51 protein-coding genes and 1 tRNA gene (2 of these 52 cut by a window edge) are annotated in these 56,271 nt (G+C 69.1%); 28 read left to right on the plus strand and 24 right to left on the minus strand.

The genetic code is table 11. The features are described 5' to 3' along the window. A protein-coding gene (locus M2351_RS11900; RefSeq protein WP_264656271.1) for a CBS domain-containing protein crosses the window boundary here: on the minus strand, positions 1 to 418 show its 5' portion. 23 nt of this gene lie to the left of the window's left edge; 418 of the gene's 441 nt are visible here — the first part of the coding sequence; its start codon is at positions 416 to 418; its stop codon lies beyond the left edge, outside the window. Between the two features lie 468 nt (positions 419 to 886). Between M2351_RS11900 and M2351_RS11905 the strand changes: the two genes are divergently transcribed. Then, the gene (locus M2351_RS11905) at positions 887 to 1,225 is read left to right on the plus strand and encodes a hypothetical protein (protein ID WP_264656272.1); all 339 of its coding nucleotides are present in this window, start codon (positions 887 to 889) and stop codon (positions 1,223 to 1,225) included. 212 nt (positions 1,226 to 1,437) lie between these two features. Here the strand turns inward: M2351_RS11905 and M2351_RS11910 are convergent, their stop codons facing one another. From M2351_RS11910 to M2351_RS11925, 4 genes are all read right to left on the minus strand, one after another. After that, positions 1,438 to 2,637 carry an acetate/propionate family kinase gene (locus M2351_RS11910; RefSeq protein ID WP_264656273.1) on the minus strand — a complete coding sequence of 400 codons (1,200 nt, stop codon included), beginning with the start codon at positions 2,635 to 2,637 and terminating at the stop codon, positions 1,438 to 1,440. A gap of 14 nt (positions 2,638 to 2,651) precedes the next feature. Then, complete coding sequence (locus tag M2351_RS11915) at positions 2,652 to 4,049, minus strand: bifunctional enoyl-CoA hydratase/phosphate acetyltransferase (protein WP_264656870.1); 1,398 nt, start codon at positions 4,047 to 4,049, stop codon at positions 2,652 to 2,654. 518 nt (positions 4,050 to 4,567) lie between these two features. After that, a complete protein-coding gene (locus M2351_RS11920) occupies positions 4,568 to 6,838 on the minus strand; it encodes a sensor histidine kinase (RefSeq protein ID WP_264656274.1) in 2,271 nt (756 codons plus the stop codon). A gap of 283 nt (positions 6,839 to 7,121) precedes the next feature. After that, positions 7,122 to 8,660 carry a hybrid sensor histidine kinase/response regulator gene (locus tag M2351_RS11925; protein ID WP_264656275.1) on the minus strand — a complete coding sequence of 513 codons (1,539 nt, stop codon included), beginning with the start codon at positions 8,658 to 8,660 and terminating at the stop codon, positions 7,122 to 7,124. Between the two features lie 197 nt (positions 8,661 to 8,857). Here M2351_RS11925 and M2351_RS11930 point away from each other — a divergent pair, with 197 nt between their 5' ends. Both M2351_RS11930 and M2351_RS11935 read left to right on the plus strand, forming a co-directional pair. Beyond that, positions 8,858 to 9,388, plus strand: coding sequence for an MmcB family DNA repair protein (locus M2351_RS11930; protein WP_264656276.1), 531 nt, complete (start codon positions 8,858 to 8,860; stop codon positions 9,386 to 9,388). A 179-nt stretch (positions 9,389 to 9,567) separates the two neighbouring features. Continuing rightward, positions 9,568 to 11,424 carry a response regulator gene (locus tag M2351_RS11935; protein WP_264656277.1) on the plus strand — a complete coding sequence of 619 codons (1,857 nt, stop codon included), beginning with the start codon at positions 9,568 to 9,570 and terminating at the stop codon, positions 11,422 to 11,424. 232 nt (positions 11,425 to 11,656) lie between these two features. Here the strand turns inward: M2351_RS11935 and M2351_RS11940 are convergent, their stop codons facing one another. After that, a complete protein-coding gene (locus M2351_RS11940) occupies positions 11,657 to 12,220 on the minus strand; it encodes a GNAT family N-acetyltransferase (RefSeq protein WP_264656278.1) in 564 nt (187 codons plus the stop codon). Positions 12,221 to 12,381: 161 nt separating this feature from the next. Here M2351_RS11940 and M2351_RS11945 point away from each other — a divergent pair, with 161 nt between their 5' ends. The 3 genes from M2351_RS11945 to M2351_RS11955 all read left to right on the plus strand — a co-directional run bounded on the left by M2351_RS11945 (position 12,382) and on the right by M2351_RS11955 (position 16,607). Then, the gene (locus M2351_RS11945) at positions 12,382 to 14,460 is read left to right on the plus strand and encodes a 4Fe-4S binding protein (RefSeq protein WP_264656279.1); all 2,079 of its coding nucleotides are present in this window, start codon (positions 12,382 to 12,384) and stop codon (positions 14,458 to 14,460) included. 186 nt (positions 14,461 to 14,646) lie between these two features. Continuing rightward, on the plus strand, positions 14,647 to 15,672 hold the full coding sequence (gene moaA / locus M2351_RS11950) for a GTP 3',8-cyclase MoaA (RefSeq protein WP_264656280.1): 1,026 nt from the start codon (positions 14,647 to 14,649) through the stop codon (positions 15,670 to 15,672). Positions 15,673 to 15,755: 83 nt separating this feature from the next. Next, on the plus strand, positions 15,756 to 16,607 hold the full coding sequence (locus M2351_RS11955; RefSeq protein ID WP_406567378.1) for an NAD kinase: 852 nt from the start codon (positions 15,756 to 15,758) through the stop codon (positions 16,605 to 16,607). Between the two features lie 47 nt (positions 16,608 to 16,654). Here M2351_RS11955 and M2351_RS11960 read toward each other — a convergent pair whose 3' ends face one another. Further along, entirely contained in the window at positions 16,655 to 17,521 is an 867-nt protein-coding gene (locus M2351_RS11960) for an N-formylglutamate amidohydrolase (RefSeq protein WP_264656281.1), read from the minus strand. 276 nt (positions 17,522 to 17,797) lie between these two features. Between M2351_RS11960 and M2351_RS11965 the strand changes: the two genes are divergently transcribed. Beyond that, a complete protein-coding gene (locus M2351_RS11965) occupies positions 17,798 to 18,748 on the plus strand; it encodes a M14 family metallopeptidase (protein ID WP_264656282.1) in 951 nt (316 codons plus the stop codon). A 65-nt stretch (positions 18,749 to 18,813) separates the two neighbouring features. Next, complete coding sequence (locus M2351_RS11970) at positions 18,814 to 19,848, plus strand: AbrB family transcriptional regulator (protein WP_264656283.1); 1,035 nt, start codon at positions 18,814 to 18,816, stop codon at positions 19,846 to 19,848. A 308-nt stretch (positions 19,849 to 20,156) separates the two neighbouring features. On the opposite strand, the gene M2351_RS11975 is transcribed toward M2351_RS11970, so the two are convergent. Beyond that, positions 20,157 to 20,690, minus strand: a complete 534-nt coding sequence (locus M2351_RS11975; protein ID WP_264656284.1) for a CreA family protein — start codon at positions 20,688 to 20,690, stop codon at positions 20,157 to 20,159. A 130-nt stretch (positions 20,691 to 20,820) separates the two neighbouring features. Between M2351_RS11975 and M2351_RS11980 the strand changes: the two genes are divergently transcribed. The 3 genes from M2351_RS11980 (at position 20,821) to M2351_RS11990 (ending at position 23,571) form a co-directional block, all read left to right on the plus strand. Further along, positions 20,821 to 21,933, plus strand: a complete 1,113-nt coding sequence (locus M2351_RS11980) for an AI-2E family transporter (protein ID WP_264656285.1) — start codon at positions 20,821 to 20,823, stop codon at positions 21,931 to 21,933. Positions 21,934 to 22,024: 91 nt separating this feature from the next. After that, positions 22,025 to 23,026 (plus strand): SPFH domain-containing protein, encoded by a 1,002-nt coding sequence (locus M2351_RS11985; protein ID WP_264656286.1) that lies wholly within the window; start codon positions 22,025 to 22,027, stop codon positions 23,024 to 23,026. A 116-nt stretch (positions 23,027 to 23,142) separates the two neighbouring features. Then, a complete protein-coding gene (locus M2351_RS11990; protein ID WP_264656287.1) occupies positions 23,143 to 23,571 on the plus strand; it encodes an NfeD family protein in 429 nt (142 codons plus the stop codon). Positions 23,572 to 23,957: 386 nt separating this feature from the next. Here the strand turns inward: M2351_RS11990 and M2351_RS11995 are convergent, their stop codons facing one another. Next, entirely contained in the window at positions 23,958 to 24,374 is a 417-nt protein-coding gene (locus tag M2351_RS11995) for an HRDC domain-containing protein (RefSeq protein WP_264656288.1), read from the minus strand. Positions 24,375 to 24,602: 228 nt separating this feature from the next. Here M2351_RS11995 and M2351_RS12000 point away from each other — a divergent pair, with 228 nt between their 5' ends. From M2351_RS12000 to M2351_RS12010, 3 genes are all read left to right on the plus strand, one after another. Beyond that, positions 24,603 to 26,495 (plus strand): class I adenylate-forming enzyme family protein, encoded by a 1,893-nt coding sequence (locus M2351_RS12000; RefSeq protein WP_264656289.1) that lies wholly within the window; start codon positions 24,603 to 24,605, stop codon positions 26,493 to 26,495. A gap of 1 nt (position 26,496) precedes the next feature. Further along, positions 26,497 to 27,501, plus strand: coding sequence for a hypothetical protein (locus tag M2351_RS12005; protein WP_264656290.1), 1,005 nt, complete (start codon positions 26,497 to 26,499; stop codon positions 27,499 to 27,501). A gap of 106 nt (positions 27,502 to 27,607) precedes the next feature. Then, a complete protein-coding gene (locus M2351_RS12010) occupies positions 27,608 to 27,820 on the plus strand; it encodes a hypothetical protein (protein ID WP_264656291.1) in 213 nt (70 codons plus the stop codon). Between the two features lie 173 nt (positions 27,821 to 27,993). Here the strand turns inward: M2351_RS12010 and M2351_RS12015 are convergent, their stop codons facing one another. Next, positions 27,994 to 28,464: a ferritin-like domain-containing protein gene (locus M2351_RS12015; RefSeq protein WP_264656292.1), complete on the minus strand. Its 471-nt coding sequence runs from the start codon at positions 28,462 to 28,464 to the stop codon at positions 27,994 to 27,996. 202 nt (positions 28,465 to 28,666) lie between these two features. Here M2351_RS12015 and M2351_RS12020 point away from each other — a divergent pair, with 202 nt between their 5' ends. The 4 genes from M2351_RS12020 to M2351_RS12035 are packed head-to-tail and all read left to right on the plus strand — an operon-like array spanning position 28,667 to position 33,588. Further along, the gene (locus M2351_RS12020) at positions 28,667 to 29,203 is read left to right on the plus strand and encodes a DUF1003 domain-containing protein (RefSeq protein ID WP_264656293.1); all 537 of its coding nucleotides are present in this window, start codon (positions 28,667 to 28,669) and stop codon (positions 29,201 to 29,203) included. Next, positions 29,200 to 31,755: an ATP-dependent helicase HrpB gene (gene hrpB, locus M2351_RS12025; protein WP_264656294.1), complete on the plus strand. Its 2,556-nt coding sequence runs from the start codon at positions 29,200 to 29,202 to the stop codon at positions 31,753 to 31,755. Before M2351_RS12020 ends, hrpB begins: the two co-directional genes overlap by 4 nt. Before the next feature lie 28 nt (positions 31,756 to 31,783). Next, positions 31,784 to 32,314, plus strand: a complete 531-nt coding sequence (locus tag M2351_RS12030; protein WP_264656295.1) for an SLOG cluster 4 domain-containing protein — start codon at positions 31,784 to 31,786, stop codon at positions 32,312 to 32,314. A 38-nt stretch (positions 32,315 to 32,352) separates the two neighbouring features. After that, positions 32,353 to 33,588 carry an adenylate/guanylate cyclase domain-containing protein gene (locus tag M2351_RS12035; RefSeq protein WP_264656296.1) on the plus strand — a complete coding sequence of 412 codons (1,236 nt, stop codon included), beginning with the start codon at positions 32,353 to 32,355 and terminating at the stop codon, positions 33,586 to 33,588. On the opposite strand, the gene amrS is transcribed toward M2351_RS12035, so the two are convergent. Beyond that, positions 33,566 to 34,651 carry an AmmeMemoRadiSam system radical SAM enzyme gene (gene amrS, locus M2351_RS12040; protein WP_264656297.1) on the minus strand — a complete coding sequence of 362 codons (1,086 nt, stop codon included), beginning with the start codon at positions 34,649 to 34,651 and terminating at the stop codon, positions 33,566 to 33,568. The two genes, M2351_RS12035 and amrS, sit on opposite strands and share 23 nt — an antisense overlap. A gap of 185 nt (positions 34,652 to 34,836) precedes the next feature. On the opposite strand from amrS, the gene amrB reads away from it, so the two are divergent. Beyond that, entirely contained in the window at positions 34,837 to 36,192 is a 1,356-nt protein-coding gene (gene amrB / locus M2351_RS12045; RefSeq protein WP_264656298.1) for an AmmeMemoRadiSam system protein B, read from the plus strand. 195 nt (positions 36,193 to 36,387) lie between these two features. On the opposite strand, the gene M2351_RS12050 is transcribed toward amrB, so the two are convergent. From M2351_RS12050 to M2351_RS12065, 4 genes are all read right to left on the minus strand, one after another. Next, on the minus strand, positions 36,388 to 37,944 hold the full coding sequence (locus tag M2351_RS12050; protein ID WP_264656299.1) for a SpoVR family protein: 1,557 nt from the start codon (positions 37,942 to 37,944) through the stop codon (positions 36,388 to 36,390). Positions 37,945 to 38,091: 147 nt separating this feature from the next. After that, entirely contained in the window at positions 38,092 to 39,384 is a 1,293-nt protein-coding gene (locus tag M2351_RS12055) for a YeaH/YhbH family protein (RefSeq protein ID WP_264656872.1), read from the minus strand. A 52-nt stretch (positions 39,385 to 39,436) separates the two neighbouring features. Beyond that, positions 39,437 to 41,383, minus strand: a complete 1,947-nt coding sequence (locus M2351_RS12060) for a PrkA family serine protein kinase (RefSeq protein WP_264656300.1) — start codon at positions 41,381 to 41,383, stop codon at positions 39,437 to 39,439. Positions 41,384 to 42,237: 854 nt separating this feature from the next. Next, positions 42,238 to 42,627 (minus strand): response regulator, encoded by a 390-nt coding sequence (locus M2351_RS12065; protein WP_264656301.1) that lies wholly within the window; start codon positions 42,625 to 42,627, stop codon positions 42,238 to 42,240. Positions 42,628 to 42,784: 157 nt separating this feature from the next. Here M2351_RS12065 and M2351_RS12070 point away from each other — a divergent pair, with 157 nt between their 5' ends. After that, positions 42,785 to 43,633 (plus strand): DUF4743 domain-containing protein, encoded by an 849-nt coding sequence (locus M2351_RS12070; protein WP_264656302.1) that lies wholly within the window; start codon positions 42,785 to 42,787, stop codon positions 43,631 to 43,633. A gap of 221 nt (positions 43,634 to 43,854) precedes the next feature. On the opposite strand, the gene M2351_RS12075 is transcribed toward M2351_RS12070, so the two are convergent. The 3 genes from M2351_RS12075 to M2351_RS12085 all read right to left on the minus strand — a co-directional run bounded on the left by M2351_RS12075 (position 43,855) and on the right by M2351_RS12085 (position 46,649). After that, a complete protein-coding gene (locus M2351_RS12075) occupies positions 43,855 to 45,396 on the minus strand; it encodes a PAS domain-containing hybrid sensor histidine kinase/response regulator (protein WP_264656303.1) in 1,542 nt (513 codons plus the stop codon). A gap of 205 nt (positions 45,397 to 45,601) precedes the next feature. Further along, positions 45,602 to 46,453: a tRNA glutamyl-Q(34) synthetase GluQRS gene (gluQRS, locus tag M2351_RS12080; RefSeq protein WP_264656304.1), complete on the minus strand. Its 852-nt coding sequence runs from the start codon at positions 46,451 to 46,453 to the stop codon at positions 45,602 to 45,604. A 28-nt stretch (positions 46,454 to 46,481) separates the two neighbouring features. Then, entirely contained in the window at positions 46,482 to 46,649 is a 168-nt protein-coding gene (locus M2351_RS12085; RefSeq protein WP_209769893.1) for a hypothetical protein, read from the minus strand. 434 nt (positions 46,650 to 47,083) lie between these two features. Between M2351_RS12085 and M2351_RS12090 the strand changes: the two genes are divergently transcribed. Together M2351_RS12090 and M2351_RS12095 are read left to right on the plus strand one after the other, a co-directional pair. Next, a complete protein-coding gene (locus tag M2351_RS12090; RefSeq protein WP_209769894.1) occupies positions 47,084 to 47,647 on the plus strand; it encodes an HNH endonuclease in 564 nt (187 codons plus the stop codon). Positions 47,648 to 47,659: 12 nt separating this feature from the next. Next, a complete protein-coding gene (locus tag M2351_RS12095; RefSeq protein WP_264656305.1) occupies positions 47,660 to 47,797 on the plus strand; it encodes a DUF1289 domain-containing protein in 138 nt (45 codons plus the stop codon). Between the two features lie 15 nt (positions 47,798 to 47,812). On the opposite strand, the gene M2351_RS12100 is transcribed toward M2351_RS12095, so the two are convergent. Both M2351_RS12100 and M2351_RS12105 read right to left on the minus strand, forming a co-directional pair. Then, positions 47,813 to 48,427 (minus strand): demethoxyubiquinone hydroxylase family protein, encoded by a 615-nt coding sequence (locus M2351_RS12100; protein WP_264656306.1) that lies wholly within the window; start codon positions 48,425 to 48,427, stop codon positions 47,813 to 47,815. Next, a complete protein-coding gene (locus tag M2351_RS12105) occupies positions 48,424 to 48,951 on the minus strand; it encodes a disulfide bond formation protein B (RefSeq protein ID WP_264656307.1) in 528 nt (175 codons plus the stop codon). Before M2351_RS12105 ends, M2351_RS12100 begins: the two co-directional genes overlap by 4 nt. 109 nt (positions 48,952 to 49,060) lie before the next feature. Here M2351_RS12105 and M2351_RS12110 point away from each other — a divergent pair. Then, positions 49,061 to 49,147, plus strand: a tRNA-Leu gene (locus M2351_RS12110). Between the two features lie 142 nt (positions 49,148 to 49,289). Continuing rightward, positions 49,290 to 49,709 (plus strand): c-type cytochrome, encoded by a 420-nt coding sequence (locus M2351_RS12115; protein WP_264656308.1) that lies wholly within the window; start codon positions 49,290 to 49,292, stop codon positions 49,707 to 49,709. A gap of 22 nt (positions 49,710 to 49,731) precedes the next feature. Here M2351_RS12115 and M2351_RS12120 read toward each other — a convergent pair whose 3' ends face one another. Further along, positions 49,732 to 50,289, minus strand: a complete 558-nt coding sequence (locus M2351_RS12120; RefSeq protein ID WP_264656309.1) for a rhodanese-like domain-containing protein — start codon at positions 50,287 to 50,289, stop codon at positions 49,732 to 49,734. Between the two features lie 442 nt (positions 50,290 to 50,731). On the opposite strand from M2351_RS12120, the gene M2351_RS12125 reads away from it, so the two are divergent. The 4 genes from M2351_RS12125 (at position 50,732) to M2351_RS12140 (ending at position 53,787) form a co-directional block, all read left to right on the plus strand. Beyond that, positions 50,732 to 51,724, plus strand: coding sequence for an ABC transporter substrate-binding protein (locus M2351_RS12125; RefSeq protein ID WP_264656310.1), 993 nt, complete (start codon positions 50,732 to 50,734; stop codon positions 51,722 to 51,724). Beyond that, positions 51,724 to 52,485 (plus strand): ABC transporter permease, encoded by a 762-nt coding sequence (locus M2351_RS12130; protein ID WP_264656311.1) that lies wholly within the window; start codon positions 51,724 to 51,726, stop codon positions 52,483 to 52,485. Before M2351_RS12125 ends, M2351_RS12130 begins: the two co-directional genes overlap by 1 nt. After that, complete coding sequence (locus M2351_RS12135; RefSeq protein ID WP_406567379.1) at positions 52,376 to 53,185, plus strand: ABC transporter ATP-binding protein; 810 nt, start codon at positions 52,376 to 52,378, stop codon at positions 53,183 to 53,185. The genes M2351_RS12130 and M2351_RS12135 overlap by 110 nt, the downstream gene beginning before the upstream one ends. Positions 53,186 to 53,367: 182 nt before the next feature. Continuing rightward, complete coding sequence (locus M2351_RS12140; RefSeq protein WP_264656312.1) at positions 53,368 to 53,787, plus strand: hypothetical protein; 420 nt, start codon at positions 53,368 to 53,370, stop codon at positions 53,785 to 53,787. Between the two features lie 4 nt (positions 53,788 to 53,791). Here M2351_RS12140 and M2351_RS12145 read toward each other — a convergent pair whose 3' ends face one another. The 3 genes in view from M2351_RS12145 to M2351_RS12155 are tightly spaced (at most 13 nt apart) and all read right to left on the minus strand, a layout consistent with a single transcriptional unit that may run on beyond the window. Next, positions 53,792 to 54,445: a response regulator gene (locus M2351_RS12145; RefSeq protein ID WP_264656313.1), complete on the minus strand. Its 654-nt coding sequence runs from the start codon at positions 54,443 to 54,445 to the stop codon at positions 53,792 to 53,794. After that, positions 54,442 to 54,639: a hypothetical protein gene (locus M2351_RS12150; RefSeq protein WP_264656314.1), complete on the minus strand. Its 198-nt coding sequence runs from the start codon at positions 54,637 to 54,639 to the stop codon at positions 54,442 to 54,444. The genes M2351_RS12145 and M2351_RS12150 overlap by 4 nt, the downstream gene beginning before the upstream one ends. A gap of 13 nt (positions 54,640 to 54,652) precedes the next feature. After that, positions 54,653 to 56,271, minus strand: the 3' portion of a protein-coding gene (locus M2351_RS12155) for a methanol/ethanol family PQQ-dependent dehydrogenase (RefSeq protein WP_264656315.1). 133 nt of this gene lie beyond the right edge of the window; 1,619 of the gene's 1,752 nt are visible here — the last part of the coding sequence; its start codon lies off the right edge, out of view — the gene reads right to left on this strand; it ends in the stop codon at positions 54,653 to 54,655.

Raw genomic sequence — 56,271 nt, forward strand, 5'->3', positions numbered from 1 at the left:
TGTCCATCATCTCCTTCTCGCGCTCCAGCACCGTCAATTCCTCGCCCATCATGTCGCGCATGGAGACGACGCCGATGACATGGCCGTTCTCGACAACCGGCAGGTGGCGCAGGTTGTTGCCGGCCATGCGGCGCAGCGCCTCGGCCACGCTGGTGGCGGGATCGGCGGTGATCGGGCACGGCGTCATGACCATCGACAGCGGCGTGTGGTCCGGGTCCAGCCCGTCGGCGACGACGCGATCGGTCAGGTCGCGTTCGGTGAAGATGCCCTCGATGTGCTCGTCGATGGGCGCCGTGACGATGACCGACGCCACGTGCGCGGCCTTCATCTGGCGCGCGGCCTCGCGCACCGACGCGCCGGCCGGCAGGCTGACGACGCGGTGCTGCCCCAGAAGTTCCCCGATATTGCGGTGCATCATGGCTGCCCTCCTCCGACAGTCGAGAATTGACTTGGCCCGAATTGACTGGGCCCGGCTTGATTGAAGCGGCACGCAACACGCTGTTCTTGAGGCGATTTCGCGATCACTTTGCGTTTGCACACTGTTTTCCGCGACTGCGAAGTGATCGCCCTCTGCTCGTCTTCGATGGAACAAACGTGTGAAATGATGAAAGACTAATCACTTCCGGTGCCTTGGACGAGCGCTGGAACCCGAAGCCCTCGTCATGGTTGCCATGCTTGCACAACATGCGACAAAAGCGCCCATCAATGGCTGCAAAGGCTGGCCGTGGCACGGAAAATCAAGCGACCGAACAGCGTGGTCGACGGGTTAACCATTGCTAAAGGAATAGCGACGAAATTTGACGAAATTGAAATCCGGGTGCCGGGTATTCTTTGATCCGGATGTTGTAGGGAAAGGGCCTGCGCTTCGATGTCATGGCTGTCGAAATTGAGCGGACGTGGCAAAGGCGGCGCCGCAGGCCAGACCGCCCCGAAGGAGCGCTCCTCGAACCCGCCCTACATCCGCGTCGACCGGCACGAGTATCTGCCGGAAGAGTTCGCGCTGGGATCGTTCCGCATCCGCCCCTATGACGGCGACCTGATCGCCAAGCAGCAGTTCGACTTCCGCATCGGCTTCGAACTGGCGAACGAGACGGTGGAGTTCGCCTGCCGCGGCATCGTCGTGAAGATGACCGAGGAAACCGGCCTGGTCGCCCGCTACCAGCACCCACAGCCCTTCTATGAGCGCAAGCTGATCGAGTACCTGCGGCTCTGGAAGGGGTTGTGAGGGGACATTACTGACGGGTGATGTGCTCGCGTTGGGCCCCCACCCTAACCCTCCCCCACCTTCGGCGAGGGAGGGAACTCCGCCGCTCCCGCGCTTAACTCCTCCCCCCGCGAAGTGGGGCAGGTTGGGAGGGGGGCCCAACGAAGCAACGCCACACAACAAAAAGCCCGCCGTCTTGCAACGGCGGGCTTTTTTTCTTGGCGAAGACGGGATCAGGCGGCGACCGGGTCCAGGGCTTCCTGGGTGTGCAGGGCGATCATCTGTTCCTCGTCGGTCGGGATGACGTAGACGGGGATGCGGCTGTTCGGGGCGGAGATCAGCGGGCCGTTCGCCTCGTTGGCGGCCGGGTCGATGACCACGCCGAGCCAGGCCAGCTTATCGCCCACCCGTGCCCGCACGGGGACGGAGCGCTCGCCGATGCCGGCGGTGAAGACCAGCGCGTCGATGCCGCCCATGGAGGAGGCCAGCGCCCCCGTCTCCTTGGCGATGCGGAAGCAGAACAGCTCCACCGCCTCCGCCGCGTGGGGATCGGCGCTCTCCAGCAGGGCGCGCATGTCGTTGGACACGCCCGACACGCCGAGCAGGCCGGACTTGTTGTAGAGCAGCTTCTCGATGGCGTCGGCGCCCAGTCCCTTCTGGCGCATCAGGTAGATCAGCACGCCGGGGTCGATGGTGCCGCAGCGGGTGCCCATGGGCAGGCCGTCCAGCGCCGTGAAGCCCATGGTGCTGTCCACGCTGCGTCCGGCGTGGATGGCGCACATGCTGGCGCCGCTGCCGAGATGGGCGACCACCACGCGGCCGTCGGCCAGCGCGGGGGCCAGTTCCGGCAGGCGGCGGGCGATGTACTCGTAGGACAGGCCGTGGAAGCCGTAGCGGCGCACGCCCTCCTCCGTCAGCTCGCGCGGGATGGCGAAGGTCTGCGCCTGCCAGGGCTGGCCGCGGTGGAAGGCCGTGTCGAAGCAGGCGATCTGCGGCAGCTCCGGGTGCGCCTCGGCCAGCGCGCGGATGGCGGCGAGGTTGTGCGGCTGGTGCAGCGGGGCGAGCGGGACGAAGCCTTCCAGCTCCTCCATCACCGCCGCCGTGATCAGGACCGGGGCGGCGTAGCGCGTCCCGCCGTGCACCACGCGGTGACCGGCGGCGACCAGCTTCGCCCCATCCAGATGCTCCTCGATCCAGTCGAGCAGGAAGCTCAGCAGAGCCGTGCGGTCCGACGGCTCCTCCGCGCCCCAGGAACGCGCGCCGAGCGGGCGCTTGTGGGCGTCCTTGGCCTCGAAGGTCGGCGCCGTGCCGATGCCCTGGATCTGGCCGTTGATCGCCACCGCCACCGACTCCCGCCCGGTTTCCCGGAAGACCGAGAACTTCAGGCTGGAGGAGCCGGCGTTGATGACGAGGATAGCGTTGCCTTGCGTCATGGCGACCCCCTCCGTCACTCGGCCGCAGCGGCGGCGCCGCGACGGCGGGCGGCGGCGGACAGCACGGCCACGGCGCAGCTCGCCAGGCGGGTGCGGACATTGTCGGCGCGGCTGGTCAGGATGATCGGAACCCGGGCGCCGAGAACGATGCCGGCAGCGTCGGAATTGGCCAGGAAGGACAGCTGCTTGGCCAGCATGTTGCCCGCCTCCAGGTCCGGCACCAGCAGGATGTCGGCCTTGCCGGCGACGTCCGAGGTGATGCCCTTGGTTTTTGCGGCCTCGGCGGAAATGGCGTTGTCGAAGGCCAGCGGGCCGTCCAGGATGCCTCCCTTGATCTGGCCGCGGTCGGCCATCTTGCAGAGGGCTGCGGCCTCCAGCGTGGAGGCGATCTTCGGGTTCACCGTCTCGACCGCCGACAGGATGGCGACGCGCGGCGTCTCCACGCCCAGCACCTTGGCGAGGTCGATGGCGTTCTGGACGATGTCGACCTTGTCTTCCAGCGTCGGGTAGATGTTGATCGCCGCGTCGGTGATCAGCAGCGTGCGCGGGTAGGTGGGCACGTTCATCACGAAGACGTGGCTGAGGCGCCGGCCGGTGCGCAGGCCGGTCTCCTTGCGGACGACCTCGGCCATCAGCTCGTCGGTGTGCAGGCTGCCCTTCATCACCGCCTCGCACTCGCCGACGCGGGCGAGCTTCACGCCGGTCTCGGCCGAAGCGTGGGAGTGCGGCACGTCGACAATGCGGTAGCGGCTGATGTCCAGACCATACTGGTCGGCAACCGACTTGATCTTGGACGCCGGACCGACCAGCACCGGGTCGATCAGGTTGGCCTCCGCCGCCTCGACGGCACCCTTCAGCGAGGACTCGTCGCAGGGGTGGACGACCGCGGTCGGGACCGGAGGCAGGGATTCGGTCTTGCGCAGCAGCTCGTCATGGCCGTCGTGGCGGATCACCTGGACCTGCGGCAGCTCGTGGGCGGCGCGGCGGACCTTCTTGGTCGGCGCGATCACCTCGGCGAGGCCGGACACGACCTCCTTGCCGTCCTGGTTGCGGGCGACGCAGTCGAAGACGACGATGTTCTTCTCGTCGTGCTTCTCCTTGGCGGTGACCGTCACAGTGATGACGTCGCCCAGGCCGACCGGGCGCTTGAAGCGCAGATCCTGGCCCATGTAGATGGTGCCCGGCCCCGGCAGCAGCGTGCCCAGCACGGCCGAGATCAGCGAGCCCGACCACATGCCGTGGCCGATCACCTTGTGGAACAGGCTGTCCGCCGCGTATTCCTCGTCCAGGTGGGCGGGGTTGATGTCGCCCGAGACGGTCGCGAACAGCTCGATGTCGGACATGGTCAGCCGCCGCGACAGGCTCGCCTGCTGGCCGATCCGGATTTCTTCGAAGGTGACGTTTTCGATCATGGCATTCGAGCCGTTCTTGCCCAGGTCGTTCGTGATGGCGGCGGTGGCGGTGACGGTGTCCATAGAGAAGCTCCTAAAGCGGATAGCGGCCCGGAAACCTTGTGGATCCTTGGGATCCTCGGCCGAATCCTCCCGGCCTGCGGCTTGGGACGGCCGCGGCCTGCTTTTTGGGCCCCGCCCGCCGTCCCCGGACGGGACCGCGCGCAAAGCCGGTGGGCATCCTGAATAGCGCGACACCATGAAAGGGATGTGACAGCCGCGGACGATTCCCGGGCGTGTTGCAGTGCAACAGTGTCGCACCCCCGGTCGTCCACGGCCGCCGCGCCCCGGTCCACCCGGTGCCGGCCAACATCGGCCGGCCACTGCGGCCAGCGCCGCCGTCAACCACCGAAGTGTTGCCCAGGCACAGTCATACCGCGCCGCAAGATATTGCCGAATGACCTAGGTCAACGGCGTCGCAACGTACGGGCGCGTTTACTTTTCGTTAACAACTAAAGGCAGGACGTCACACGGGGCCTTCACACCGGGGCGGCGGACTCCGGCTCCTTCGGCACGGGGTGCAGGCGGTCGCCGATCAGCGGGACGGCGATGGAGAAGACCGTGCCCTTGCCGACGCGCGACCGCACCTCGACCTGGTGACCGAGGATGTGCGCGGTGCGCCGCACGATGGAGAGGCCCAGGCCGAGGCCGCGCGCGCTGTCGCGCTGGTCGGTGCCACAGCGGTAGAAGTCCTCGAAGATGCGCTGCTGCTGGTCGGGCGGGATGCCGGGGCCGGTGTCCCACACCTCGATCAGCAGTCGGCCGCCGCGGCGGCGGCAGCCCAGCAGGATGTGCCCCGCGTTCGTATAGCGGAGCGCGTTGACCAGCAGGTTGCGCACCATGCGCTCCAGCAGCACCGGATCGCTGCGCACGATGGCGGAGGTCGGCACCGTGCGCAGGGTCAGGCCCTTGCCGGCCGCCTGCTCCCTGAACTCCCGCCCCAGCCGTTCGGCGGCGTCCTGGAAGGGGAAGACGACCGGGCGCGGCTTCACGTTGCCGGCCTCCAGCGCCGAGGTGTCGAGCAGCGTGTTGAGCAGCGTGTTGCCCGACGCCAGCGCCTCCCCCAGCTTGTCGGCGACCTCCCGCTGGGCGGGGTCGGTCAGCTTGGCGGACAGGATGTGATGGAACAGGCTCATGGCCTGGAAGGGCTGGCGCAGGTCGTGGCTGGCCGCCGCCAGGAAGCGCGACTTCGCCTGGTTGGCGCTTTCCGCCTCGGCGTGCGCCTCGGCCAGCGCCTCGCGGATCATTGACGCCTCGGTGATGTCGATGGCGGCGCAGATCACGCCGCAGACCGCCCCGGCGTCGTCGCGCAGCGGCTCCACGATCAGGTCGAAGACCTGGGTGCGGCCTCCGGTGGACACGCGCACCTCTTGCCGGACGCCGATGCCGGTTTCCAACACCGCATGCTTGATGCGGTCGAGCGTCTCCACGTCCTGCGGCGCGTAGAGGTCGGCGTGGGTGCGGCCGATGTAGGTTTCCGCCGGGCGGGAGGTCTGCGGGTTGTACATCCAGATGTAGCGCAGGTTCCGGTCCTGACTGAAGACCGCGACCCGCGAATGGCGCAGCGCCAGCCGGAAGCGCTCCTCGCTTTCGCGCAACGCCCTCGCCATGGCGGCGCGCGCCCGCGCCTCGGTCTGCAGAAGCCGCTTGGCCTGGGCCTCCCGCCGGGTGTAGCCGGCGAGCGCCCCCGTCAGCAGGAGCCCCATGCCGAGCACCGCCAGCGCGGGGTAGTCGGCCGGACCGATGACGCCGCCGGGCGGCACCTCCAGCACCAGCTGCCAGCGCTGTCCGCCGACGAGGAGGGTCTGCTGGAACAGGGTCGAACCGGCGAGGCGCCGTTCGTCCTCCGCGGTCCAGGCTTCCGGGAGCGGGGCCGCCGGGGCCGAGGCCTCCACGGGTGAGGTCGCCAGGGGTGAGGTCGCGGGCGAGGCTCCGCCGGGTGGCACGTCCGGGAGCCCGGCGCCCCCCGCGGCCTGCACGGTCGCCAAGCGGCGGGCGCCGTCCGGCCCGGACATGTCCAGCAGATGGATGCGCCCGCGGGTGGGGTTCGCCCGCTGCACCGCCTCGACCAGCAGCCGGTCGACGTTCAGCACCGAGCCCATGAAGCCCGACAGCTGCGCGCAGCGGCTGTTCGGATCGGCGATTTCCGCGTTCTGCCGGTAGACCGGGATGTAGAGGACGATGTTGTGCCCGGTCCACGCGCGCCCCGTCGGGGCGGCCGCCACCGCCGAGGCCACGTCGCCAGTCGCGCAGGCACGCTCCAGCACCGCGGCGCGGCCGGGCAGCGAGCCGACGTTGACGCCGAGCCCGAAGCCGGACTCCCACTCCGGCTCGATCATCATGTTCACGTCCAGGGTGCCGTCGGGGGGAAGATCCGGCGGCAGCGGGCCGAAGGCGTTGCGGATCGTGAAATCCGCCCTGCCGGCCGCCCGCATCTCCGCCTCCAGCGCCGGGACGTCGTGGACGGCGACGCGCCGCACCCAGGCGACCGCGACCATGCTGGGAAACAGCGGCAGCATGGGTTGGATCGCGGCGGTGAAGTTGCCGCCGGTGACCGGCACCTGTCCGGAAAAGGCCGCGCGCAAAGCGTGCAGGAGGAGCGTGTGGCTGTCGACGCGCTCCTTCAGGGCGTCGTGAAGTTGGACGGCCTGCCGTTCGAACAGGGCGCGCTCCGTCTCCCGGCTGGTGGTCAGCATCTGGACGAAGGCGGCGACCGACAGAAGCAGGCCGGCCGCAACCAGGACCGGCACCGCCAGTGACCTTCGTCTGTTGCCTGTCCGAACCGCCATGGCTCCGTTCTCGCCGGAAACGCTTCAAAGACGATGTATACCGGTTCGGCGCAACGCCCGGAACCGAAAAAGACCGGAAATCCCCCGAAAGGCTTACGGGATTCCAAAATAAAGGAAACACCCGTTTAACGGAACGATCATTTGGGCGTGTTCAATGCGGCAAAATGACAAGGCTGCAACGCACGCCGGTCGAAGATTTCGCAATGCACACAAATGCTCAGAAAACTCAAATTTGAATGAATATCTACGATCTCAGGCGATCACGGCCGAGCAGCCGTGCAACCGCCGCTCGAAGGGCCAGCGCTGCCACCGGCTTGTGCAGCAGGGGATAGCCCGACAGGCGCGCCTCGCGCAGGCGCATCGGGTCGGTGTCGCCGGTCAGGATCAGGCCCGGCACCTCGCTGTCCAGGGCCTTGGCGATCTGGCGGATGGCGACGATCCCGTTCGCCGCCCCTTTCAGCCGCAGGTCGGAGATCACGAGGTCCGGCGCCCGCTCGCCCGGGCCGAGCCGCTCCAGCGCCGCGTCCACCGATTCCGCGCCGATCACCGCGCAGCCCCATTGGCTCAGCAGGGCGTCCAGCGCGTCCAGCACCATCGGGTCGTCCTCCACGACCAGGACGCGCGCCCGACTGATGTCGCCCGGCGCGGGCGCCTCGCCGGCCGGTTCCGGCGCGGGCGCCGGCGCGTCCTCCGCGGCGTCGGTCGCGCGGGGCAGGACGACCGCGACCATGGTGCCGCGCCCGGCCACCGAACCCACCTCGATCCGGTGCCCGAGCCGCCGCGCCAGCCCGCGCGCCAGGCGCAGGCCCAAATCAATGGCGCCCAAATCGATGGCCCCTCCCCCGCCCTCCGGCGCGTCGTCGGCGCCATCCCCCAGGCCCCGGCGCAGAGCGTCGAGCTGGTCGGGCGTGAGGCCGCGGCCCGTCGCCCACAGCTCGATGCGCAGGTCGCCACCGCGCCGCCGGCACCCGAGCACCACGCGCCCGCGTTCGGTGTGGCGCAGCGTGTCGCCGACGAAGCCCTGGAGGATGCGCTCCAGCAACGACGCGTCGGTTCGCACGCGGACGGAGCAGGGAAGAACGGAGAAGCGCAGGCCGCGGTCCGCGAACTGCTGCGCGGCGTCGAGTGCGATGCGCGTCAGGATGCCGTTGACCACCGGGCTGCCGACGTCCGGCTGGACGAGGCCCGCTTCCAGCCGCACGAGGTCGAAATGGCCGTCCACCATGCCGCGCATGGACTGGATGGCGTTGCCCATCGCCTTGACCAGATCGCGCAACGCGGCGTCCGCCGCGCCACCAAGAGCGCCACCGGGCGCCCCTCGGCCGGGACCGCGCGGCGGGGAGCCCCGGCCGGCGTCGATGCGGCCTTCCAGCGCGCCGAGCAGAAGCGACAGGGCGGCCAGGGGCTGGCGGAGATCGTGGCTCGCCGCCGCGAACAGCCGGCCGGACGGGTCCGTCGCCGGCATCGGCGCAACTGGCATCGGCAGGGCGGGTGCCACCGAGGATCGGGATGGAGCGGACATGGTCACGCGGCGGACGAAGCCGCCGTCGGACAGCGGCCAGTCGGTCACCGTCACCCCCGGCCCGGCCCCGGCGCCCTCGCCACCGTCCGCGTCGAACAGGCAGGCCAGCGCCTCCGGCCGGGCGCCCCGGACGAGCCGCCCCGCGGCGCCGGGGCGCTCCGCCGCGGCCCGATCCCAGGACAGCAGCCCGCCGGTCGCGTCGAACACCAGAACCGCGCCCGCCTCCTGCCGGTCTTGCCGGATTCCACCGTCCTTGGTCACGGTCCGGCATCTCCCTGCATGCTCGGGGTCTCGATTGCCTAGCCTACGGCGACTGCCGCCAGGATCAAGCCCGCCATTCGACAGAGCCTCGACGGGGGATGAATTGCCCCTTGGCAACGGCGCGGAGTCGGTTCAAGGTGGGGCCCGTTCCCGAAGCGTTCTCTCAATTCCGTTTCCCAATCCCACCGCTGCCCGGAATGACCGAACCCGCCTCCGCCCCCGTCTCCGCCCCCATCTCTACGGACGACGTCACGCCGTCCTCGTCCGCCCCGGACACCCTCTTCCCGGCCTCCGGGGCGGTGCCCATCTTCCGCGGCGTGCGGCGGGCGCTGGCCGCCCGCGGTTTCGTCAGCATGGCCGAGTTCCGGCTGGCCAGCGGTCGCCGGGCAGACGTGCTGGCCATCGACGACGCCGGCACCGTCGTCATCGTCGAGGTGAAGAGCGGCGTTCCGGACTTCCGCTCCGACCAGAAGTGGCCGGAATACCAGGACTGGTGCGACGCCTTCTACTTCGCCGTGGACGACGCCTTCCCGACCGAGCTGATCCCCGACGACTGCGGCCTGATGGTCGCCGACGCCTACGGCGCGGAGGTGCTGCGCGAGGCGCCGGAGCGCCGGCTGGCGCCCGCGCGGCGCAAGACGCTGATCCTGCGGGCGGCCCTGACCGGCGCGGCGCGGCTGCACCGGCTGGAGGATCCGGCCTTCTCGCAGGACCGCTCCGCGCTCTGATGTGTCGGTTGGGATCCGCCGGTTGGGCGGGCGGCGGCGGGCTGTGACCGAACGCCCATGGAAATCGCGGCGCAAGCCGGTATAACGGGGTGATGAATAGAAACGGTCGGGCGGCGATGCACGCACAGGATGCCGGACAGGATGGAGCGATCCCACGGAACGGCTGGACGCCGTGGACCGTGGCGCTGCTCCTGTCCGCCGCGCTGACCGGGCTGCTGGCCGGCGGAGCCTGCCGCTACGCCATGACCGGCACGGACGAGATGCTGCGGACCCGTGTCGAGAAGGGGCTGGACGACACGCTGGCCCTGATGCGGCTTTCCGGCACGGCGGGGGCGGTCGCCACCGTGGTGACGCAGCTCGAAACCGCGCCGACGCTTCCGCTTCGGCAGGGCCTGCACCCGGCGCTGAACCGGCGGGTGCAGCAGCTCGGCGATGCGGTGGACGCCCTGCTGCGCGACCCCCTGCTGCACGACCGGGACGCGGAGCGCGACCGCATCGCCGCCCTGCGCGCCTCGGCCGCGGCGCTGCGGGTGGGGGTGGAGGACCTGAACCGCGCGGTGGACGAGCGGCTGGCCGTGGAACACGAACTGCGCGCCGTCCTGGAGCAGGTGGGCGCGCGCATGGCGGAGTTCATGGAGACGCTGGACAGCCTGCCGCCCGGCGGGCCGCGCCCGGCCATCGAGGAGGCCGGGCGGGCGCTCGGCACGCAGCTGCTCGACGCCGGGCTGTCCCGGGCGCCGATGCCCAAGGCCGCCACGGCTGCGCCCAGGGCCGCCTTCCGAAAAACCGCCGACACGCTGCTGGACGCGCTGGGCGCCCTGCGCATCGACCACCTCAGCCCGCGTCGCGCCGAGGCGGCACGCCGGCTGGTGGCGTTGGGCGTGGACAGCGGCAACCTGTTCGATTTGCGCCAGGAGCAGGCGCGCCTGGCGGCCACCGCCGCCGACACCGCCGACGCCCTGCGCGCGCGGGCCGAGGAGGTCGCCGCCCAATCCGGGCGCTTGGCACAGGCGCTGCGCGACTCCACTATGGCGGAGCGGGACCGGATCGCCGCCGGCCTGATGTACGGGCCGGCCGGAACCGGGCTGGCCGCAGCGCTGGCCGTGCTGGCGGCGGGCTGCGTGCTGGGCGCCGTCGCGGCCGCCCGCGCCCGGCGCGCCGTTCCGGCCGTGGCCGAACTCCCGCCGGACGTGACCGCCACCGCCACCCAGGCCGGTCCCACCCAGGCCAACCCCACCGAGGATAAGCTGTCCCTTCACATCCTGCTGGCCGAGGACGAGCCGGTGAACCAGATGGCCGCCATGGCCATCCTGCGCCGCGCCGGGCATCGGGTGGCTCTGGCCAGCGACGGCCGCGCTGCGCTGGCGGCGGTGGAGCGGGACGGCTGCGACCTCGTGCTGATGGACCTGCGCATGCCGGAGATGGACGGCATCGAGGCGACGCGGCGCATCCTCGCGCGGTCGGCCAGCGCTCGGCCGGAATGGGAACGGCCGCGGCCGCGCATCGTCATGCTGACCGCCAGCGCCGTGCCCGGCGACCGGGAGCGCGCGCTGGCCGCCGGCGCCGATGAGGTGCTGGAAAAGCCCCTGCGCTACGACGCCCTGCGCCCCGTGCTGGACCGCCTGTTCGCCAGCGCACGGCCGCCGACCGTTGTGGAGCCGCCGCCTTCGGACGCCGGCGCCCCGGCTTGCGATGCCCCGCCTTTCGACGATGGCGCGGTCCGCCAGATGCGCGACCTTCTGCCGGCCGAGCGGGTGGCGGCGCTGGTCACCGGGACGGTCAACACGCTGAACCAGTACCACGCCCGTCTGGCCGAGGCCTGGGCCGCGGGCGACACCGCCACGGTCGGCGCTATGGCCCACAAAATCGCCGGCGTGTCGGGCGTCTACGGCTGCATGGCGCTGCGCGGCACCGCCCAGGCGCTGGAGCGCGCCGTGGAAACCGGCGATGGCGACGCCGCCGCCCTGGTCCGCCAGACCACCGCCGCGCTGGCTCCAGCCGTGGCATTCCTGGAAGGACAATTGGCGGCCGTGTGAGGAACACCGGGGCGTGTGAAGAACACCGTTGCGGGCAACAAGATCTCCACGGATTTCATGGATTTAAGCACGGATTTCATGGATTTAAGCACGGATTACACGGAAATTGTTTGGACGTGCGCAGTGGCCGTTGCACGATCAGCGGCAACTCGGCAGGCTCAAAAAAATTCGTGAAATCCGTGCCAAAATCCGGGAAATCCGTGCAAACCCTGTTGCCTGCGAGAATCCGAAACTACCGCACCGCGACCGGCTGCACCGGACCAGCGCCCGTGGGGACATCGCTGCGCCCCGCGCCAAGCTCCTTCTGCATCATGACGAGGTCGAGCCAGCGGCCGAACTTCAGCCCCACCGCCTCGACCACACCGCAGGTGCGGAAGCCCATCGCCGTGTGCAGCCCGATGGAGCCGGCATTCTCCGTTCCGCCGACCAGCGCGACCATCTGCCGGTAGCCCAGATCGGTGCAGCGGTCGATCAGCGCCTGGAGCACCGCGCGCCCGACGCCCTGCCCGCGCGCCTCCTCCGCCACATAGACAGAGTCCTGGATCGTGAAGCGGTAAGCGGAGCGCACATGGTAGGCGCTGCCGTAGGCGTAGCCCAGCACGACCCCGTCCCGCTCCGCCACCAGCCAGGGCAGCCCGGCCCCGGTGATGGCGCGGAAGCGCGTGTCCATCTCCGCCGCGTCCGGCGGTTCCTCTTCAAAGGTGCCGACGCCGTGCAGGACATGGTGGGCGTAGATGCGCTGGAAGGCGGGAACGTCCTCAACACGGGCGTCGCGGAGGGTGAGCGGGCTCGTCATGACCGGGTGGGCATCCAATTGGAATGATTCGATGGCCGGCATCCTGCGCCGAAAATTTTCGGGTCGCAACGGCGGCCCCGTATCGATATGTACGGATGAGGAACGCGCGGGCCGCAGGACCGGCCGTGCGGGCGCTTTGGCCAGGGACAGGAAGCATTGCGATGAAGATCAACGGCCGGACGGTGATGGTGTGCGACTGCACCCACACGATGGCGCTCGACGGCAAGGCGCTGGCCAAGGCTTGCGGGACCGCCGCGGCCGCTGAGGGCGACCTGGCCGTCGCCACGCAGCTGTGCCGGTCGCAGCTCGACCGGTTTGAGGCGCGCGTCAAGGAAAGCGGGCCGCTGCTGGTCGCCTGCACGCAGGAGGCGCCGCTGTTCGCGGAGATCGCCGCGGAGGACAACCCCGATGCGATGGTCGCCTTCACCAACATTCGCGAGCGCGCGGGCTGGTCGGACGAGGGCGCTGAGGCGCTGCCCAAGATCGCCGCGCTGTTGGCGGAGGCCGCGCTGGACATCCCGCCGACCGGCACCATCACGCTGACCTCGGAAGGCACCTGCCTGGTCTACGGCACCGACGAGCGCGCCATCGAGGCGGCGCGGCGCCTGTCCGGCAGCCTGGACGTCACCGTCCTGTTGAAGAACCCCAGGGACGTGGCGCCGCCGCGCGTCATGGACGTGCCGGTCTTCAAGGGCACCATCCGCGCCGCCAAGGGCTGGCTCGGCAACTTCGAAATCGTGGTGGACGACTACGCGCCGGCCATCCCGGCGTCGCGCGCCGCGCTGGCCTTCGACCCGCCGCGGCAGGGCGCCGCGTCACGCTGCGACGTGATCGTCGACCTGACGGGCGGCGCGCCGCTGTTCCCCGCCCACGGCAAGCGCGACGGCTACTTGCGCCCAGACCCGGACAGCCCGGCCGCGGTGGCCGACGCGCTGTTAAAGGCCGCCGACCTCGTGGGCGAGTTCGAGAAGCCGCGCTACGTCGACTTCAAGGCCGACCTCTGCGCCCATTCGCGCAGCCGCAAGACCGGCTGCACCCGCTGCCTGGACGTCTGCCCGACCGGCGCCATCACGCCGAACGGCGACCACGTCGTCATCGACCCGCACATCTGCGCCGGCTGCGGGTCCTGCGCCGCGGTTTGTCCCACGGGTGCCAGCACCTACGCCCTGCCGCCGCAGCAGACGGTGTACGAGCGGCTGCGCACGCTGCTGTCGTCCTACGCCAAGGCGGGTGGAACGGATGCGGTCCTGCTGGTCCACGACCCGCGGCACGGCGACGAGATGATCTCGCTGATGGCGCGGCACGGGCGCGGCCTGCCGGCGCGCGTGCTGCCCTTCGCGGTCAACGAGGTGACGCAGCTGGGCTTCGACGCCTTCGCGGCGGCGCTGGCCTATGGCGCCGCGCAGGTGCGCGTGCTCATCGGGCCGGGCAACGAGGGGGAGACGGCGGGGCTCGCCAGCCAGATCGGGCTGGCCGAGACGGCGATGGCCGGGCTCGGCTACGGGTCGGGGCGCGTGTCGATCATCGACGCGCGGGACCCCGACGCGGTGGAGGCGGAGCTGTGGGACCTGCCGCGCACGCCGGGCGCTGCGGCCGGCACCTTCCTTCCGGCCACCTTCTTGCCAATGGGCGGCAAGCGCACCGTCACCATGCTGGCGCTGCGACACCTGCACAAGGTCGCGCCGGAGCCGGTGGAGGTGCTGCCGCTCGTCCCCGGCGCACCGTTCGGCCGCGTCCAGGTGATGGTGGAAGGCTGCACGCTCTGCCTCGCCTGCGTCGGCGCCTGTCCGACCGGCGCGCTGCTCGACAACGCCGAGAAGCCGATGCTGTCCTTCTCCCAGGACGCCTGCGTGCAGTGCGGCCTGTGCCGGAACACCTGCCCGGAGAAGGTCATCGCGCTGGTGCCGGAGATCGACTTCCGCGACAGCGCCCGCGGCGCCAAGGTGATCAAGGAGGAGGAGCCCTTCTGCTGCGTGAAGTGCGGCAAGCCTTTCGCCACCAAGTCGTCCATCGAGAAGATCGTGGCGGCGCTGGCCGGCAAGCACGCGATGTTCGCCACGCCGGAGGCCGCCAACCGCATGCGCATGTGCGGCGACTGCCGCGTCATCGACCAGTTCGAGCAGGGCGACGCTCCCTTCGCCATGGGCGGCCCGCGCGGGCCGCGCACGACCGAGGACTATCTGCGCGAACGCGAACTGGCGCGCGGAACCGACCCGGAGGATCCGGGCAGCGTCCATTGACCGCAGGCCAGCCGGGCCGGGACTTGATTACCGTCAAGGTCCCGCCCGACGGGGCGTGGTCTTTTGCCCCCGCCTTTCCAAGGGGCGAAAAACCCGCACCAACGTCCTATATGGAGAGGCCGGGTTTGGCGTCATAATCAGCCTGCCCGCCGCTGTAGTCCCGGATCCGTGGGGAGAAGCCTTCCGATGACGACCCTGCCGCCGACCGCTCCCGCTCCGCTCGTCGACCCGTTCGGGCGGACCGTCAGCTATCTGCGCGTCTCCGTCACCGACCGCTGCGACCTGCGCTGCGTCTACTGCATGGCCGAGGACATGAGCTTCCTGCCCAAGGCGGAAGTTCTGACGCTGGAGGAGATCGACCGCGTCTGCTCCGCCTTCGTGAAGCTGGGCACCCGCAAGCTGCGCCTGACCGGCGGCGAGCCGCTGGTCCGCAAGGGCATCCACGAGCTGATCCACAGCTTGGGCCGCCACGTGAAGGCAGGCGACCTGGACGAGCTGACGCTGACCACCAACGGCACCATGCTGTTCAAGTACGCGGGCGACCTGATGGAGGCCGGCGTCCGGCGCATCAACGTGTCGCTGGACACGCTCGACCCGCACAAGTTCCAGGCCATCACCCGCTGGGGCCGGCTGGACAAGGTGATGGGCGGCCTGATGGCGGCCAAGGAGGCGGGGCTCAAGGTCAAGATCAACACGGTGGCGCTGAAGGGCGTCAACGACGACGAATTCCACCGGCTGGTCGCTTGGTGCGGGGAGCACGGCTTCGACCTGACTTTCATCGAGGTCATGCCGATGGGCGAGATCGGCGACTCGGCCCGGCTCGACCAGTACCTGCCGCTCTCCATGGTTCGGGCGGAGTTGGACAAGCGCTGGACGCTGGAGGAGATCGACTACCGCACCGGCGGCCCGGCGCGCTATGTGCGGGTGGGCGAGACCGGCTGCCGAATCGGCTTCATCACCCCGCTGACCCACAATTTCTGCGAAAGCTGCAACCGCGTGCGGCTGACCTGCACCGGCACGCTCTACATGTGCCTGGGCCAGGAGGACGCCGCCGATCTGCGCACGCCGCTGCGGATGAGCGACGACGACGACCTGCTGGTCGGCGCGGTGCGCGAGGCGATCGCCCGCAAGCCCAAGGGCCACGACTTCATCATCGACCGCCGCCACAAGGGCCCGGCCGTGCCCCGCCACATGAGCGTGACCGGCGGGTGAGGCGGAACACTCCCCTATGACCCTGCCGGGCTTCTTCGGGATCCGGTCCTGCGCTATGGTCGGTGCGCCATGACCGAGATCCCATGACCGAGACCGCCGCCAACACGCCCGCCGATCCGCTTGCGGATCCGCTGACCCAGATTCCGCCCCGCATGCCGGACGACATGCGGATCGCCTTCTGCTGCGCCAACACCGAGGAGGCGCGGCGGGCGCGCACGCGGCTGGTGCACCGCTACGGCAATGTGCCGCTGGAGGAGGCGGACATCATCGTGGCGCTGGGTGGCGACGGCTTCCTGCTGGAAACGCTGCACCGCGCGCTCGGCCGCGACGGACAGAACCCACCTCCGGTCTACGGCATGAACCGCGGGTCTGTCGGCTTCCTGCTGAACCGCTTCCGCGAGGAGGATCTGCCGGAACGGCTGGCGAGCGCGCAGCGCGTGACGCTCCATCCCCTGCGCATGAGGGCGACCTGCGTCAACAACAGGCAGGTGGAGGCGCTGGCGATCAACGAGGTCTCCCTGCTGCGCGAGACGCGGCAGGCCGCCAAGCTGCGCATCACCGTGGACGGGGTCGCCCGCCTGCCGGAACTGATCTGCGACGGCGTGCTGGTCGCCACGCCGGCCGGCAGCACGGCCTACAACCTGTCGGCCCACGGGCCGATCATCCCGCTGGGCGCCGGCGTTCTGGCCCTGACCCCGATCAGCGCCTTCCGCCCGCGGCGCTGGCGCGGCGCGCTGCTGCCGCACGCGGCGAAGATCACCTTCGACATCCTGGAGGAGGCCAAGCGCCCGGTCAGCGCCGTCGCCGACTCGACCGAAATGCGCGACGCCATCCGCGTCGACGTGGAAGAGGCGCGCGACGTCTCCCTGACCCTGCTGTTCGACCCGGAGCTGAACTTCGAGGAACGCATCCTCAAGGAGCAGTTCACGCCGTAAGGTGTGGGTGTTGGGTTGCGCTGCGCTCCACCCAACCTACAGGCTGATCACTCCGCGGCGCGGCGGGCGGTGCGGGATTCGGCGTGGACGCCGATGCGGTGCATGAGGGTGCCGAGGTCGGCCTGGAGGCGGGCGAAGCCGTCGTGCCGTTCCAGCGTCTCCTCGTCCATGTAGAGGCGCCGGTTGATCTCCAGCTGGAGGGAATGGCGCCCGCGCGCTGGGTCGGAATAGCGGGCGACCAGCTCCACCCCCTTGTAGGGATCATTGATCGCGACCGAATAACCGAGTCCCGTCAGCACGTCGGCGACCAACGCCGCGAACGCCGGCTCGCAGGTAGTGCCGTCGCGGTCGCCGACCACGAAGTCCGGCCCGCCGCCGCGGCGCATGCCCGGCGCCATGGCCGAGGGCATGGAGTGGCAGTTGACGTGCCACACCGCGCCGAAGCTGGCGCACAATCCGTCCAGGATGGCGGCGACCTGGAAATGGTAAGGGCGGTAGTAGCGGTCGATGCGCTCCGACACCTCGGCGACCGGCAGTTTGCCGTCGTAGAGCGGCAAGCCGGGCCGGCAGAGCGTGCGGATCAGCCCCATGCCCGCGGCACTCTTCTCGGTCGGGGCCAGAGGCTCCGGCCAGGGGCCGTCGAGCAGAGCCGGATCGATGTCATCGACGGCGCGGTTGGCATCGATGTAGGTGCGCGGGAACAGCGCGCAGAGCAGCGTCGCCCCATGCTCCGGCGCGTGGGAGAACAGTTCGTCGACGTGGGTGTCCTCCGCCTGCCGCAAAACTGGCAGCGGGCAGGTGAAGGCGAAGTCCCGCGGGTAGGAATGGCCGCTGTGTGGGGAATCGAACAGCACCGGCAGGCGCCGGCCGATCGGATCGTTGCGGACGAGCACGTCCTCGATCACGAAGCTCATGGCTGAACCCGCATGCCTGAACCCGGTGTCCCCGATGCGTTGCCGGCGAAGCGCCCCGCCCGCCCGAAAGAGGCCCGGAAGAGGGAGGATCCACGCCAAAGCGGATGGGTCGGATATAGACGAAGGCCGGGAAGGCGTCGACCAAAAACCGTCATACAGCGGTAAGAGCTTCGACACGGCATTCGACACTGTGGAAACAGTGCCGGGACTGGCGCGCCGCCGCTGTCTCCGCCATACTCACTGGTCGACGAACGGCGCCCGAATCGCGAGATCCGCTTGACCGAGCTGCTGCCCCCCATCGAGCTGACGCCGCCGGACATCGCTCCCTACCGGCGCGGCAACACCGGCATCGACCACGTCACCACCCTGGACGGCGGCCGACCGGGGCCGCACGCGGTCATCTGCGCGCTGGTGCACGGCAACGAGCTTGGCGGCGCCGTGGCCCTGGACCGGCTGTTCCGCATCGGGCTGAAGCCCAACCGCGGGCGCCTGACCCTGGTCTTCGCCAACACCGCCGCCTACCGCGGCTTCGACCCGGAGCGGCCCTACGCCTCCCGCTTCGTGGACGAGGACTTCAACCGCGTCTGGTCGCCCGACGTGCTGGACGGCCCGCGCGACAGCGTGGAGTTGCGCCGCGCGCGCCAGTTGCGGCCGGTGTTCGACGCCGCCGACGTCATCCTCGACCTGCATTCCATGACCGCCGACACCGCCCCGCTGGTCCTGTGCGGCCAGACGGTACGCGGACGGGATCTGGGCCGCCGGATGGGATACCCGGCCTGGATCGTCGCCGACGAGGGCCACGCCGCCGGCCGCCGCCTGATCGACTATGCGGGCTTCGCCGAGCCGGAGGGCGACCACACCGCCGTCCTGGTGGAATGCGGCCAGCATTGGCGGGAGGAGACGGCGGTTACCGCGCTGGAAAGTTGCCTGCGCTTCCTTCTGGTCCAGGAGATGATCGACCCCGCCTGGGCCGAAGGCATTCTGCGCCCGCACGACGACCCGCAGCGCGTGGTGGAGGTGACGGAGGCGATTACGGCGGAAACCGACACCTTCACCTTCAACGCCCCCTATGTCGGCATGGAGATCATCCCGCGCGCCGGCACGCCGCTGGGCCGCGACGGCGCGCGCACGGTCGTGACACCCTACGACGACTGCGTGCTGATCATGCCCGCGCGCCGGCCGAAGTCCGGCCAGACCGCGGTGCGGCTGGGCCGTCTGGTCCCGTGACCGACCCCGCACCACCCGTCCGCCCCAAAACCATACGCCGGCAGCCGCCCAAGGGGCCATGGCCCGTGACGCTGGCGCTCGGGATCGGGGCGGGTGGGGGCGCGTTGTTCAACCTGCTCCACCTGCCGCTGGCCTGGTTGATGGGCGCCATGCTGTTCACCACGGCCGCGGCCATGGCCGGCGTCCGCCTGCACGTGCCGAGGCCGCTGCGCGGCGCCATGGTGATGATCCTGGGCGTCATGCTGGGCAGCGGATTCACACCGGCGATCCTCGGCCGTCTTGGCGAGTGGACAGTGTCGCTGAGCGGGCTTGCCGCCTACCTCGCTGTGGCGACGGTGCTGGGCGTGCTGTTCCTGCAACGGACGGCGCGGCTGGACCCGGCCACCGCCTATTTCACCGCCACGCCCGGCGGGTTGAACGAGATGGTGATGGTCGGCACCCGGATGGGCGGCGACACGCGGACCACGGCGCTGGCCCACGCGCTGCGGGTCATGCTGGTGGTCATCGTCATTCCCTTCGCCTTCCAGGCGCTGGGCCTCTACGACCCAGCCAAACGCGGGACGCTGGGGCCGGCGCTGTCGGCGCTGGACCCGGTGGACGTCGCCCTGCTCGCGCTCTGCGCGCTGGGCTACCCGCTGGCGCGGCTGCTGCGCGTCCCCGCGGCGCAGATCGTCGGGCCGATGCTGCTGTCGGCCGGCATCCACCTCGCCGGCCTGACGGAGGGGCGGCCGCCCGGCCTGCTGGTGGCCGGCGCGCAGGTGGTGATCGGCGCGGCGCTCGGCTGCCGCTTCACCGGGCTGAAGCTCAGCCGCGTCGGGCGGGACGGGGTGACGGCGCTGGGCCTGACCGGCCTTATGCTTCTGGTGACCACGGCCGCCGCCTGCGCGGTTGACGCGGCGACGGGGCTGGGCATCGCCGCCCTGATCCTGGCCTTCGCGCCGGGCGGGCTGGCGGAGATGACGCTGGTGGCGCTGGCGCTGAACATCGACGTGGCGCTGGTCGCCACGCACCACATGGTGCGCATCATCCTGATCGTGACGCTCGCCCCCGCCGCCTATCTGGCATGGCGCAAATGGGCCGCGGTTGCGGAGCGGCGCTGAACCACCTCTGAAAACGCAAAGGCGCGATCGGTCGCACACGCATGTGTGTTGCGATCCCTGCGATTCACCACTTTGTCGTGCGAGGTGGGGGCGCGGACGGGTGGTGGATGGCCACCACCCCGCCGCTTCAGTCGGAGGCGTCGAGGATGGACAAGATCCTGACACTCCTGATCCTGCTGTTCCAGGTCGTCAAGGCAATCCTTGATCTCCTGAACCGGTAGGCATCGGGCCGGGAGGCAGGGGGGCTCAATCCCCTGCCTCCCAAGCCTGATGATGGCGTCTCGCGCGCCCGATTGCAAGACGCCCCGCTATTTCCCGTTCGGCTTTCCCTTGCTCCACTGCGCGTTCGTGTCGATCAGCGGCACGGTGGAGATGGACATCTTCGCGGAGGCCTCCTTCACCTGCCGGCTGTAGACCACATAGACCAGCGTGTCGTTGGGCTGGTCGTAGATGCGGCGGATGGCGATCGCCTTGAAGATCAGGCTCTTGCGCTCGGAAAAGACCTCCTCGCCCTTCTGCGACAGGTCGATGTCGCCGACCACCACGGCGCCGGTGCGCCGGCAGGCGATGGAGGCGTTGGAGGGATCCTCGAACCAGTTCCCCTTGGTCAGGCGGTCGAGCACGCTGCGGTCGAAATCGACCAGATGGCAGGTGACGCCCTTCACCTTCGGGTCCTCGATCGCCTGCACCTGAAGCCCGTTGCCGGTCCAGTCGTTGGAGAAGCGGCCGACCACCGCGTCGGCCGCCGCGGCCGTGCCGGACCCAACCGTCGGAGGCAGCACGGAAAGGGCCAGGACCAACAGGCCGCGGCGGATGTTTATCGAAGGGAACGGGCTGCGCATCGCAAGGGGTCTCCGGTCATCACGATCCCGGGACCGCGGGTGCCGCCCCGGAATACCCCTAAATCGGATGGGTCCGCTTTCCCGTCAAGCGCCCCATCCGGCGTGCAACGCCCCGGAGTTCCCGACGCGCATGAGCGACCGCACCATCGATCCTCCCCTGGCCGACCCGCCGGAACCGGTGACCGACCCCCTCCCTCCGGCGAAGCATCCGCGCAACGTCGTGGCGGTGGCGACCATGGGGCTGTTCGTCATCGCCCTTCTGTTCTCGCTCTATTTCGGGCGCGACGTCCTGCTGCCGATCATGCTGGCGCTGATCCTGAGCCTGCTGCTGCGGCCCTGCGTGCGCATGCTCTACCGGCTCGGCCTGCCGGAAGGCCTCGGGGCGGCGGTGATGGTCGTGCTGCTGTTCGGGACCGCGCTGATGGGGGCCTACACCCTGTCCACCCCGGCGGTGGAGTGGGTCAACCGCATGCCCCGCGTCCTGCACGAGCTGGAGTTCAAGCTGGGCGACATCCGCGAGGGCATCCAGCGCGCCCGCGAGGCGTCGCGCCAGTTGGAGCAGATCACCAGCGACCAGAACGGTGCGACGCGCGAGGTGGTGGTGCGCGGCCCGTCGCTGGCCGAGCAGGTCTTCACCCAGGTGGAGGCGGTGATCGCCAACGTCGTGATCCTGCAGGTGCTGCTGTACTTCTTCCTGGCGCGCGGCCGGCAGAGCCTGGAGGCGCTGATCGGCACCATGCGCGACGTGGACGACCGGGTGCATTACGCCATGGTCGCGGCCACGGTGCAGCAGAACATCGCCGCCTATCTGGCGACCATCACCGTCATCAACTTCTTCCTCGGCGTGGCGACCGCGCTCGCCATGTGGATGTGGGGGCTGCCCAACGCGGCGCTGTGGGGCACGCTGGCCGGGCTGATCAACTACATCCCCTTCATCGGGCCGGCGATGGTGACGGCGATCCTGTTCCTGGTGTCGGTGCTGAGCTTCGACGGGCTGTTCAACATCCTCGGCCCGCCCTTGACCTTCGTGGCGTTGGCGACGGTGGAGGGCAACTTCCTGACGCCGATGATCGTCGGGCGGCGGCTCGCCCTCAACCCGATCGCGGTCTTCGTCTCCATCCTGTTCTGGGGTTGGATGTGGGGCATCCCCGGCGCGTTGCTGGCCGTGCCGATCCTAGCCATCCTGAAGATCCTGTTCGACGCCCACGAGCCGCTGAAGCCCATCGGCGCGCTGCTGGGCTGACGCGGCAAAAGGTCGTGGGAGGAAAGGCCGGCTGGCCCGAAGCCCACCGCCGTGGCATCGTTCTGCCGGTTCACGGCGGGAGGCGGTGCGCATGGTGGTCGGCGGCTTTACCCTGTTCGTGCTGGCGCTTCTGGTCTTCGCGCTGGCGCTGGTCCTGCTGGGCGTGCGGACCGTGTCGCAAGGGCAGGAATGGACGGTCGAGCGGTTCGGGCGCTACACCCGCACGCTTCAGCCGGGCCTGCACCTGCTGATCCCGCTGATCGACCGCATCGGCCAGAAGCAGAGCATGATGGAGACCGTGCTCGACGTCCCCTCGCAGGAGGTCATCACCCGCGACAACGCGATGGTGACGGTGGACGGCGTGGTCTTCTTCCAGGTCATCGACGCGGCCAAGGCGTCCTACGAGGTCAACAACCTCCAGCTCGCCATCCTGAACCTGACCATGACCAACGTGCGCACGGTCATGGGCTCCATGGACCTGGACGAGCTGCTGTCGCAGCGCGACCAGATCAACGCCCGCCTGCTGACCGTGGTGGACGAGGCGACCAACCCCTGGGGCGTGAAGGTGACGCGCATCGAGATCCGCGACATCCAGCCGCCGCGCGACCTCGTCGACAGCATGGCCCGCCAGATGAAGGCGGAACGCGACCGCCGCGCCTCCATCCTGGAAGCCGAGGGCCAGCGCCAAGCCGCCATCCTGCGCGCGGAAGGCGCCAAGCAAGCGGCCATCCTCCAGGCCGAGGGCCGGCGCGAGGCCGCCTTCCGCGACGCCGAGGCCCGCGAGCGCGCCGCCCAGGCGGAGGCCGAGGCGACCCGCCGCGTGTCGGAGGCCATCGCCGGCGGCAGCGTGCAGGCCATCAACTACTTCGTGGCCCAGCGCTACGTCGACGCGCTGACCGCCGTGGCCGCCGCACCGAACCAGAAGGTGCTGTTCCTGCCGCTGGAGGCGGCGAACGTCATCGGCGCCATCGGCGGCATCGCGGAGATCGCGCGGGAGGCCTTCCCGAACCGGCCGCCCCCTTCTGCGGCAACGCCCGCACCGGCAGCGCCGAAGGGGCCGTGGAACCGAGACGATTCGGCAGCATCGACGTGACGAGGATTCACCACCAAGACACCAAGGCACCAAGAATCCTCGCGCTGGGCACGTCGTTGATTCTTGGTGCCTTGGTGTCTTGGTGGTGAACAAAACCCCCGAGGGATAACCACCCGATGATCGAGTTCTGGCACTGGTGGGTTCTGGCCGCCCTGCTGGGCGCCGTGGAGATTCTGGCGCCTGGGGCGGCGTTCCTCTGGCTGGGCGGGGCGGCCGGCCTCGTCGGGCTGGCGCTGTTCGTCTGGCCGGGCATGTCGTGGGAGCTTCAGGGGCTGCTGTTCGCCCTGCTCGCCATCGCCGCGGTCGTCGGTGTGCGGATGCTGGCGGCGCGGTCGGCCCACACGACCAGCACGCCGAACCTCAACCGCCGGGCGGAGCAATACATCGGAACTATGCACACGTTGGACAGCCCGATCGTCAACGGGCTGGGGCGCGCCCAGGTGGGCGACGGACTATGGACGGTCGTGGGTCCCGACCTGCCCGCCGGCACGCGGGTGCGCGTTGTCGGCGCCGACGGGACACGGTTGAAGGTCGAGAAGATCTGACCGCATCGGGCACTCGGGCTCCGCCGCGGACTGCAGGTTGACGCGGATTTCCGCCGCGCGGTGGCTGAGCTGCCGCGCCGCCCGGTCGAAGCTGTCGTCACCGGTTTCCGCCGCGCGTTCGGCCAGCAGGCGGCTGCACGCCTCAAGCTGCTGCGCGAAGGCGGCGTAGTCGGGAATCCGCCTGTTGGGTCCGCACGGACCGACCATGGCCCTCGCCCTTCCTGATGCCCGTCCCTATTGCCCGTCGTTGAGCAATACCCGGGCATGCTGTCACAGGCGGTGGCGCGCGGAAATCCAACTTAGGTTTGCGGTGACCTTTCCTTTGGTGGAAGGCCGCGCCGCACCCTACCCGTTCGGGTAATAGGACCGCGCACTGGGCAGCGTGCTCAATCGATCAGTTCGTCGAGGGTTGCACGGACGACCTGGACGATTTCCGCCCCGTACTGGCCGATCCCCAGGTCGCGGGCGCCGACGATGACGGACAGTTCCCGCTCTGTGGTCGGAGCGAAGCGGGCGATCTCCGGCACCAGCTCGTCGGGCAGGACCGACTCGCGCGAAAGACCTTCGCGTGCGGCGGCCCGGTCGCGCCAGCCGTTGAGCGCGGCGTTGATGGCCGCTTCGATCTGGATCGCCTCCTCCTTGCGCCGCAAGTCCTGATAGAGGACCAGCACGCGCCAGGCGCCGTCGGCATAGGCGGTGTCGATGCGCTGAACCTCGACCGTGCGCAGAAAGGCGGACAGGTGGCCCTGCGCTTCGTCCGCGTTGGCGTCGGGGATCATGAAGGTGCGGATTTCGGTGCTCATACCCGTCCTCGGTCCTGCATCGTCTTCTCGGGTGAGACTACACGAAACGGATGGGGTACCGCCAGAACGGCGAAGGCGTAGACGGGACATCAACCCGCAAGCCATCCGGTATCGGAGTACCACCGATAGCCGCTTGGCACCGGCGCACCGGCAACCGTTATCAGGCGTGGACCGCGGACGCCCGGACGGCGCCGCGCCCGGCACGACCGTTCGACGAAGGACCCGCCCATGCCGCCGTTCAGCCCGGACCCCGCCCCTTCCGCCCCGCGGCGCCCGAAAAACGCCGCAGCTTTCGATGTGGAGGAGCCGGGCCGGCATGCGGTCGTGTTCGACCCGGAGCACCGGTTCGACCTGCACCTTGCGGTGGCGGAGGGGCCGGGCGGCGCCCTGTCCCTGTCGGCGCGGCAATGTGCCGCGCTGTACTGGGCCGGGCGCGGCCTGACGCTTGGGGGCATCGCCGACCGGCTAAGCTCCACCGCTGGGGACGTGCTGGAGCACATCGCCCCGCTCGCCGCGATGGGGGCGGTGACGCTGCGCCCGACCGATTCGGGCGCGTCGTTGGTGGGCGACACCCTGCCCGCCCTGTGGGCCGCGGCGGTGGCCGCGCACGACGACCGGCTCTTTCTGGTGCCGCCGGGCGGCGGCACGCCGGTCACCTACCGCGAGGCCGGACGGCGGGTGGAGGCGATCACGCGCCGGCTCGCCGCCGCCCGGTTGCCGAAGGGCGCCCGCGTCCTGATCCATGCGGAGCCCGGCGTGGACGCCGCCCTGCTGGTCTGGGCCTGCACGCGGCTCGGCCTCGTTGTCGTGCCGGTGGACAGCACCTGGGGCGAGACGGCGATCCTGGCGGCCATCGGTCTGGTGCGGCCGGCGCTGGTCTTCGCCGACGCCCGCCGCGCCGGCACGGCGCGGGCGAGCGGACGCCCCGCGGTGATCCTTGGCAGTGGGGTGGGGGTGGATGCGCCCGCGCTGCGCTTCGCCGATTGGCTGGCCTCCGGCGGTCCCACCGGTCTCCCGACCGAGCCACCGGACGACCGCGACACCGCCGCCATCCTGTTCACCTCCGGCACCACGGGCGACCCGAAGGCGGTGGAGCTGTCGCACGGCTCGCTGGTCCGGACCGCGCGGCTGCTCGCCGGGGTGTGCGCCCTGACCGCCGGGGACCGGCTGCTGACCCTGGCGGAGTTCCACGCGGTGAGTGGCCTGCGCAACCCGCTGCTGGTGGCCGCCGCGGCCGGGGCCACCGCCGTGCTGCCCACCGCGGCGGAACGCGCCCACCCGCGCCGCTTGGCGGACCTCTGCGCGCGGGAGCGGGTGACGGTGCTCGGCGCCGTGCCTGCCGCCCTGAAGGACCTCGCCGCAGCCGTCGGCGCGATTGCGCCCGGGGCGCTGGGCGGGCTGCGGCTGGTGACCTCCACCGGGGCCGAACTGCCGGCCGCGACGGTGGAACGGCTGCGCGCCCTGACCGAAGCACCGGTGATGACCTATTACGGGCTGACGGAGACCGGCGGGGTCTGCGCGCTGGGCGCCGCGGGGCGCGCCGACGGGACCATCGGCCGCCCGGCCGACGCGGTGCTGCAGATCGTCGATCCGGACGGCGCGCCCCTGCCGCCGGGTGCCGTGGGCGAGTTGCGCGTCTATGGCGCCAACCTGATGACCGGCCACCATCGTCCATTTCATCACGGGCGGCCGGAGGTGGACGTCCGGTTCCGCCGCGACGGCTGGGTCTACACCGGCGACCTCGCCCTGCGCGAGGAGGACGGCACCATCCGCCTGACCGGCCGGGCCCGCGACCTGCTGAAGACCGCGCGCGGCGACCGGCTGCACCTGACGGAGATCGACCGGTTGCTGGAGCGCGACCCCGCCGTGGCCGAGGGTGTCGCCTGCGTCCTGCGCGACGGGACGGGTGGCGAGGACCGGGTGCTGGCCTTCGTTCGCGTGATGGACGGGATGGACCCGAAACCGGTCGTCGAGCGTTTGAAGCAGCGGGCGCTGGCGGCCCTGGGGCACCGTGGCGCCCCGCTGGACATCCGCGTCCGCGACGACTTCCCGCGCGCCGCCAACGGCAAGGTGCGGCGCACCGCGCTGCTGGATGAATTCGGTGGCCAGGAGCAGGACTGACATGATCACGAACGAGCCGGAGACGGAACCGCCACCACAGCCGACACCGCAATCGAAGACGGCGCAACCGAAGACGCCTCGGCCGAAGCGCCGTCGGCGGCTGGGCCTGGTCCTGCTGGGGGTGATCCCGGCGCTGTTCCTGGCTGGGACCGCCGGGGCCTTCTGGACCGGCTACAGCCTCTACGACCGGCCCTTCGTCTGGTACAACATGAACCGCATCGCCGCGACCGCCGACCGGGCCGGCCACGGCATGGGGGCGCCCGTCGTGGTGGCGCTCGGCGGGCCGACCCTGCGCCACGCCACGCTGGACGAGGACGGCATGGCCAAGCTGGCCGCGCGGGACGGGGTCGAACATTTCCAGTTCCTGCGCATCGTCCACGAGCATGCTCAATTCGCCGACTTCGAGCCGATGCTGGGCGCCATCCTGAAGATCAAGCCCGACCTCGTGCTGCTCGACCTCGACCTGCTGTTCGCCGGGCGCCACCCGCTGGCCGACCTGCGCTCCTACGGATCGGTGGTGACCGGCATGGCGCTGGAGGGCAAGCCCTATCTGGCCGACCAGATCGCCATCCAATACGACAAGCCGTGTCGCGCGCCCGATCCCAACGGCCGGACGGGCGCCGACGTCGAACGCCGGGTCGAGGAGGCCCGGTCCGTCGTCGCGCTCGATCCCGAGGCGCCGGCTTTCGAGGCGGTGCGGCGCTTTGCCGACCAGGCGCGGGCGGCGGGCACGCGCGTCGCCCTGCTCCACCTGCGCCGCCCGACGGCCTTCGAGGAGCGGATGTACGGCCCCGGCAACAGCTACCTGCCGGCGGCGCTGGCCCGGTTGAGCGGGCAGCCGGGCCTGCCGGTCTGGCGCTTCCCCGACTCGCTGCACAAATCCGCAAACTATTGCCGCAGCGGCGCCCTGGGACCGGACGGGCGCAAGGCCTACTCGCAGTGGCTGAGCGCCGGGATCGCCCAGGTGCTGTCGCAGCCGCGCGTCGAGGAAGCCGCCCTGCGCTGACCGTGCCCCGACGCCTTATCCGGACAATTTATCCGTTGGCCCTATGACCCTGTTCGCGTTATGGATATTAAGCGTCGGGCGACGTGCAACAGGAGACGGAACGGATATGGCTTCGATCATGATCAAGAGGGCCGGCGAGGGCCTGGTTTCCCAGGCGCACCGGAACGCCGACGTCGGCCCGACCAGCGGCAGCTCGGTCGTCTACGAAATCCTGAACGTGCCGGCCGGCGTGACGGCGGACGACGTCATCGCCGCTTTCAAGACCTTCAAGCCAGCCGACAAGAAGTACGAGTACGAGTACGCCGACCTGTCGAAGTAAGGCCAGGGGCTTTATTTCGAAACGTCGTCGCGCCGGGCCCCCACCCTAACCCTCCCCCGCTGGGCGGGGGAGGGGACTGCCGCTGGATTTTGGCGCGAAGCCCATCTCCCTCCCCCGCCCGGCGGGGGAGGGTCGGGGTGGGGGCCCAACGCGAGAACCCCACTTAAAATCCGTTACAGCTTCTTCGGGAAGCGCGCGATCCAGCGCTCCAGTTCCGCCACATGCTCGGCCTCTTCGGAGGCGAACTCCTCGGCCATCATGCGGACTTCCGGGTCGCTGGTCGTGGTCGCCACGTCGGCGTAGAAGGCATGGCCGCGCTTCTCGCTGTCGAGCGCAAGCTCCAGCGCATAGTCCACCGTCATCAGGTAGTGCGAGCCTTCCATGGAGGCCGCCTCCGGGCTTTCGCCGTCCGGCCACTGGAAATCCTCCAGCGCCAGCGACGGGATGTCGCGGAAGCCGGAGCGCTTGCGCGCCTCCGCCAGGTGCAGGCGGGAGAACTCGGCCATCTTGCCGAAGAAGGCGGCCACCTCGGCGTTGCCGTAGGTCTTCATCGCCTCCGACAGGTCAGTGAAGCGGTTGGCGGCGTCCTCCTCCAGCGCACAGGCGTGGGCGAGGAACAGGGCGGGGTCGTGAATGCTGGCCATGGGAGTCCGGGTGTCGTTAAGGCACAAATAGTTTATGGTCTTTCCGCACCATAGCGCCTCCGCGCCTCCGGATCCCGGAAGGGACGACACGGCGCGGTTTGATGCGACAATTTAACGCGCCCGTCATGCCTACGCCCTTGGCCGCACCGCGCGCCGGGCTTACAGATCCTGTGCAGCATCGGCAATTCAGGGAACGCCCGCCATGAACGCGTTGAACGGCCTTCTGTCCGCCTTCGGGCGCGAGGACCTGGAACGGCTGCACCATCTGCGGCAACGCCGGCGTGCGGCGCGCGCGGCGACGGCCGGCCAACGCACCACTGGCCAAGTGGTCGCCGACGGGGTCGCCACACTGGTCGGCTCCTGGCACTTCATCATCGGCCAGTCGGTGCTGCTCGGCCTGTGGATCAGCGCCAACGTGCTGGGCTGGGTGGGCGCCTGGGACCCCTACCCCTTCATCCTGCTGAACCTTGTCCTGTCCTTCCAGGCGGCCTACACCGCCCCCATCATCATGATGAGCCAGAACCGCCAGGCCGACATCGACCGGGAACGGGCGAAGCAGGATTACGACGTGAACCTGAAGGCGGAACTGGAGATCGAGCTGCTGCACCAGAAGATCGACCTGCTGCGCGAGCAGGAGATCGCCCGCCTGACCCGCATGGTGGAGGACTTGACCAACGCGCTGGCCGCGGTCAAGAACGCACCGCCCGCTCCCCTGCCTCCCCCAGACGCCGCCCGATGAGCTTTCCTCCCCTTCCCATCGATCCCGTCCTGCCCGACCTGCTGGCGGCCTTGGCCGAGCGCGACGTCGCCGTGCTCCAGGCTCCGCCCGGCGCCGGCAAGACAACGCGCGTGCCGTTGGCGCTGCTCGACCAGCCCTGGCTGAAGGGGCGCAAGGTCATCGTGCTGGAGCCACGCCGGCTGGCCGCCCGCGCCGCCGCGCGGCGGATGGCCGCCATGCTGGGGGAGGCGGTGGGCGAGACGGTCGGCTACCGCGTCCGCCTGGACACCAAGGCGGGGCCGAAAACCCGCATCGAGGTGGTGACCGACGGCCTGTTCCTCCGCCAGCTTCAGGAAGACGCGGAGCTGCCGACGGTGGGGGCCGTGCTGTTCGACGAGTTCCACGAGCGCGGCATCGACAGCGATCTGGCCCTGGCCCTGGTGCAGGAGGCGCGCGGGGCGCTGCGCGACGACCTGCGGCTGGTGGTCATGTCGGCGACACTGGACGGTGCGCCGGTGGCGGCGCTTCTCGCCGATGAGTTGGGCGATGCGCCGATGGTGACCAGCGAGGGCCGCGCCTTCCCGGTCGAAACGCGGCACCTCGACGCGCCCACCGCCGGCACCCGCATTGAGGACGCGGTCGCCGCCACGGTCCGCCGCGCGCTGCGCGAGGAGAGCGGCAACGCGCTGGTCTTCCTGCCGGGCGCGGGGGAGATCCGCCGCGTGCAGACCCTGCTGGAGGGCGCCGACCTCGGCCCCGGAACGATCATCGCGCCGCTCTACGGCGACCTGACGGCCGACGCGCAGGACCGCGCCATCGCGCCGAGCCCGCCGGGCACCCGCAAGGTCGTGCTGGCCACCCCCATCGCCGAGACCAGCCTGACCATCGAGGGCATTCGCATCGTTGTGGACGGCGGGCTGATGCGCGTGCCGCGCTTCGACCCGCGCAGCGGCATGACGCGGCTGGTCACCGCCAAGGTTTCCCAGGCCTCGGCCGAGCAGCGGCGCGGCCGCGCCGGCCGCCTGGAGCCCGGCGTCTGCTACCGCCTGTGGCCGGAGGCCACCCACAAGGCGCTGGCCGCCTTCACGGCGCCGGAGATCCTGGAGGCCGACCTCGCCCCGCTGGCGCTGGAACTGGCGGTGTGGGGCGTGGCGGACCCGGCGACGCTGGCTTGGCTGGACCCGCCGCCAGCCGCCTCGATGGCGCAGGCGCGGGAGCTGCTGCGCGAGTTGGGGGCGCTGCGGGACGACGGCGCGATCACACCGCACGGGCGCCGCATGGCCGGCTTCGGCGTGCACCCGCGCTTGGCCCATATGATGCTGAAGGGCAAGGAGCTGGGGCTCGGCGGACTCGCCTGCGAGGTGGCGGCACTGGTGGGGGAGCGCGACATCGTCCGGGCGCAGCCGGGGTTCCGCGACGCCGACCTGCGGCTGCGCGTTGAGCTTCTGCGCGGGCTGGACGACGAGGGACGGCTGCGCGGCGCCGGGCGCGGGCTGACGGTGGAGCGCGGCGGGGCGCAGCAGGCGCTGAAGCAGGCACGGCAGTGGAAACGGCAGCTGGGCGCGAAGGACGGCGGCGGCGATTTGGGCGCGACCGGGCTGCTGGTCGCGCTGGCCTACCCGGACCGCATCGGCCAGCGCCGGCCGGGCGGCAACAACGCCGGCGGCGCGGCGGCGCAGTATCGCCTGTCCAACGGCCGCGGCGCCTACTTCCAGGACGCCGAGCCGCTGTCCGCGCAGGACTGGCTGGCTGTCGCCGACCTGGATGGCGCTGCGCGCGAGTCCCGCGTCTTCCTGGCCGCCCCGGTGACGCTGGCCGAGTTGGAGGAAACCTTCGCGGAGCACATCCGCACCGAGACCCTGGTGACCTGGGACGGGCGGGAGCAGGTGGTGCTGGCGCGCCGCCGCCGCATGCTGTTCGCCCTGGTGCTGAAGGACGAGCGGCTGTCCAACCCGCCCGCCGAAGCCATGGCCGGCGCCATGCTGGAGGGTATCCGGGAGATGGGGCTGACCGCCCTGCCGTGGAACGACGAGCTGCGCAAGTGGCAGTCCCGCGTCCAGTTCCTGCGCCGCATGGAGGGGGAGGAGTGGCCCAACATTTCCGACGCCGCGCTGCTCGCCACGCTGGAGGACTGGCTGGCCCCCTTCCTCAACGGGGCGTCGCGCCGCGCACATCTGGACCGGGTGGAACTGGGGAACGCGCTCCGCGGCCTGCTGCCCTGGGCCATGCAGCAGCGGCTGGACAAGGAGGCGCCGACCCATGTGGAGGTGCCCAGCGGGTCGCGCGTGCCCATCGACTACGCGGCGGACGAGCCGGTGCTGGCCGTACGGCTGCAGGAGATGTTCGGGCTGGCCGAGACCCCGCGCATCGCCGGCGGGCGCGTCGCCCTGCTGTTGCACCTGCTGTCCCCGGCGCGCCGCCCGGTGCAGGTGACCCGCGACCTCGCCAGCTTCTGGGCCAACGCCTACAAGGCGGTAAAGGCGGACCTGAAGGGCCAGTACCCCAAGCATTACTGGCCCGACAACCCGCTGGAAGCGGAGCCGACGGCGCGGGCGAAGCCACGGGGGCGGTGAGTGCCCAACGCAGCAGCAGGAGCAACGCATGGGGATCATCGGGGTCATGGGATCGGGGAAGGACGAGTGGGAGGCCTTCGCCACGCCGCTCGGCGCCTGGATCGCGGAGAACGGGCACGACCTGCTGACCGGCGGGGGCAACGGAGTGATGCTCGCCGCGGCGCGGGCCTTTTCCGGGACGGCCGGACGCCGGGGCCGGTCGATCGGGGTGCTGCCGTCGGAGCCCGACCCGGTCCGCGGCTTCGTGCCGCTGCCCGGCTACCCCAACCCCTTCATCGACCTGACCATCCTGACGCCGTTCCAAAGGAAGGCGCCCGACGCGTCACCAGAGGCGCTGAGCCGCAACCACGTCAACATCCTGACCGCCCAAGTGATCGTCGCGCTGCCCGGCCGGCACGGGACGCTGGACGAGGTGCGGCTGGCGCTGGCCTTCGGCAAGCCGATCATCGGCTTTGGGCCGGACCTTGAATTCCGCGACATGCCCGCCGAATTGCGAACAACCGGCGACTTTGCCGCAGTTGCGGCGTTCATCACAGACGCGCTGTCGCGCCCCGGATGACGTCTGGGCCGCCGGTCCGTTGCGCAAGGAAAACGAGCATGGATGCACACCGGATTCTCGACCTCAGCCGCTGGATCACCGACGCCGGGCTCCAGGGGCTGCCGGCGACGGAGCTGGTCGGCGGTTTCTGCGAACGGCTGGTCGAGGCGGGCGTCCCGCTGACCCGGACGGTGATCGGCGCTGACACGCTGCACCCGACCATCGCCGGCCACGTCGTCACCTGGGACAGCACCGGGCGCAACGCCGCCGAGGTGCGCCAGACCGACTACGGCACCACCGCCGACCCGGCGATGGAGGAGAAGTGGCTGCGCAGCCCCTTCCACCGCCTCTACACCACCGGCGAGATCATGCTGCGCCGCCGCTTGGTCGACGGCTGCGAGGCGGGCGAGTTCCCGGTGGTGGACGAGCTGCACGCGCAGGGGGCCACCGACTACATGGCCATCGTCAACCGCCTGGGCCCCGACGCCGCCATCGGTGAGATGGACTGCATCTTCTCGTCCTGGGTGACCCACCACGCGGACGGCTTCAGCGACGTGCAGCAGGACGCCCTGCTGACGCTGGCCGGCACGCTGGCGCTGGCGCTGCGCGGCCACGCGGTGGCGCGCATCGCCAACACGCTGGTGGAAACCTACCTTGGCCGCGACGCCGGCCACCGCGTGCTGCGCGGCCACATCCGCCGGGGCATCGCCGAGAAGCTGGATGCCGTGCTGTGGTTCAGCGACTTGCAGGGCTTCACCCGCATCACCGACACCGCCCCGCCGGAGACCATTCTGCCCCTGCTGAACGACTATGCGGAGCTTTTGGTGACGGCCATCCACCAGCACGGCGGGCAGGTGCTGAAGTTCATGGGGGACGGCATCCTGGCGGTCTTCGACCGCAACAGCGCCGAGGACGCCTGCCGCGCCGCCCTGGACGCCGCGGAAGAGGCGCGGGAGCGCTGCAAGGAGCTGAACGCCCGCCGCGCCGCGGAAGGGATGCCGGTGACGCGCTTCTACCTGGGCCTGCATCAGGGCAAGGTGTTCTACGGCAACATCGGCGGGGTGGACCGGTTGGACTTCACCGTCGTCGGCCCCGCGGTGAACGAGGCCAGCCGCATCGCCGCCATGTGCCGGTCGCTGGACCAGGACCTGCTGCTGTCCTCCGCCTTCGTGCAGTCCGCCCCGGAATGCCGCGAACGCCTGATCTCCATCGGCCGCTACCTGCTGCGCGGCGTCGGTCGCCCGCAGGAGCTGTACACGTTGGACCCGGAGGTCACGCCACCGCAAAGTCCCTGAGGCGCACCGGCATGCGCCGGGCGCCCCACTGGCCGGGCGCGGCCTCGAACACCCCCGGAAGCTGCGTCCCACAGCCGGTGCAGGCGCCCTCGTCGTCCAGGCCCCAGGCGCTGAGCGTGTAGCCGCTGCGGCCGATCAGCACCTCCCCGCAGCTGGAGCAGCGGGTGCTGGAGTGGTCGAGGTCGGCGACGTTGCCGACATAGACGTGGTGCAGGCTGTTCGCCTTGGCGATGGTCCAGGCGCGGAGCAGCGTGGCGTGCGGGGTCCAGCCCTTGTCGCGCATCTTGTAGTCGGGGTGGAAGGCCGTGAAGTGGATCGGCACGTTGGACCCCAAATTCTCGCGGATCCAGCCGGTCATGGCGTGCAGTTCCGCGTCGCTGTCGTTCTCGCCGGGGATCAGCAGCGTGGTGATCTCGAACCAGACGCTGGTCTCGTGTTTCAGGTACTTCAGCGTGTCGAGCACCGGGGCGAGGTGGCTGCCGGTGACCTTGTGGTAGAAGTCCTCCGTGAAGGCCTTCAGGTCCACGTTGGCGGCGTCCATGTGGCTGTAGAACTCGGCGCGCGGTTCGGCGCAGATGTAGCCGGCGGTGACCGCCACGTTCTTCACCCCCTGCTCGTGGCAGGCCTGCGCCACGTCCACCGCGTATTCCAGGAAGATGACCGGGTCGTTGTAGGTGTAGGCGACGGAGCGGCAGCCCGTCTCCTTCGCGGCGCGCGCGATGGTTTCGGGCGCGGCGCTGTCGGCCAGCGTGTCGAACTCCCGGGATTTGGAGATGTCCCAGTTCTGGCAGAACTTGCAGGTCAGGTTGCAGCCCGCCGTGCCGAAAGACAGTACCGGCGTGCCGGGCAGGAAATGGTTCAGCGGCTTCTTCTCGATGGGGTCGACGCAGAAGCCGGAGGAGCGGCCGTAGGTGGTCAGCACGATCTGGTCGCCCTGGCGCTGGCGCACGAAGCAGAGCGCCTGCTGGCCGTCGGACAGCTTGCAGTGGCGTGGGCAAAGGTCGCATTGCAGGCGGCCGTCGTCCAGCCGGTGCCAATAACGGGCGGGGACGATGTTGGACATGCGCTGTTCTCAACAGTATGGGCGGACCGCACGGCAAAGAGAAGCCCCAACGTTCTACCGGGGTCCCGCTTGTCAATGATCGGACGGTGTTCCTACATGTGGGGGACGTCGCCCGGTCCGGCAAAGCCTTTCCCGGGCTCTTATCCTTTCGATGGCCCTTTCGACATTCTGCGAGGCTGGGATCAATGAACCTGCGCGCTCCGGCCGTGGCGGGGGCCTTCTATCCCGCCAACCCCGCCGCCCTCGACCGCATGGTCGCCGGCCTCATTGAGGATGCCCATACGGAACGGCTGCCGGCAAAGGCGATCATCGCCCCGCACGCCGGCTATGTCTATTCCGGCCCGATCGCCGGCACCGCCTACGCCGGCGTGGCGCATCTGGGCGGGCGGATCACCCGCGTCCTGTTGCTGGGGCCGGCGCACCGCTACGGCTTCCGCGGCATCGCCTACCCGTCGGCGGACGCACTGGAGACGCCGCTCGGCGCCGTGCCGGTGGACCGGGAGGCCATCGCGGCGATCCGCGACCTGCCCGACGTGCAGCGGATCGACCGCGCCTTCGATGGGGAGCATTCGCTGGAGGTGCACCTGCCCTTCATCCAGCGCCTGTTCCCAGAGGCCTCCGTCGTGCCGCTGGTGGTCGGCCACGTCGACCCGGCGCGGGTGGACGCGGTGCTGCAACGGCTGTGGGGCGGGCCGGAGACGCTGATCGTCATAAGCTCCGACCTCAGCCACTTCCACGACCACTCCACCGCGCACCGGCTGGACCTGGAGACCTCCCAGGCCATCGAGGCGGCGGACATCGAGCGGCTGTCCGGCGACCGCGCCTGCGGCTACCTGCCGGTCGCGGGGCTGCTGATGCGCGCCCGCGCGCTGGACCTGCGCGTCACCACACGCGACCTGCGCAATTCCGGCGACACGGCCGGCGACCGCGACCGGGTGGTCGGCTACGGCGCCTACAGCATTGAGCCGGCGACCGCGGCCCACCTGTCCGACGCCCATCGGGAACTTCTGCTGCAGGCCGCGCGCCGCGCGCTGGCCCACGCGGTGAAGACTGGTCGCGCCCCGCCGGTGCGGCCGGAGGACTTCCCCATGCCGCTGCGCGCCATCCGCCGCACCTTCGTTACCCTGACCATCGACGGGGAGTTGCGCGGCTGCATCGGCACGACCCAGGCGAGCCGCCCGCTGGTCGAGGACGTGGTGGACAACGCGGTGCGGTCGGCGATGCAGGACCCGCGCTTCGGCCCGCTGACCGCGGCGGAACTGCCGCGCGTGGACATCGCCGTGTCGATCCTGAGCCACGACCGCCCCCTGCCCTTCCGCGACGAGGAGGACCTGATCGCCAAGCTGCGGCCCGGAGTCGACGGGCTGATCCTGCGCGCCGGGCGCGACGGCGCCCTGTTCCTGCCCAAGGTCTGGGACATGCTACCCGACCGGCGTCAGTTCGTCGCCCAGTTGAAGCGCAAGGCCGGCTGGGCGCCCGACCGCCCGGTACCGGGCCTGGAAGCGACCGTCTTCGGCGCGGAGACCTTCGGGAAGGAGTGACGTGCGGGTTGCCCCCACCCTAACCCTCCCCCGCTGGGCGGGAGAGGGAACTCCGCCAGCTTCGCAAAGGAGCCCTCCCCTGCGCAGCTCTCGCGCAAACCAAAGGTTTGCGCTGACGCGGCAGGCGGACCTTCGGTCCGCCGAGAGCGGGGGAGGGAGGGACCCACGAAGTGGGAGGGTGGGGGCAACAGGCCGTTACGCCCCCATGCCGCTCGGCGCGGTGACGGCGTGTTCCTTCAGGATGGCCTCCGACACGGCCGAAACCTCGACCAACTGCACTTCATAGCCCCAGAGGTTGGCGATGTGGCGCAGCACGGCCTTGGCGTCGCTCTCGTCCAGCAGGACGCCGTTGGTGACGCGGTGGTGCAGGATCAGCTTGCGGTCGCCGGCCAAGTCCACGTCGACGATCTGGATGTCCGGCTCCAGGAAAGCCAGATCGTACTGGCGCGCCAGCATCTTGCGGATCTGGCGGTAGCCGCGCTCGTTGTGGATGTTCTCCACGAGCAGATACGGGTCCTCCGCGTCGTCGCGCACGCTGAACATCTTGAATTTCCGGATCAGGTGCGGGCTGAGGAACTGGAGCACGAAGCTCTCGTCGCGGTAGTTGGCCCAGGCGTCGCGCAACGCCGCCATGCCGTCGCCGCGGCCGGCGAGATCGGGGAACCAGTAGCGGTCCTCTTCCGTCGGGTTCTCGGCGATGCGTTGGATGTCCTGCATCATCGCGAAGCCCAGCGCATACGGGTTGATGCCCGAGAAGCGCTGGTCGTCGAACTCCGGCTGGAAGACGACCGAGGTGTGGGAGTGTAGGAACTCCAGCATCGCGCCTTCGCTGATCAACCCCTTGTCATGAAGCGTGTTCATGATGGTGTAGTGGGTGTAGGTCGCACACCCCTCGTTCATCAGCTTGGTCTGCTTCTGTGGGTAGAAATACTGCGCGATGTGGCGGACGATGCGGAGAAGCTCGCGCTGCCAATGGTCCAGCCGCGGGGCTTTCTTCTCCAGGAAGTAGAGCAAATTCTCCTCCGGCAGGCCGAGCAGCTTCTTGCGCTCCGACACTGTCTTGGAGGGGCGGGCCCCGCCGGCCGTGGGTTTCGGCACGGTGCGCCACAGGTCGTTGAAGGTCTGCTCCTGGTATTCCTGCCGCTCCCGCTCGCGCTTCTGCTCCAGCCGCAGGTCGAGGCTGCGCTTCTTCGGGTATTTGTGAACGCCCTGGTTCATCAGCGCGTGGGCGGCGTCCAGCACCCGCTCCACCGCGTGGTGGCCGTAGCGGTCCTCGCACTGGGCGATGTAGGCCTTGGCGAATTCCAGGTAATCGAGGATGCCCTCGGCGTCCGTCCACTGCTGGAACAGCTGGTTGTTCTTGAAGAAATGGTTGTGGCCGAAGGCCGCGTGGGCGATGACCAGCGTCTGCATCGTCATGGTGTTTTCTTCCATGATGTAGCTGATGCAGGGGCTGGAGTTGATGACGATCTCGTAGGCGAGGCCGCGGTAGCCCTTGCGGTAGAGCATCTCGTCGCGGGCGAAATGCTTGCCGAAGGACCAATGCTTGTACATCAGCGGCATGCCGATCGAGGAATAGGCGTCGAGCATCTGCTCGGCCGTGATGACCTCGATCTGGTTCGGATAGACGTTGAGGCCCATCTCGTCCAGCGCGACATGCTCGATGGCGTCGTAGACGCGCTTGATCTTGTCGTAGTCCCAGTCAGCCCCGTCGTAGAGCAGGCTTTCGGGCTTGGTGATCACAGCGGCCATTGTCAGCCTCCCACGCTTTCTGCGCGACGATCAGCGGCGCGCGAGCGGTTTGGTTGGAAACTCAAGAAAAATTCACCACAGAGACACGGAGACACAGAGAAACCACCCCCTCTGTGTCTGCGTGTCTCTGTGGTGACTCTCATACGGTCACGCCCCGGCCTTTTCGCGGGCGAACAGGTCGCGGAAGACGGGGAAGATCTCCCGGCGGGAGCGGACGCGGCGCATGGCAAGCGGCAGGTCGGGTCCCTGGACCATCTTGTAGGTGCGCCACAGTTCCGTCTCGCGACCCAGCGCCGACAGGCCCATGTTGTGCTCCGCCGCCACCTCGATGTAGGCGAAGTACTGGCAAAGCGGCAGGATCGCGTCCTTCAGCAGGCCCGCGGAGCGGGCGTTGTCCGACGACATGTTGTCGCCGTCCGACGCCTGGGCCGCGTAGATGTTCCACTCGTTCTCCGGATACCGCTCCTTGACGATGCGCTGCATCTCCTCCAACGCCGTCGAGACCACGGTGCCGCCGGTCTCGGTGGAGTAGAAGAACGTGTCCTCGTCCACCTCCTTGGCCTCGTGGGTGTGGCGGATGAAGACGATGTCCACGGAACGGTAGCGCCGCTTCAGGAACAGGTAGAGCAGCATGAAGAAGCGCTTGGCGAGATCCTTCATGTGCTCCGTCATGGAGCCGGAGACGTCCATCAGGCAGAACATGACGGCCTGTGCGATGGGCTTCGGCACCGTCTCGAAGCGGTTGTAGCGGACGTCGATCGGGTCGATGAAGGGGATGCGCTTGGCGCGGAGGTAATGCCGCTCCAGCAGGTCGCGCATCTCCCGCAGCTTTTCCGGATCCTCGCCGCGATCCTCCGCCTCGCGCAGAAGATCCTCAAGCTCGGCCACCTCCGCCGGCTTCGGCCGCTTCAGCGCGATGCGCCGGCTGAGGCTGTTGCGCATGGTGCGCACCAGGTTCAGGTTGGCCGGCGAGCCCGTCACCGAATAGCCCGCCCGCGTCAGCGAGTGGGATTCCGACTGCTTGACCTTCTGCTTCACGAGGTCGGGGAGTTCCAGGTCTTCCAGGAAGATGTCCAGGAACTCCTCACGGGACAGGACGAAGCGGAAGTCGTCATCGCCCTCCCCGTCGGGGCTGCCTTCCGACCCGCGGCCGCCGCCCTGCTCCTCGGGACGGGAGATGGTGTCCCCTTCCACATACTCCTTGTTGCCCGGCACGACGTAGTCGCGCACGCCGCCGGACCCGGAGCGGTGGAAGGAGGGCTCCCGCACGCCGCCGGTCGAGATGGTGACCTTCTCGCCGTTTTCGATGTCCTGGATGCCGCGCTTGCCCGAGGCATCCCGCACCGCCTTTACCACCTGTTCCTTGGCGCGCCGCAGGAAGCGCTGGCGGTTGGCCAGGCTCTTGCCCTGCGGGTTCAGGCGACGGTCGATGATGTTCATCAAGGGGGAGCCCCTCCTACCGATTCACGCTCGTGACGAGCAGACCGACCAATCAGCCGGCCTGCTTCACGCGCATGTACCACTCGACCAGCCGGCGGACCTGCCGCTCGGTGTAGCCGCGGGTCATCATGCGCGACACGAACTCGTTGTGCTTCTTCTCGGTCTCGCTGTCCTTCTTGGACCCGAAGCTGATCACGGGCAGCAGATCCTCCACCTGGGAGAACATGCGCTTCTCGATCACCTCGCGGATCTTCTCGTAGGACGTCCAGGAGGGGTTGCGCCCGGCGTTGGCGGCCCGCGCCCGGAGCGCGAACTTCACGACCTCGTTGCGGAAGTCCTTCGGGTTGGCGATCCCGGCGGGCTTCTCGATCTTGGTCAGCTCCTGGTTCAGAAGCTCGCGGTTCATCAACTGGCCGGTGTCCGGATCCTTGAAGTCCTGGTCTTCGATCCACGCATCGGCATAGTCGACGTAGCGGTCGAACAGGTTCTGGCCGTAGTCGCTGTAGGACTCCAGATAGGCCTTCTGTATCTCGTTGCCGATGAACTCCGCGTAGCGCGGCGCCATCTCGGCCTTGATGAACTCGATGTACTTCTTCTCGGTATCGTCGGGGAACTGCTCCCGCTTGATCGACTGCTCCAGGATGTACATCAGGTGGACCGGATCGGCCGAGATCTCGGTCGAGTCGTAGTTGAAGGTCGCGGCCAGCACCTTGAAGGCGAAGCGGGTGGAGATGCCGTCCATGCCCTCGTCCACGCCCGCCTGATCGCGGTATTCCTGCATGGACTTGGCCTTGGGGTCGGTCTCCTTCATGCTCTCGCCGTCATAGACGCGCATCTTGGAGTAGAGGCTGGAGTTCGGATGGTCGCGCAGGCGCGACAGCACCGAGAACTTCGCCAGCATCTCCAAGGTCGACGGCGCGCAGGGCGCGGTCGCCAGGTCGGAGCCTTGGACCAGCTTGTCGTAGATCCGCTGCTCCTCCTGCACACGCAGGCAGTAGGGCACCTTGATCACGCAGATACGGTCGATGAAGGCTTCGTTGTTCTTGTTGTTCTTGAAGGACTGCCACTCCGCCTCGTTGGAGTGGGCCAGGATGATGCCCTGGAACGGGATGGCGCCGATGTTCTCCGAGCCGACGTAGTTGCCCTCCTGGGTCGCCGTCAGCAGCGGGTGGAGCATCTTGATGGGCGCCTTGAACATCTCGACGAATTCCAGCAGGCCCTGGCTGGCCCGGTTCAGGCCGCCGGAGAAGCTGTAGGCGTCGGGATCGTTCTGGCTGTACATCTCCAGCTTGCGGATGTCGACCTTGCCGACCAGCGAGGAGATGTCCTGGTTGTTCTCGTCGCCGGGCTCCGTCTTGGTGACGCAGATCTGGCGCAGCTTGCTGGGGTGCAGCTTCACGACGCGGAAGCGCGAGATGTCGCCGCCGAACTCGTCCAGCCGCTTGACGGCCCAGGGGCTCATCAGGCCGGTCAGGCGGCGGCGCGGGACGCCGTAGCGCTCCTCCAGCAGGTCGCCCATCTCCTCGGGGTTGAAGAGGCCGAGCGGGCTTTCGAAGACCGGGCTGATCTCCTTGCCGGCCTTCAGGACGTAGACCGGGCATTTCTCCATCAGCGACTTCAGCCGCTCCGCCAGCGACGACTTGCCGCCGCCGACCGGGCCCAGCAGGTAGAGGATCTGCTTGCGCTCCTCCAACCCCTGCGCCGCGTGGCGGAAGAAGCCGACGATGCGCTCGATCGTCTCCTCCATGCCGTAGAAGTCGGCGAAGGCCGGATAGATCTTGATCGTCCGGTTCATGAAGATGCGGCCAAGGCGCGGATCCTTGGCGGTGTCGACGACTTCCGGTTCGCCGATGGCGGCGAGGATGCGCTCCGGTGCGGAGGCATACATCATCGGGTCGTCGCGGCATTCCTGGAGGTATTCCGTAAGGCTCATCTCAACCTCACGGCGCCCCTCATAGGACTGCGTATAGCGCGTGAACAGTTCGTCGGCCGGGAACATTCCTCGCTCCGTATCTCTTAGTCCGATGCGTCGGGGCTGCCGCCGGGGGACCCGGTCGGCGGGGGCGGCACGCGCCGCGAAGTTTGGGGCGCCACGGGCGGAACAATCCCGCGTCGACCCCGCTCACCGTCGAAAGCCAGACCTTTTATGCGGTTGCGGTTCAAATGCAGCACCCCCTTGGGACCGCTGAACTCGAATGGTTCAAATCTGAATGTAATGCTCGACCTAGAGCTTTCCAGACAGGCAGTCTTAATAACCGGAAAAGCCGTGCGGAAGGCTGGATCGGCCTTCAGGATTAGAACAGGCGGCCAGTTGACGCCACGCCTGTGCTTGCGCCGCATTGCGTGGTCGATTCGCGCCGGAGTGGTTTCGCAAGACGAACGATTTGACGACGGTCGATTTGGCAGTCGATGTGAGAAGCGCAGTCGATGTGAAAAGCGATGTGAACGTGACGGTGATGGCCAGCCGGCGCCCGGACCCATGCCCGGATGCCGTTTGTCGGAAACTCGCTGGACCGTGCCGATCACGCCATCGACCTCCAGTGCCGTTTCGCGCCTTAACCCAGTTCGGCGCTTCGGTTAACCGTAAGTGTGCCCACCAATCCTTAACAACATCCTGCTCTGCAAACGGTGTCACAAAGACATTAACGCATGGACGAGGTCCATGATCCACCTCTTCCAAAGAGAGATGGTGAAGCTCATCACAGCAGATCAACAAGGCGGAATTTTGGTGAAGGGGGCTTGCTCCGGTGGCCGACCTCGAACGGGGCCATCCGGAACACGGCCCGAATCAAAGACTTGGCAGTCTTGCAACAGGTTGGGGGAAAAGTTGTGACCGCGAGCCCGGCCGCTGGCTCAACCGAGTTTCGCGCTCAGGCATTCCGTCAGCGATTCCGGGGTGGCCGGCTTCAGGATGAAAATGTCGGCGCCCAGCGCCGCCGCCTCGTCCATGCGGGCCTGGTCGGTGCGGTTGGTCATGAAGACCACCGGTAGCGCCCGGTCGCGCGGGTTGGGGCTGGCGCGCAGCGACTTCAGGAAGCCCAACCCGTCCATGGGTTGCATCTCCACGTCGCAGACCACGACGTCCGGGGCGTGCGCCCGGACGACGGCCAGCCCGGCCTCCCCGTCCGCAGCCTGGTGAACGGCCTTGAAACCCAGCGTGCCGAGCATCTTCGCCAGCACCATGCGGGTAAAGCTCTCGTCCTCGATGACCAGCACCGACCAGTCCCCGAACGCGCCCGCCATCGGTTCGTCCCCCGCCCCCAATGCCAAGGGCGGCCACTCGCCCGGCACGCCTGCATTTGAGTACGAGGTGTACGCCGCGGCGGCGGCCATTGCAACCGGATGCCGATCCACCAAAGGCGCCTTGCGCCACCCCGCCGCCGGGGATACACGGGAGAGCATGAGCTTCCTCGATCACATTCGCGCGTGCAACGCGCACGACCTCTCCGGCTTCCGTCCATTCGACGTCGAGGGGCACCGCATCGGCTGGATCCGCCACGCGCTGGCGGAACGGCTGCCCGAGGTCGATCCGGGATTCGTCGTGACGGCCGACCGTGTGACGCTGGCGCCGGAGCTGCGCGATTTCGAGGCGCGTTCCGCCACGCTGGAGCACGCCGCGCAGTTCCTGGTCGAGGACGGGGCGGTCAAGTCCCTGCGCAACGAGTTCTACCCGGTGCTGCCCAAATGGGGTGCGGAGCCGCTGATGCGCATCGACCGCGCGGCGGTGGCCCAGTTCGGCATCGCCGCCTACGGCATCCACGTGAACGGCTTTGTCCGGCAAGACGATGGAAGCCTCGCCCTGTGGGTCGGCCACCGCGCCCGCGACCGCGAGGTGGCGCCCGGCCAGTTCGACAACCTGATCGCCGGCGGCCAGCCGATCGGCCTGTCGCTCGCCGAGAACCTGGTCAAGGAAGCGCAGGAGGAGGCGGGCATCGGCGCCGACCTCGCCGCCCGCGCCCTGCCGGTCGGCGCCCTGTCCTACGTCATGGAGACGCAGGCCGGGCTGAAGCGCGACACGCTGTTCCTCTACGACCTGGAACTCGACCCCGGTTTCGTGCCGGCCAACACCGACGGCGAAGTCGAGAAATTCGAGCTGTGGCCCCTGGACCGTGTCGCGGAGTCGGTGCGGACGACTGGGGACTGGAAGTTCAACGTGAACCTCGTGGTCATCGACTTCCTGGTCCGCCATGGCTGGCTGAAGCCGGAGGAGCCGGACTACCTGGACATCGTCGCCGGCCTGCGGCGTTAAAGCGGATTGCGATCCACTTTGGACTGCGACCGCAGTCCCGGCCGCCCATGCGGCCGAAGCTTGGCCTCTCGCGGGAACGAAGTTCCCGCTGGCGGCAGGCGGATGCCAAAGGCATCCGCTGAGAGCCGGCGAATGAGGCCATTTGGATTTAAGGCGAACGGAATTTCGCTTTAGGCCTGTTCACCCCTCTCCCTGCTCCGCAGGGAGAGGGTCTGCTCCCGTCAATCGGCGGCGACCATGGGGCGGGTCCGCACGGTGGTGAGCTGGGTCGACAGCTCCGTCAGGGTCACCGGCTTGTGCAGGACGGCGAAGCCGCTGAGCCGCGCCTCCCGGATGCGGTCGGGGTTGGTGTCCCCGGTCAGCACGATGGCCGGAATCGGGGTGCCGAGCAGGGCGTGCACGTCGCGAATCGCCTCCACCCCCGTTCGGCTGTGGCGCAGGCGGTAATCGGCGATGATCACGTCGGGCAGCCGCTCCGCCCCCTCCAGGAGGCGTAGCGCCTCTTCCCCCGAGGGGGCGGCCAGCACGTCCCAGCCCCACTGCTCCAGCACCATGCGCAGGCTTTCCAGGATCAGCGCCTCGTCGTCGATGAGAAGCGCCAGCCCGCAGTCGCCGTCCAGATCGCTCCATGTCCGGCCCGCCGGCGCGGGCTGCGACGCGATGTGCATCGGTACCTCCACGGAAAAACGGGTTCCCCGGCCGGGCGAGGAGCGCACGGTGACCGGCAGGCCCAGCAGCCGCGACAGCCGCTTCACCACCGCGAGGCCGAGGCCGAGCCCCCGCGCGCGGTCGCGCTCCGCGTTGCCGAGCTGGACGAATTCCTCGAAGATGTCCTCCAGCCTGTCGGTCGGCACCCCGACGCCGCTGTCCACCACGTCGATGCGCAGGACGCCGCCGCGCAACCGGCATCCGACGAGCACGCCGCCGACGCCGGTGTATTTCAGGGCGTTGTCCAGCAGGTTGCGCAGAAGGCGCTCCAGCAGCGCGGCGTCGGTGTGGACCCACGCGCCGGTCGGCCGGACGTGCAGGCGCAGCCCCTTCCCATAGGCGCGTGGGCCATAGTCCGCCCGCAGGCGTTCGAGCAGGTCGGCCAACGGAAAGGGCGCCGGTTCCGGCACGACGATGCCGGCGTCGAGCCGCGCCACGTCGAGCAGGGCGTCGAGCAGGGCGCGCAGGGCCTCGACCGCCTGGTTCAGGCTGTGCACCAGCGGCATCTGCGCGTGGCCACGCAGCCGGTCGGCCAGCAGGGCGCCGAACAGGGTCAGCGACTGCGCGGGCTGGCGCAGGTCGTGGCTGGCGGCGGCCAGGAAATTTGCCTTGGAGCGGTTGGCGCGCTTCGCCTCCTCCTTGGCGGTGCGCAGACGGTCCTCGCGGTCGCGTGCGTCCTTCTCGGCGCGTATGCGCCGGCCGGCGTCCACGCCGGTCACCACAAGGCCGGGCTCCGCGCCCTCCACCGACGGCAGCGGCGCCACGGTCAGGTCCAGCCAGTGGTCGTCGGCACGCAGGGTCAGCGTGCGGCACATCCCGTCGCCGGCCGCGGCCAGGGCGTCGCCGAGCCGGTGCCCCGCGTCGTCGGCCCCGCCCCATAGGAAGGCCGCCGCAAAGGGCTGCCCGATCAGCGCTTCCCGCGCCACGTTGGCGAGGCGTTGTGCCGCCGCGTTCATATCGGTGATGCGCCCATGGCCGTCGAGGACCACGACGAGCACCCCCAGCGCATCAAAGACCCGCTGCGCGTCCGCGGGATTCTGCAGAGCAGGGATCACTGCCCCGGATGGCGCCACCCGCATTGTCGACCCCCGTCTGGGATCCTGCGTCCGAGATTCGTCATCTCGGATCCGGCCCGGCGGGTTGATCAGCCACCGGACATTCAAACTCTTTAGAAAGATACGCTGAAATTACGGATGATTCCAGGTGGGCTGTTTCGACTCATGACGTTCTTCGGATCGATATGAGACCTGCGGATGATGATCATAGGTCGTTCGGAAAGCCGGCCAATGCACGCACCGCGGACGGTTCCAGCCCCGCTTCCCTGAGGGAACGCAGGGATTTCGTCTGGTCGCGCTTGGCCAGCCTCTCGCCGCGCTCGTTCGTCAGCAAGGAATGGTGATGGTAGTCGGGAGGCTCGGCTCGCAGAAGCGCCTGGAGCAGGCGGTGAATGTGGGTCGCGAAGAAAAGGTCCTCGCCGCGCGTCACCAGCGTCACGCCCTGGAGGTGGTCGTCCACCGTGACGGCGAGGTGGTAGCTGGTCGGCGTGTCCTTGCGGGCCAGCACGACGTCGCCCAGGATCTCCGGCGTCGCCTCCTGCCAGCCGCGGGCGCGGTCGTGCCAGCGCAGGGGCCCGGTGACGGCCATGGCCCTCGCCACGTCGAGGCGGAGCGCGTAGGCCGCGCCCTCCGCCATTCGCTCGCGCCGCAGGGAATCGTCCAGATGGCGGCAGGTGCCGGGGTACAGCGGCCCGTCCGGGCCGTGCGGGGCATGGCCGGCGCGGGCGATCTCCGCGGCGATGTCCTTGCGCGTGCAGAAACAGGGATAGACGACGCCGAGGTCGCGGAGCCGCGCCAGGGCGGCGCGGTGGTCGTCCAGATGATCCGACTGGCGGCGGACGGGCGTCTCCCACGTCAGCCCGAGCCACGCCAGGTCTTCCATCAGGTCGCGTTCGAACTCCGGCCGGCAGCGCTGGGGATCGATGTCCTCGATGCGCAGCAGGAACCGCCCGCCCGCCGACTTGGCGGCCCGCCAGCCAAACAGGGCGGAATGGGCGTGCCCGAGATGAAGGTGGCCGGTCGGGCTCGGCGCAAAGCGGGTGACGTCGTCGGTCATGCCCGCTCTTATACCCGAACGAACGGGCTCAGATGTAGGGGTTGTCCTTGATCGGCTCGACCGGGATGTCCTCGCCTTCGAGATACATGGCGAGCCGGCGGCGCAGCTCGCGGTCGAAGGCGTCGATGCGGCGCTGGCGGTCGCGCTCCTCGCGTTCGGCGCGCTTCTCGGCGAGGCTGATGATGATGGCGCTCATGGATGTCCCCCTAAGCCGGGTCCCCTTCCACCGCCCTCCCACGGGCGGTTTCGGGAAACCCGCGAAACCTGCTTGGAATGCGGGGCAACCATCGCAGAGCATGGTTAACGCGAGGTAACCATGACAGCCAAAAATAGCGTCGGCGCTGCGACGCGGATGGGGTGACGGGATTTGTCACACCGCCTCCCAAACGGCGGGGAAGCGCCCGGGGAACGGCCGGCTCGCGCAAAGTTCCGGGCCTTTTCCGCCCCGTGCCTCTCCATCGATCGGGTTACAGGATCGTGAAGAATTGCCGCAGCGAGGCCCGAGATGTTGAGATTGCGGGACGGATCATCTATCTATCTGGTGTGCCGTACATCCGTTGGGGCTTTTTTCCGGCGGAATGGACGGACGGCCAGAAACGATCCAGAACGATCCAGACAAGGGAGTGGCCATTGGCTCCACCACCCGATCACTGTCCGGCTCTGGTGCTGAACGCAGACTTTCGTCCGCTCAGCTACTTCCCGCTGTCGCTATGGTCATGGCAGGAAGCGGTCAAGGCCGTCTTCCTGGACCGGGTGAACATCATCTCCGAATATGACCGCACGGTTCGCTCCCCCAGCTTCGAAATCAAGCTGCCCAGCGTCATTTCGCTGAAGGAGTTCATTCCGGCGACACGGCGGCCGGCTTTCACGCGCTTCAACGTGTTCCTGCGCGACCGCTTCGCCTGCCAGTACTGCGGCCGCCCGTTTCCGACGCAGGAACTGACCTTCGACCATGTCATCCCGCGGTCGCGCGGCGGGCGCACCACCTGGGACAACGTCGTCACCTCCTGCTCGGCCTGCAACCTGGCGAAGGGAAACAGGCTGCCGCACACCTGCGGCATGATCCCTCTCAGTCCTCCCTTCCAGCCGACCGCCTACGAGCTTCAAGAGAACGGACGAGCCTTCCCGCCAAACTTCCTCCATGAAAGTTGGCGGGATTTTCTTTATTGGGACACCGAATTGGATCCCATGTGAACGGCGGGCATCATGGACGAGGAAGAAAACGTCTGCATCGGCATCTGCATCATCGGCGAGGACGGCCGGTGCGAAGGGTGCGGACGCACGGAGGACGAGATCTACGGAACGCCCGCGCCGGCGGAAACCGGCGCGGGCCCGTTGGATTAGGCGCCCGATTGACCGCTACACCCGTTCGGCCAGCCAGATGGCCGCCTTGGTGCCCGCCTTGATGGCGGCGGACAGGACCGGGTAGCCGGGCGCCTGCTCGGCCCCGTTGGTCAGCCCGATGTCGCGGTGCTCCATCTCCTCCGCCTGGAACTTGAGGATGGAGGTTTTCAGCTCCGCCTCCTCGGGGCCGAGGTGCTTCAGCTGCGACTCGTAGTGGCCGTCGATGACCTCCTCGACCGCCACAGTGCAGGCCATCGCCGCCCGTTCCCCCAGGACCGCCGTGCCGGCGCCCAGCAGGAAGCCGGCCACGTGCCAGAAGGGCTGCAACAGCGTGGGCCGCACTTGGCGCGCGTTCAGCTGACCCTCGAAATAGCGCAGGTGCTCCAGTTCCTGGTCGGCCATGTGGCGCAGCGTCCGGCCGTGCCGGCCCTTGCCCATTACCGAAATCTGCCCTTCGTAGATGCGCTTGGCGCCGTATTCGCCGGCGTGGTCCACGCGGACGATGCGGGCCAGCCGCTCCTCCGGAGTCGGGTCGCCGGGCAGCCGGCCGCAGGGCTTTTTAGGCTCCGCGGGCTTGGCGATGACGGCGCCGGTGGCGGTGGCGGTGGAGCGTTCGTCGAGCGGGGTCATGCGAAGGTCCTGGTGGCCGTGGTCCGGATGTAGGCGCTGCGCGCGGCCAGGAAGGCGAAGGCGGACAGGGCCAGCGAGATGAGGACATTGTAGCCGGCCATCGACACGCCGAACAGCGACCAGGCCACCTCGTCGCAGCGCGTCACGGGCGCGGCCAGCACCTGGGCGCGCAACTCCTCCAGCGTCTGCGGGGCGTGGCCGGTGGAACCGCAGGCCGAGGTGCCGGCCCACCAGTGCTGCTCCACCCCCACATGGTAGGCGGCGATGCCGGCCCCGGCGAGCAGCGCGAACCCGCTGGCCACCAGCAGGGCGTCGCCGAGCCCCTTCCACTGCCGGAACAGCAGCGTCGCGATGGAGAAGGCGATCACCGCCCCGTAGGGCACCCGCTGCCACAGGCACAGAACGCAGGGCTGGTAGCCCAGCGCGAACTGGAAGAACAGCGCCGCCGCCAGGATCCCGGCGCTGGCGATCGCCAGGAACGCTGCGGGGAAGCGCGGGTCATCGAGAGCGAAACGGTTCATCATGACGGGAAGATTAGCGCGCGGACCGGCCTTCGACCAGACGCTGTGAGGCGCGGCGCGGAAAACTCTTTGTCGAAACGGCAAATCCCCTCTATATAGCGGGCACCGGTTTGCGAGAGTGGCGGAACTGGTAGACGCAGTGGACTCAAAATCCACCGGCCGCAAGGTCTTAGGGGTTCGATTCCCCTCTCTCGCACCAATCTCCCCACAGGCGCTGCGGGCTTGTTCTAAAGTCCAATTAGGCGGCGAAGCTCCCGCTCCTATGATGCGCCGCATCGACGTCCGCGGCGCCCGATATCCTGGGACCGGTCGCGGGCCATCGACACCGGGGAGCCTTTTCCATGACCACCACCAAATCCACCGCCGCGAAATCCGCTATTCTCGCGCTCGTCGCCGGCACCCTGCTCGCCTCCGGCACGGCGCTCGCCCAGGGCAGCGGTCCGAAGCCCAAGTCCGCGGAGGAAGCCGCCGGCCAGCAGGTGTTCCACCAGTGCGCGGCCTGCCATTCGCTGGACAGCAGCAAGAACGCCTTCGGCCCCAGCCTGTACAACGTCGTCGGCCGCAAGGCCGGGAGCATCCCGCGCTTCGACTATTCGGACGCGCTGAAGGCGTCCAACATCACCTGGACGGAGAACAACCTGCGCCAGTGGATCGCCGGCAACGACAAGTTCGTTCCCGGCACCCGCATGCGCCACGTCGCCATCACCGACCGCGCTGAGCAGGATTACCTGATCGCCTTCCTGAAGACGCTGAAGCAGTGACGGCCAGCCGGCCGGGCCCGCCTCACCGATCGGCCACCGGCAGCGGTTTGGCCTCCTCGGTGGGCAGCCCGGCCTCGGCCCAGCCGTCCATCCCGTCGCGGAACCAGTAGACCCGGCGGTAGTCCATCGCCAGCGCCCGCTTCGCCGCGTTCCACGACATCCAGCAGTCGGCCAGGCAGTAGAACATCAGGCCCCGGTCGCGGTCGCCCTTGGTCAGATCCTCCAGCCGGCCGCGGAAATAGCCCTCCAACTCCGGCGTCAGGGCGCCCAGGCCGACGTTGGGCAGCCAAACGCCGCCGGGGATCTGCGGGAAGGGCTTCGGGACGATCCAGGGGCCGCCGGGCAGCGTGCTGCGGTCGAGCTTCAAGACATTGACCGGCAGGGCTCCACCCGCCTCCACCAGCGCGCGGGCCTGGGCGGTGTCCACCGTGACCGCCCCCGGCAGTTCGGCCGGCGTCGGGGAGCGGTAGTTGGCCATGCGGTAGCCGTCAGGGATCGGAACCGGCTCCGTCGCCAGCGCGGCACCTGACAGGAACGCCAGCAGAAGCGCCGTTCCGGCGCAGCGTGTCAGTCCCCGCATCCCGATCCTCCCCCCGATTTTTCCGGTGGCCCCACGAAATCGCCGGGGTCCGGAAGGGTCAAGTTGCCCGATAGTCGAATACCGGGGGGTGCGAAGCGGAACCTATCCTTGTCCTCCGAATTCACGCGCGACCTACTGTCGCTGAACCGGTTGTCCTGCCGATGCCCAACTTGCAAAAGATGACCGGAAATACCATCATCAGGCTCGGGAGACAGGGGGGGCTAGACCCCTGCCTCCCGGCCCGATCCCTACCGGTTCAGGAGATCAAGGATCACCTTGACCACCTGAAGCAGCAGGATCAGGAGCGTCAGGATTTTCTCCATCCTCGACATCTCCTTGTTATGTGGCACGGGCGGTGGCCTTTCCGCCGCCCTGTCCACTGCGCAACTGTGACGCGACGCATCCCGCACACATACGCAATTTTTGTCGCAGGGGCTCGCCCATGCGCCTGATGTCCCTCGCCCGTGTTTTCGCGGCCCTTATCTTTCTGGTGATGAGCGTTCCCGGGCCGGCCAATGCCGCCGGGAAGCCGACGGTGACCGTCGGCGTGCTGAAGTTCGGCACGGTCAGCTGGGAACTGGACGTCATCCGGCAGCACCACCTGGACGAGGCCGCGGGCTTTGAGCTGAAGCTCGTGGAGCTTGCCGGCAGTCAGGCGACGCAGGTGGCATTGCAAGCCGGATCGGTGGACCTGATCGCCAGCGACTGGCTGTGGGTGGCGCGCCAGCGCGCGGCCGGCGCTGACCTGACCTTCATCCCCCATTCCGCCGCGGTCGGCGCGCTGGTGGTCCCGGCGGACTCGGCCATCCGCGGCGTGGCCGACCTGCGCGGCAAGCGCATTGGCGTGGCCGGCACGCCCATCGACAAAAGCTGGCTTCTGCTGAAGGCACTGGCCCGCGACCGCTACCAGCTCGACCTGAACGCGGAGGCCAAGCCGACCTACGCCGCCCCACCGCTGCTGAACCAGAAGATCGCGGCGGGCGAACTGGACGCCGCGCTGAACTTCTGGCCCTACGCCGCCCGGCTGGAGGCGGCGGGCATGCGCCCGGTCATCGGGGTCGGGGAGATGATGCGGCAGCTGGGCCTGGACGCGGACGTCCCGGCGGTCGGCTACGTCTTCCACGAATCCTGGGCCAAGGCGAAGCCGGAGGTTCTCGCGGGCTTCGTCGAGGCGTCGGCCAAGGCGAAGGAGATCATGGCCCGCTCCGACGCGGAGTGGGAGCGGCTGCGCCCGCTGATGCAGGCGGAGGACGAGGCGACCTGGCGCGCCTTGCGCGACCATTTCCGCGCCGGCATCCCCAAGCGCTGGACGGAGGAGGAGCGCGCGGGTGCCGCGACGCTCTACGCCCTGATGGCGTCGCTTGGCGGGCGGGACTTGGTCGGTGACGCGGCCACCCTGCCCGACGGCACCTTCTGGCCGGCGGTCCGCTTCTGATGCCGGGGCTGCGGCGCTTGCTCCCGATCCTGTCGCTGGCGTTGCTGGTGGGGCTGTGGGCATTGGCCGCCGACCTGGCGTCCAGCCGCGCCCTGCCCGGCCCCGCCGCCGTGCTGGAGGCGCTGGTGCGCGAGGCGTCGAGCGGCGCGCTGTTCCACCATCTGGGCGTCACGCTGGCGCGCATGGCCGCGGCCTTCGTGATCGCCATGTCCGTGGGCTCGGCGCTGGGCATCCTGCTCGGCCGCTCCGACGCGGCGGACCGGCTGTTCGGGCCGTGGCTGACCGTGTTCCTGAACATCCCCGCGCTGGTGGTGATCGTGCTGGCCTATGTGTGGTTCGGCCTGACCGAGGCGGCGGCGATCGGCGCCGTCGCGGTCAACAAGATTCCCAACGCGACCGTCGTGCTGCGCGAAGGGGCGCGCGCCATCGACGAGCAGTATGTGGAGATGGCGCGGACCTTCCGCATGGCGCGGTCCGACGTGCTGCGCCACGTCATCCTGCCCCAGCTCACCCCCTACTTTGCCGCAGCGGCGCGGTCCGGCCTGGCTCTGATCTGGAAGATCGTGCTGGTGGTCGAGTTGCTGGGCCGCAGCGACGGGGTTGGGTTCCAGATCAACCTGTACTTCCAGATGTTCGATGTGGCCGGCATTCTTGCGTACACCGTCGCCTTCGTGGCCGTCGTCCAACTCCTCGAGCTTTGCGTCCTGCAACCCGTCGAAAGCCGGCTCACCCGCTGGCGGCCGGTGCGCGCTGAGGCTTGAGATCCGCGCCAAGCGTTTCGCCGGGCGGGAGGCCATCCGCGGCCTGACGCTGGAGGCGATGCCGGCCGAGTTCGTCGCGCTGGTCGGCCCGAGCGGCTGCGGCAAGACCACGACGCTGAACATCGCCGCCGGCCTGGACCGCGCCTTCGAAGGGTCGGTGGAGTTTGGGAACGGCGCGCCCGTGCTGGGCTACGTCTTCCAGAATCCGCGGCTTCTGCCCTGGCGCACGGTGCGGCAGAACGTGGCGCTGGTGCTGCCCAAGGCGTTGCGCGGCGGCCCGCTGGTGGACGAGTGGCTGGCCGCCATGGACCTGACGGCCGTCGCCGACCAATACCCGACCCGCCTGTCGGTCGGCATGGCCCGCCGGGTGGCGCTGGCCCGCGCCTTCGTGGTGCAGCCGGACCTGCTGCTGATGGACGAGCCCTTCGTCTCGCTGGACGAACCGACGGCGCGGCGGCTGCGCTCCCTGCTCGCCGCGACATTGGAGCGGCGCCCGGCCACCGTGCTGTTCGTCACCCACAACCTGCGCGAGGCGATCCAGCTCGCCGACCGCATCCTGGTGATGGCGCCGGGACCGACGCGGGTGGTGGCCGAGGTGCCGGTGGCTGTTCCGCGCGGGATGCGCGACGACGCCATGGTGGAGGCCTTCCGCGCGGAGCTTCTGGCCCGCCCGGAAGCGGCGTTTCGGGTGCTGGCGTAACCTGCGTAGGTTGGGTGGAGCGCAGCGCAACCCAACACACGCTTCCATGCCGACGATGCTGGGTTGCGGCTGCGCCTCCACCCAACCTACGCGCCACAAGCGGCCGAAAATCAGCACCAAACTGTGAACCAGCTCACACCCGTGCGGACGGGCGGCGCCCATGATTTCCGACGGAGGTGATCATGCGAACCCTGATCCTGTCCTTCCTTCTGCTGGGCGCCGCCACCGCGCTCTTATCGGGACCGGCTCCGGCCGGGGAGATCGTCATCCTGGATTCCGGCAGCCGCCACCGCGGCGACCGGGCGCGGGATTCGGTCCTGTTCAACGACCCGTTCGGCGGGTCCATCATCATCCTGGAGCGGCCCAGCCGCGATGAAGAGCTGGGGCGGCGCGACCCCGGGCTGGAGGCGCGGCGGGCGTCGCGCAAGGCCAGCGTCCTGCGGCGCAGCAAGGACCACCCGCTGCCGAGCTTCGACGAGGAGTTCTTCGACGCGCCGCTGTTCCTGGACAGCACGGTGCCCTTCGGGTTAGGCCGCGGCGACCCCGGACGCGAAGCGGCGCGCGCCGCCGCCGACGCCCGCCGCATGAGGCTGGAGAAATGACGCTCTAGATCCCGAAACGGGCCTTTTCGAGCTGCAGCCGGTTGGCGAAGACCACTGCCTGGGTCCGGCTGTAGACCTTCAACTTCTGCAGGATCGCCGAGACGTGCGCCTTCACCGTGGTTTCGGTGATGTTCAGCTCGAAGGCGATTTCCTTGTTCAGCTTGCCGGTGCCCAGCATCTCCAGCACGCGGAGCTGCTGCGCCGTCAGGGTCGACAAGCGGCGGGCGATCTCCGCCGTCTCGTCGTCCTCGGCCGCCGCGTCTTCCTCCACCGACTCCGGCAGGTAGACCTCGCCGGCCAGGATGCGGCGGAGCGCCCCGGCGATGGCGTCGCGCGGGGTCGATTTGGGGATGAAGCCGGCCGCGCCACAACGCACCGCCTCCAGCATGACCTTGCGGTCCTCGTGCGCGGAGACGACGGCGATGGGAATGGCCGGGAATTGGCGGCGCAGGGCCACCAGTCCGGTCAGGCCGTTCATGCCCGGCATGTTGAGGTCGAGCAGGACGAGGTCCAGCTCCCCCTTCGCGGCCAGGGTCGTGACGACGTCGTCCAGGCAACCGGCCTCGTGGATTTCCTGCGCCTGGCAGGAATAGAGGACGGCGCTGCGCAGGGCGTCGCGAACCAGCGGATGGTCGTCCGCAATCAGAATTCTGCTCATGGCGTGGTTTCCACGCTCATCGTTTCGGGGGCGTTTCCTTCGGCCATGATGCCGAACGTCTCAACAATACGCAAGCCGATGGGCGATATTTGATCAAAGAAATCGGCCATGCGAAATTTCGTTTCGATCTCTTTCCATTCGATCGGCCAAGAAAAAGGCGGGCCGAACGCTTCGACCCGCCCCTTTCTGGTCATACCAGCGTGTTCATCACGCCTTCGGCAGCTTGAAGACCCAGAGCGAGCCGCCCTGGTTGATGTCCTTGACGAGCTTCGCCACATCGCCGCCCCACAGCGGGACCGCGCCACCCCAGCCGGAGACCACGGCCACATACTGCTCGCCGTCCTGCTCCCAGGTGACGGGCGAGCCGACGACGCCGGAGCCGGTGTTGAAGTGCCAGACCTCCTTGCCGGTCTTGGCATCGAAGGCCTTCAGGGCGCCTTCCGGCGTGCCGGTGAAGACGAGGTTGCCGGCGGTGGTCAGCACGCCGCCCCACAGCGGGGCCGGGTTCTTGTACTCCCACACGATCTTGCCGGTCTTCGGGTCGATCGCGCGCAGCGCGCCGATGTAGTCGTTGTAGAGCGGCTTGATGGTGAAGCCGGCACCCAGGTAGGCCGCACCCTTCTTGTAGGTGATCGGCTCGTTCCAGATGTCCATGCCCCATTCGTTGGCCGGGACGTAGAACAGCTCGGTCGCCGGGCTGTAGGCCATCGGCATCCAGTTCTTGGCGCCCAGGAAGGCCGGGGCCGCGAAGACCGACTTGCCCTTCTCCGCCGCTTCCGGCGCGCCCGGCCGGTTGTCGTCGTTGTAGACCGGGCGGCCGGTCTTCAGGTCGATCTCCTTCGCCCAGGTGATCTTGGTGACGAAGGGCGAGGCGTTCAGCAGCTTGCCGTTGGTGCGGTCGAGCACGTAGAAGAAGCCGTTGCGGTCGGCCTTGGCGCCGGCCTTGATGACCTGCCCGTCCTTCTTAAGGTCGAAGGAGACGAACTCGTTCACGCCGTCGAAGTCCCAGCCGTCGTGCGGCGTGGTCTGGTAGTGCCACTTGATCTCGCCGTTGGCCGGGTCGATGGCCAGCGTGGACGAGGTGTAGAGGTTGTCGCCCGGACGCAGGTGCGAGTTCCAGGGCGCCGGGTTACCCGTGCCGAAGAACAGCGTCTTGGTCTCCGGGTCGTAGGTGCCGCCGAGCCAGGTGGCGCCGCCGCCGGTCTTGTACAGGTCGCCCGGCCAGCTGGCGTTCAGCTTGCCGGTCATAGTCGAGTCTTTGCCGTTGAGGGTGCCCATGTTGCCCTCGACGGTCGGACGGGTCCAGACCAGCTCGCCCGTCTCGGCGTCGCGCGCCTCCACCATGCCGACGACGCCGAACTCACCGCCGGAGTTGCCGGTGATGATCTTGCCGTCGACGATCAGCGGCGCCGCGGTGGCGGAGAAGCCGGCCTGGTAGTCGGCGATCTTCTTCGACCAGACGACCTTGCCAGTGTCCTTGTTCAGCGCGACCAGCCGGGCGTCCAGCGTCGCGAAATAGACCTTGTCCTTGTAGATGGCCGCGCCGCGGTTCACCACGTCGCAGCAGGGCATGATGCCCTCGGGCAGACGGTGGTCGTACTGCCACTTCTTGTGGCCGGTCTTGGCGTCCACCGCGTAGAGGCGCGAGTAGGAGCCGGTCACGTAGATGGTGCCGTCGTGGATGATGGGCTGGGCTTCCTGCCCGCGCTGCTTCTCGCCGCCGAAGGAGAAGGACCACACCGGGACCAAGCCCTTGATCGTCTCCGGCGTCAGCTTGTCCAGCGGGCTGAAGCGCTGGGCCTGGAGCCCCATGCCGTAGGTCAGGA

Source organism: Azospirillum canadense, from assembly GCF_025961225.1.
Classification (GTDB): domain Bacteria; phylum Pseudomonadota; class Alphaproteobacteria; order Azospirillales; family Azospirillaceae; genus Azospirillum; species Azospirillum canadense.

Coding starts and splice junctions, on each gene's coding strand:
- M2351_RS11910 (WP_264656273.1), bottom strand. CDS start 2,637: ATGACGCAAGGCAACGCTATCCTCGTCATCAACGCCGGCTCCTCCAGC.
- M2351_RS11915 (WP_264656870.1), bottom strand. CDS start 4,049: ATGATCGAAAACGTCACCTTCGAAGAAATCCGGATCGGCCAGCAGGCG.
- M2351_RS11930 (WP_264656276.1), top strand. CDS start 8,858: ATGACCGAACCCGCCTCCGCCCCCGTCTCCGCCCCCATCTCTACGGAC.
- M2351_RS11940 (WP_264656278.1), bottom strand. CDS start 12,220: ATGACGAGCCCGCTCACCCTCCGCGACGCCCGTGTTGAGGACGTTCCC.
- M2351_RS11945 (WP_264656279.1), top strand. CDS start 12,382: ATGAAGATCAACGGCCGGACGGTGATGGTGTGCGACTGCACCCACACG.
- moaA (WP_264656280.1), top strand. CDS start 14,647: ATGACGACCCTGCCGCCGACCGCTCCCGCTCCGCTCGTCGACCCGTTC.
- M2351_RS11955 (WP_406567378.1), top strand. CDS start 15,756: ATGACCGAGACCGCCGCCAACACGCCCGCCGATCCGCTTGCGGATCCG.
- M2351_RS11960 (WP_264656281.1), bottom strand. CDS start 17,521: ATGAGCTTCGTGATCGAGGACGTGCTCGTCCGCAACGATCCGATCGGC.
- M2351_RS11975 (WP_264656284.1), bottom strand. CDS start 20,690: ATGCGCAGCCCGTTCCCTTCGATAAACATCCGCCGCGGCCTGTTGGTC.
- M2351_RS11980 (WP_264656285.1), top strand. CDS start 20,821: ATGAGCGACCGCACCATCGATCCTCCCCTGGCCGACCCGCCGGAACCG.
- M2351_RS11985 (WP_264656286.1), top strand. CDS start 22,025: ATGGTGGTCGGCGGCTTTACCCTGTTCGTGCTGGCGCTTCTGGTCTTC.
- M2351_RS11990 (WP_264656287.1), top strand. CDS start 23,143: ATGATCGAGTTCTGGCACTGGTGGGTTCTGGCCGCCCTGCTGGGCGCC.
- M2351_RS11995 (WP_264656288.1), bottom strand. CDS start 24,374: ATGAGCACCGAAATCCGCACCTTCATGATCCCCGACGCCAACGCGGAC.
- M2351_RS12000 (WP_264656289.1), top strand. CDS start 24,603: ATGCCGCCGTTCAGCCCGGACCCCGCCCCTTCCGCCCCGCGGCGCCCG.
- M2351_RS12005 (WP_264656290.1), top strand. CDS start 26,497: ATGATCACGAACGAGCCGGAGACGGAACCGCCACCACAGCCGACACCG.
- M2351_RS12010 (WP_264656291.1), top strand. CDS start 27,608: ATGGCTTCGATCATGATCAAGAGGGCCGGCGAGGGCCTGGTTTCCCAG.
- M2351_RS12015 (WP_264656292.1), bottom strand. CDS start 28,464: ATGGCCAGCATTCACGACCCCGCCCTGTTCCTCGCCCACGCCTGTGCG.
- M2351_RS12020 (WP_264656293.1), top strand. CDS start 28,667: ATGAACGCGTTGAACGGCCTTCTGTCCGCCTTCGGGCGCGAGGACCTG.
- hrpB (WP_264656294.1), top strand. CDS start 29,200: ATGAGCTTTCCTCCCCTTCCCATCGATCCCGTCCTGCCCGACCTGCTG.
- M2351_RS12030 (WP_264656295.1), top strand. CDS start 31,784: ATGGGGATCATCGGGGTCATGGGATCGGGGAAGGACGAGTGGGAGGCC.
- M2351_RS12035 (WP_264656296.1), top strand. CDS start 32,353: ATGGATGCACACCGGATTCTCGACCTCAGCCGCTGGATCACCGACGCC.
- amrS (WP_264656297.1), bottom strand. CDS start 34,651: ATGTCCAACATCGTCCCCGCCCGTTATTGGCACCGGCTGGACGACGGC.
- amrB (WP_264656298.1), top strand. CDS start 34,837: ATGAACCTGCGCGCTCCGGCCGTGGCGGGGGCCTTCTATCCCGCCAAC.
- M2351_RS12050 (WP_264656299.1), bottom strand. CDS start 37,944: ATGGCCGCTGTGATCACCAAGCCCGAAAGCCTGCTCTACGACGGGGCT.
- M2351_RS12055 (WP_264656872.1), bottom strand. CDS start 39,384: ATGAACATCATCGACCGTCGCCTGAACCCGCAGGGCAAGAGCCTGGCC.
- M2351_RS12060 (WP_264656300.1), bottom strand. CDS start 41,383: ATGTTCCCGGCCGACGAACTGTTCACGCGCTATACGCAGTCCTATGAG.
- M2351_RS12065 (WP_264656301.1), bottom strand. CDS start 42,627: ATGGCGGGCGCGTTCGGGGACTGGTCGGTGCTGGTCATCGAGGACGAG.
- M2351_RS12070 (WP_264656302.1), top strand. CDS start 42,785: ATGAGCTTCCTCGATCACATTCGCGCGTGCAACGCGCACGACCTCTCC.
- gluQRS (WP_264656304.1), bottom strand. CDS start 46,453: ATGACCGACGACGTCACCCGCTTTGCGCCGAGCCCGACCGGCCACCTT.
- M2351_RS12085 (WP_209769893.1), bottom strand. CDS start 46,649: ATGAGCGCCATCATCATCAGCCTCGCCGAGAAGCGCGCCGAACGCGAG.
- M2351_RS12095 (WP_264656305.1), top strand. CDS start 47,660: ATGGACGAGGAAGAAAACGTCTGCATCGGCATCTGCATCATCGGCGAG.
- M2351_RS12100 (WP_264656306.1), bottom strand. CDS start 48,427: ATGACCCCGCTCGACGAACGCTCCACCGCCACCGCCACCGGCGCCGTC.
- M2351_RS12105 (WP_264656307.1), bottom strand. CDS start 48,951: ATGATGAACCGTTTCGCTCTCGATGACCCGCGCTTCCCCGCAGCGTTC.
- M2351_RS12115 (WP_264656308.1), top strand. CDS start 49,290: ATGACCACCACCAAATCCACCGCCGCGAAATCCGCTATTCTCGCGCTC.
- M2351_RS12120 (WP_264656309.1), bottom strand. CDS start 50,289: ATGCGGGGACTGACACGCTGCGCCGGAACGGCGCTTCTGCTGGCGTTC.
- M2351_RS12125 (WP_264656310.1), top strand. CDS start 50,732: ATGCGCCTGATGTCCCTCGCCCGTGTTTTCGCGGCCCTTATCTTTCTG.
- M2351_RS12130 (WP_264656311.1), top strand. CDS start 51,724: ATGCCGGGGCTGCGGCGCTTGCTCCCGATCCTGTCGCTGGCGTTGCTG.
- M2351_RS12140 (WP_264656312.1), top strand. CDS start 53,368: ATGCGAACCCTGATCCTGTCCTTCCTTCTGCTGGGCGCCGCCACCGCG.
- M2351_RS12145 (WP_264656313.1), bottom strand. CDS start 54,445: ATGAGCAGAATTCTGATTGCGGACGACCATCCGCTGGTTCGCGACGCC.
- M2351_RS12150 (WP_264656314.1), bottom strand. CDS start 54,639: ATGACCAGAAAGGGGCGGGTCGAAGCGTTCGGCCCGCCTTTTTCTTGG.